This is a genomic window from Pseudomonas sp. W2Oct36, from assembly GCF_041060465.1.
In the GTDB taxonomy this organism is placed as follows: domain Bacteria; phylum Pseudomonadota; class Gammaproteobacteria; order Pseudomonadales; family Pseudomonadaceae; genus Aquipseudomonas; species Aquipseudomonas graminis_B.
On the sequence record NZ_JAUERW010000010.1, the window covers coordinates 57,672 to 114,562 of the forward strand.

54 protein-coding genes, 1 tRNA gene and 1 pseudogene (2 of these 56 cut by a window edge) are annotated in these 56,891 nt (G+C 60.5%); 29 read left to right on the forward strand and 27 right to left on the reverse strand.

Annotated features, from left to right (window positions below; genetic code table 11):
• Nucleotides 1-759: pseudogene (locus QWI18_RS14875) on the forward strand (EAL domain-containing protein); its annotated part reaches 2,183 nt to the left of the window's first position; the annotation flags it as partial.
• A gap of 15 nt (nt 760-774) precedes the next feature.
• Nucleotides 775-851, forward strand: a tRNA-Ile gene (locus tag QWI18_RS14880).
• A gap of 70 nt (nt 852-921) precedes the next feature.
• On the opposite strand, the gene QWI18_RS14885 is transcribed toward QWI18_RS14880, so the two are convergent.
• The 7 genes from QWI18_RS14885 to QWI18_RS14915 all read right to left on the reverse strand — a co-directional run bounded on the left by QWI18_RS14885 (nt 922) and on the right by QWI18_RS14915 (nt 6,009).
• Complete coding sequence (locus QWI18_RS14885; RefSeq protein ID WP_369319153.1) at nt 922-2,079, reverse strand: glutathionylspermidine synthase family protein; 1,158 nt, start codon at nt 2,077-2,079, stop codon at nt 922-924.
• Between the two features lie 14 nt (nt 2,080-2,093).
• Nucleotides 2,094-2,822: a DUF1190 domain-containing protein gene (locus QWI18_RS14890; protein WP_296312672.1), complete on the reverse strand. Its 729-nt coding sequence runs from the start codon at nt 2,820-2,822 to the stop codon at nt 2,094-2,096.
• Nucleotides 2,823-2,848: 26 nt separating this feature from the next.
• Entirely contained in the window at nt 2,849-3,274 is a 426-nt protein-coding gene (locus QWI18_RS14895; RefSeq protein ID WP_065991321.1) for a DUF350 domain-containing protein, read from the reverse strand.
• 13 nt (nt 3,275-3,287) lie between these two features.
• On the reverse strand, nt 3,288-3,956 hold the full coding sequence (locus tag QWI18_RS14900) for a DUF2491 family protein (protein WP_065991320.1): 669 nt from the start codon (nt 3,954-3,956) through the stop codon (nt 3,288-3,290).
• Nucleotides 3,957-4,006: 50 nt separating this feature from the next.
• Nucleotides 4,007-4,570 (reverse strand): rhomboid family intramembrane serine protease, encoded by a 564-nt coding sequence (locus tag QWI18_RS14905; protein WP_369319207.1) that lies wholly within the window; start codon nt 4,568-4,570, stop codon nt 4,007-4,009.
• 77 nt (nt 4,571-4,647) lie between these two features.
• Nucleotides 4,648-5,355, reverse strand: a complete 708-nt coding sequence (locus QWI18_RS14910) for a PspA/IM30 family protein (RefSeq protein WP_369319154.1) — start codon at nt 5,353-5,355, stop codon at nt 4,648-4,650.
• A gap of 15 nt (nt 5,356-5,370) precedes the next feature.
• Nucleotides 5,371-6,009 (reverse strand): YjfI family protein, encoded by a 639-nt coding sequence (locus QWI18_RS14915; RefSeq protein ID WP_065991317.1) that lies wholly within the window; start codon nt 6,007-6,009, stop codon nt 5,371-5,373.
• Between the two features lie 149 nt (nt 6,010-6,158).
• Between QWI18_RS14915 and QWI18_RS14920 the strand changes: the two genes are divergently transcribed.
• Nucleotides 6,159-7,205: an FUSC family protein gene (locus QWI18_RS14920; RefSeq protein ID WP_369319155.1), complete on the forward strand. Its 1,047-nt coding sequence runs from the start codon at nt 6,159-6,161 to the stop codon at nt 7,203-7,205.
• 36 nt (nt 7,206-7,241) lie between these two features.
• On the opposite strand, the gene ppk2 is transcribed toward QWI18_RS14920, so the two are convergent.
• A complete protein-coding gene (gene ppk2, locus QWI18_RS14925; protein WP_241072775.1) occupies nt 7,242-8,147 on the reverse strand; it encodes a polyphosphate kinase 2 in 906 nt (301 codons plus the stop codon).
• Nucleotides 8,148-8,400: 253 nt separating this feature from the next.
• On the opposite strand from ppk2, the gene QWI18_RS14930 reads away from it, so the two are divergent.
• The 10 genes from QWI18_RS14930 to QWI18_RS14975 all read left to right on the forward strand — a co-directional run bounded on the left by QWI18_RS14930 (nt 8,401) and on the right by QWI18_RS14975 (nt 19,357).
• The gene (locus QWI18_RS14930; protein WP_065991314.1) at nt 8,401-8,862 is read left to right on the forward strand and encodes an Lrp/AsnC family transcriptional regulator; all 462 of its coding nucleotides are present in this window, start codon (nt 8,401-8,403) and stop codon (nt 8,860-8,862) included.
• Nucleotides 8,863-9,005: 143 nt separating this feature from the next.
• Complete coding sequence (locus QWI18_RS14935) at nt 9,006-10,700, forward strand: NAD(P)/FAD-dependent oxidoreductase (RefSeq protein ID WP_296312655.1); 1,695 nt, start codon at nt 9,006-9,008, stop codon at nt 10,698-10,700.
• Nucleotides 10,701-10,711: 11 nt separating this feature from the next.
• A complete protein-coding gene (locus QWI18_RS14940; protein ID WP_192134914.1) occupies nt 10,712-11,512 on the forward strand; it encodes a carbon-nitrogen hydrolase family protein in 801 nt (266 codons plus the stop codon).
• A gap of 94 nt (nt 11,513-11,606) precedes the next feature.
• Complete coding sequence (gene pqqF, locus QWI18_RS14945) at nt 11,607-13,970, forward strand: pyrroloquinoline quinone biosynthesis protein PqqF (protein WP_369319156.1); 2,364 nt, start codon at nt 11,607-11,609, stop codon at nt 13,968-13,970.
• Nucleotides 13,971-14,158: 188 nt separating this feature from the next.
• A complete protein-coding gene (gene pqqA / locus QWI18_RS14950; protein ID WP_008365141.1) occupies nt 14,159-14,230 on the forward strand; it encodes a pyrroloquinoline quinone precursor peptide PqqA in 72 nt (23 codons plus the stop codon).
• A gap of 94 nt (nt 14,231-14,324) precedes the next feature.
• On the forward strand, nt 14,325-15,236 hold the full coding sequence (pqqB, locus tag QWI18_RS14955) for a pyrroloquinoline quinone biosynthesis protein PqqB (protein WP_369319157.1): 912 nt from the start codon (nt 14,325-14,327) through the stop codon (nt 15,234-15,236).
• A 142-nt stretch (nt 15,237-15,378) separates the two neighbouring features.
• Nucleotides 15,379-16,134, forward strand: a complete 756-nt coding sequence (gene pqqC / locus QWI18_RS14960; protein ID WP_065991310.1) for a pyrroloquinoline-quinone synthase PqqC — start codon at nt 15,379-15,381, stop codon at nt 16,132-16,134.
• Complete coding sequence (gene pqqD, locus QWI18_RS14965; protein ID WP_065991309.1) at nt 16,131-16,406, forward strand: pyrroloquinoline quinone biosynthesis peptide chaperone PqqD; 276 nt, start codon at nt 16,131-16,133, stop codon at nt 16,404-16,406. Before pqqC ends, pqqD begins: the two co-directional genes overlap by 4 nt.
• Nucleotides 16,378-17,565 (forward strand): pyrroloquinoline quinone biosynthesis protein PqqE, encoded by a 1,188-nt coding sequence (pqqE, locus tag QWI18_RS14970; protein WP_369319158.1) that lies wholly within the window; start codon nt 16,378-16,380, stop codon nt 17,563-17,565. The genes pqqD and pqqE overlap by 29 nt, the downstream gene beginning before the upstream one ends.
• Nucleotides 17,531-19,357: a prolyl oligopeptidase family serine peptidase gene (locus tag QWI18_RS14975; RefSeq protein ID WP_369319159.1), complete on the forward strand. Its 1,827-nt coding sequence runs from the start codon at nt 17,531-17,533 to the stop codon at nt 19,355-19,357. Before pqqE ends, QWI18_RS14975 begins: the two co-directional genes overlap by 35 nt.
• 492 nt (nt 19,358-19,849) lie before the next feature.
• Here the strand turns inward: QWI18_RS14975 and QWI18_RS14980 are convergent, their stop codons facing one another.
• From QWI18_RS14980 to bioB, 10 genes are all read right to left on the reverse strand, one after another.
• Nucleotides 19,850-20,011, reverse strand: coding sequence for a YqaE/Pmp3 family membrane protein (locus QWI18_RS14980; protein ID WP_037019089.1), 162 nt, complete (start codon nt 20,009-20,011; stop codon nt 19,850-19,852).
• A 374-nt stretch (nt 20,012-20,385) separates the two neighbouring features.
• Nucleotides 20,386-22,164: an acyl-CoA dehydrogenase C-terminal domain-containing protein gene (locus QWI18_RS14985; RefSeq protein WP_369319160.1), complete on the reverse strand. Its 1,779-nt coding sequence runs from the start codon at nt 22,162-22,164 to the stop codon at nt 20,386-20,388.
• Nucleotides 22,165-22,387: 223 nt separating this feature from the next.
• A complete protein-coding gene (locus QWI18_RS14990; protein ID WP_369319161.1) occupies nt 22,388-23,683 on the reverse strand; it encodes a GGDEF domain-containing protein in 1,296 nt (431 codons plus the stop codon).
• 178 nt (nt 23,684-23,861) lie between these two features.
• Nucleotides 23,862-25,667, reverse strand: a complete 1,806-nt coding sequence (locus QWI18_RS14995; protein WP_192134928.1) for a phenylacyl-CoA dehydrogenase — start codon at nt 25,665-25,667, stop codon at nt 23,862-23,864.
• Between the two features lie 348 nt (nt 25,668-26,015).
• Nucleotides 26,016-26,312, reverse strand: coding sequence for a pyrroloquinoline quinone biosynthesis protein PqqE (locus QWI18_RS15000; protein ID WP_369319162.1), 297 nt, complete (start codon nt 26,310-26,312; stop codon nt 26,016-26,018).
• Between the two features lie 124 nt (nt 26,313-26,436).
• A complete protein-coding gene (gene bioD / locus QWI18_RS15005; RefSeq protein WP_065991381.1) occupies nt 26,437-27,117 on the reverse strand; it encodes a dethiobiotin synthase in 681 nt (226 codons plus the stop codon).
• Between the two features lie 86 nt (nt 27,118-27,203).
• Nucleotides 27,204-28,052 (reverse strand): malonyl-ACP O-methyltransferase BioC, encoded by an 849-nt coding sequence (gene bioC, locus QWI18_RS15010; RefSeq protein WP_369319163.1) that lies wholly within the window; start codon nt 28,050-28,052, stop codon nt 27,204-27,206.
• On the reverse strand, nt 28,045-28,776 hold the full coding sequence (locus tag QWI18_RS15015; protein ID WP_369319164.1) for an alpha/beta fold hydrolase: 732 nt from the start codon (nt 28,774-28,776) through the stop codon (nt 28,045-28,047). Before QWI18_RS15015 ends, bioC begins: the two co-directional genes overlap by 8 nt.
• Entirely contained in the window at nt 28,769-29,959 is a 1,191-nt protein-coding gene (bioF, locus tag QWI18_RS15020; RefSeq protein ID WP_369319165.1) for an 8-amino-7-oxononanoate synthase, read from the reverse strand. The genes QWI18_RS15015 and bioF overlap by 8 nt, the downstream gene beginning before the upstream one ends.
• A 30-nt stretch (nt 29,960-29,989) precedes the next feature.
• A complete protein-coding gene (gene bioB / locus QWI18_RS15025) occupies nt 29,990-31,045 on the reverse strand; it encodes a biotin synthase BioB (protein WP_065991300.1) in 1,056 nt (351 codons plus the stop codon).
• Between the two features lie 110 nt (nt 31,046-31,155).
• Here bioB and QWI18_RS15030 point away from each other — a divergent pair, with 110 nt between their 5' ends.
• From QWI18_RS15030 to rarD, 5 genes are all read left to right on the forward strand, one after another.
• Nucleotides 31,156-31,890: a ComF family protein gene (locus QWI18_RS15030; RefSeq protein ID WP_192134937.1), complete on the forward strand. Its 735-nt coding sequence runs from the start codon at nt 31,156-31,158 to the stop codon at nt 31,888-31,890.
• Nucleotides 31,891-31,980: 90 nt separating this feature from the next.
• On the forward strand, nt 31,981-32,745 hold the full coding sequence (locus tag QWI18_RS15035; RefSeq protein WP_192134939.1) for a TOBE domain-containing protein: 765 nt from the start codon (nt 31,981-31,983) through the stop codon (nt 32,743-32,745).
• 103 nt (nt 32,746-32,848) lie between these two features.
• Nucleotides 32,849-34,762, forward strand: coding sequence for a PhoX family phosphatase (locus QWI18_RS15040; protein ID WP_192134941.1), 1,914 nt, complete (start codon nt 32,849-32,851; stop codon nt 34,760-34,762).
• Nucleotides 34,763-34,916: 154 nt separating this feature from the next.
• On the forward strand, nt 34,917-35,891 hold the full coding sequence (locus QWI18_RS15045; protein ID WP_369319166.1) for a serine/threonine protein kinase: 975 nt from the start codon (nt 34,917-34,919) through the stop codon (nt 35,889-35,891).
• A 240-nt stretch (nt 35,892-36,131) separates the two neighbouring features.
• Nucleotides 36,132-37,025 (forward strand): EamA family transporter RarD, encoded by an 894-nt coding sequence (gene rarD / locus QWI18_RS15050; protein WP_065991295.1) that lies wholly within the window; start codon nt 36,132-36,134, stop codon nt 37,023-37,025.
• Nucleotides 37,026-37,076: 51 nt separating this feature from the next.
• Here the strand turns inward: rarD and QWI18_RS15055 are convergent, their stop codons facing one another.
• Nucleotides 37,077-37,604, reverse strand: a complete 528-nt coding sequence (locus tag QWI18_RS15055) for a glycine cleavage system protein R (RefSeq protein WP_065991294.1) — start codon at nt 37,602-37,604, stop codon at nt 37,077-37,079.
• A 322-nt stretch (nt 37,605-37,926) separates the two neighbouring features.
• On the opposite strand from QWI18_RS15055, the gene QWI18_RS15060 reads away from it, so the two are divergent.
• Nucleotides 37,927-40,104 carry a malate synthase G gene (locus QWI18_RS15060; protein ID WP_369319167.1) on the forward strand — a complete coding sequence of 726 codons (2,178 nt, stop codon included), beginning with the start codon at nt 37,927-37,929 and terminating at the stop codon, nt 40,102-40,104.
• Between the two features lie 82 nt (nt 40,105-40,186).
• On the opposite strand, the gene QWI18_RS15065 is transcribed toward QWI18_RS15060, so the two are convergent.
• The gene (locus tag QWI18_RS15065; protein WP_065991292.1) at nt 40,187-40,633 is read right to left on the reverse strand and encodes a response regulator; all 447 of its coding nucleotides are present in this window, start codon (nt 40,631-40,633) and stop codon (nt 40,187-40,189) included.
• Nucleotides 40,634-40,865: 232 nt separating this feature from the next.
• On the opposite strand from QWI18_RS15065, the gene QWI18_RS15070 reads away from it, so the two are divergent.
• The 9 genes from QWI18_RS15070 (at nt 40,866) to QWI18_RS15110 (ending at nt 51,672) form a co-directional block, all read left to right on the forward strand.
• Nucleotides 40,866-42,800 carry a putative nucleotidyltransferase substrate binding domain-containing protein gene (locus QWI18_RS15070; RefSeq protein ID WP_192134953.1) on the forward strand — a complete coding sequence of 645 codons (1,935 nt, stop codon included), beginning with the start codon at nt 40,866-40,868 and terminating at the stop codon, nt 42,798-42,800.
• Nucleotides 42,801-42,810: 10 nt separating this feature from the next.
• On the forward strand, nt 42,811-43,530 hold the full coding sequence (locus QWI18_RS15075) for a PolC-type DNA polymerase III (RefSeq protein ID WP_192134955.1): 720 nt from the start codon (nt 42,811-42,813) through the stop codon (nt 43,528-43,530).
• Nucleotides 43,531-43,701: 171 nt separating this feature from the next.
• Nucleotides 43,702-44,220, forward strand: a complete 519-nt coding sequence (locus QWI18_RS15080) for an RNA polymerase sigma factor (protein WP_192134957.1) — start codon at nt 43,702-43,704, stop codon at nt 44,218-44,220.
• Entirely contained in the window at nt 44,217-45,209 is a 993-nt protein-coding gene (locus tag QWI18_RS15085) for a FecR domain-containing protein (protein ID WP_369319168.1), read from the forward strand. The genes QWI18_RS15080 and QWI18_RS15085 overlap by 4 nt, the downstream gene beginning before the upstream one ends.
• A 252-nt stretch (nt 45,210-45,461) precedes the next feature.
• Nucleotides 45,462-47,897, forward strand: a complete 2,436-nt coding sequence (locus QWI18_RS15090) for a TonB-dependent siderophore receptor (protein WP_369319169.1) — start codon at nt 45,462-45,464, stop codon at nt 47,895-47,897.
• Between the two features lie 81 nt (nt 47,898-47,978).
• Nucleotides 47,979-49,118 (forward strand): PepSY-associated TM helix domain-containing protein, encoded by a 1,140-nt coding sequence (locus QWI18_RS15095; protein WP_369319170.1) that lies wholly within the window; start codon nt 47,979-47,981, stop codon nt 49,116-49,118.
• Nucleotides 49,115-49,315, forward strand: coding sequence for a hypothetical protein (locus tag QWI18_RS15100; protein ID WP_192134965.1), 201 nt, complete (start codon nt 49,115-49,117; stop codon nt 49,313-49,315). Before QWI18_RS15095 ends, QWI18_RS15100 begins: the two co-directional genes overlap by 4 nt.
• Nucleotides 49,316-49,622: 307 nt before the next feature.
• Nucleotides 49,623-50,936, forward strand: a complete 1,314-nt coding sequence (locus QWI18_RS15105; protein WP_369319171.1) for an MFS transporter — start codon at nt 49,623-49,625, stop codon at nt 50,934-50,936.
• Nucleotides 50,937-51,042: 106 nt separating this feature from the next.
• Nucleotides 51,043-51,672 (forward strand): glutathione S-transferase family protein, encoded by a 630-nt coding sequence (locus QWI18_RS15110; RefSeq protein ID WP_065991280.1) that lies wholly within the window; start codon nt 51,043-51,045, stop codon nt 51,670-51,672.
• 112 nt (nt 51,673-51,784) lie between these two features.
• On the opposite strand, the gene QWI18_RS15115 is transcribed toward QWI18_RS15110, so the two are convergent.
• From QWI18_RS15115 to QWI18_RS15130, 4 genes are all read right to left on the reverse strand, one after another.
• A complete protein-coding gene (locus QWI18_RS15115; RefSeq protein WP_369319172.1) occupies nt 51,785-52,153 on the reverse strand; it encodes a hypothetical protein in 369 nt (122 codons plus the stop codon).
• 129 nt (nt 52,154-52,282) lie between these two features.
• Nucleotides 52,283-52,537 (reverse strand): hypothetical protein, encoded by a 255-nt coding sequence (locus QWI18_RS15120; RefSeq protein ID WP_192134970.1) that lies wholly within the window; start codon nt 52,535-52,537, stop codon nt 52,283-52,285.
• A gap of 42 nt (nt 52,538-52,579) precedes the next feature.
• Complete coding sequence (gene kleE / locus QWI18_RS15125) at nt 52,580-52,915, reverse strand: KleE stable inheritance protein (protein ID WP_192134972.1); 336 nt, start codon at nt 52,913-52,915, stop codon at nt 52,580-52,582.
• 102 nt (nt 52,916-53,017) lie between these two features.
• On the reverse strand, nt 53,018-53,518 hold the full coding sequence (locus tag QWI18_RS15130) for an ATP-dependent zinc protease (protein ID WP_065991278.1): 501 nt from the start codon (nt 53,516-53,518) through the stop codon (nt 53,018-53,020).
• A 219-nt stretch (nt 53,519-53,737) separates the two neighbouring features.
• Between QWI18_RS15130 and QWI18_RS15135 the strand changes: the two genes are divergently transcribed.
• Complete coding sequence (locus QWI18_RS15135; RefSeq protein WP_369319173.1) at nt 53,738-54,625, forward strand: acyltransferase; 888 nt, start codon at nt 53,738-53,740, stop codon at nt 54,623-54,625.
• Nucleotides 54,626-54,673: 48 nt separating this feature from the next.
• Here QWI18_RS15135 and QWI18_RS15140 read toward each other — a convergent pair whose 3' ends face one another.
• From QWI18_RS15140 to fdhA, 3 genes are all read right to left on the reverse strand, one after another.
• Complete coding sequence (locus QWI18_RS15140) at nt 54,674-55,237, reverse strand: DUF2780 domain-containing protein (protein ID WP_369319174.1); 564 nt, start codon at nt 55,235-55,237, stop codon at nt 54,674-54,676.
• Between the two features lie 87 nt (nt 55,238-55,324).
• Nucleotides 55,325-55,915 (reverse strand): DUF1190 domain-containing protein, encoded by a 591-nt coding sequence (locus QWI18_RS15145; RefSeq protein WP_369319175.1) that lies wholly within the window; start codon nt 55,913-55,915, stop codon nt 55,325-55,327.
• Nucleotides 55,916-56,101: 186 nt separating this feature from the next.
• Nucleotides 56,102-56,891: the 3' portion of a formaldehyde dehydrogenase, glutathione-independent gene (fdhA, locus tag QWI18_RS15150; RefSeq protein ID WP_369319176.1), read on the reverse strand. Its footprint extends 410 nt past the window's final position; the window shows 790 of its 1,200 coding nt (coding positions 411-1,200); its start codon lies off the right edge, out of view; the stop codon is at nt 56,102-56,104.

Here is a 56,891-nt window from a genome sequence, read left to right on the forward strand (position 1 = left end):
ACCCTGTCCTACCAGCCCAAGATCAGCTTGCTGACACAACGCCTGGTCGGGGCCGAGGCGCTGATACGCTGGTTCCACCCCACTTTCGGCCACATCCCACCCGAGCGGTTTATTCCGCTGGCAGAAGAAAACGGCATGATCCTGCAGATCGGCGAATGGGTGCTCGATACGGCCTGCCAGCAGTTGCACGAGTGGAACCAGCGCTACGACGTGTTTGGGCCCTTGTCAGTGAACCTTGCCGGTGCACAGCTGCGTCAGCCCAACCTGGTCAACAGGATCGAGCGTCTGCTGCTCCAGCACCAGTTACAGCCAGGCTGCCTGCAGCTGGAGATCACCGAGAACTTCATCATGTCGCAGACCGAAGAAGCGCTATCAGTGCTGCATCGCCTGAAGAAACTCGGCGTGCAGCTGGCGATCGACGACTTCGGCACCGGCTACTCCTCGCTCAGTTATCTCAAACGCCTGCCGCTGGACATCCTCAAGATCGATCAATCGTTTGTGCGCGGCTTGCCTGATGACCCCCATGATGCGGCCATCGTCCGCGCCATCATCGCGTTGGGCCGCAGCATGCAACTGACCGTCATTGCAGAAGGCGTCGAAACCCTTGAACAGCAGCAATTCTTGGCAGACGAAGGCTGTGAACAAATCCAGGGCTACCTCGTCAGCCTGCCCCTGCGCGCGGAGGAATTCTGCAAGACGTTTCTTCGTGCAACCGTTTCAGACGTTTCGGATAGCACAGCGCGTAAACCGTCGTTATAATCCGCGGCCTACTGAGGGCCTATAGCTCAGTTGGTTAGAGCAGGGGACTCATAATCCCTTGGTCCACGGTTCGAGTCCGTGTGGGCCCACCAAATAAAAAGCCGCGCATTGCGCGGCTTTTTTCGTTCTTGCGCGGTACCCACCGCCGGCCTCATCACAACCTCAATCAATCACCACATGCGGCAAAAACCGGCTGCTGTCCTTGGTGATCAAACTGTCATCTTCACGAATCCCGATCCCCGAAGCCGTATCCCCCACCACCCACGATCCGATCAGCGTGTAGCTGTCGCCAAAGCGAGGCAACGGTGCGAAAGCTTGCAGGATGTAGGGGGCATCGTTGTAAGGCCCATCTTCGAAGATGACCTGGTCGGTCGGGGTGCGGATTTCGATGTTTGCGCCTTCGCGGGAAAAATACGGCTTGCGCACCCAGCCCTTTGGCACCGCAGATTGCGGGTGCTTATCCACAAAGGACGGCAGCAGATTGGGGTGCCCTTCGTTGAATTCCCAAAGCAACGGCAGGATGCCTTTGTTGGAAATGATCGCCTTCCAGGCCGGCTCGATGAATTGCGTGTCGCACTGCGGGATGGCCTGGCCGTGGGGCTCATGGAACACATGCTCCCAGGCGTGCAGCTTGAAGAGGCGTTCGATCCAGCGGCCATCAAGGTCGACAAATCGGCCGTTGGCGTTCAGGCCGATGTCTTCGATGTCGATGTGGCGGGTTTCGATGCCGGCGTGCTCGGCCATTTTGCGCAGGAACTCAGTCGTGCCCCTGTCTTCGATAGAGCCTGACATGCAGGAAAAGTAGAAAGGCCCGCCCTCCCTGATCGCCGCAAACGCCCGGACCAGATCCTCCGCCGTCGAGTTGAACTGGGAAGCGTGGGCTGGCAATACGCCGCGCTGGATCTGCTCTTCAAGCCAGATGAGCTGGAACGCGCCCGCTTCATACGCTGACGTAGGGGTGTCCATGTTGGCTTCCAGCAGCTTGGCCGAGTTCACACCGTCATAGCTGAAATCAAAACGTCCGTATAAATGCGGGTGGCCTTCCTTCCACGAGGTGCGGACCAGATCGAAGAACGCCTGTGGAATGGCCAGCCGGGTCAGCAGTTCTTCACTCTCGACGACCTTTTCCACGACGTCCAGGCACATGGCATGAAGCTCCTGGGTCGGCGCTTCGATGTCGCGCGTGATCTGCGCTTCGGTGAACTGGTAGTAGGCCCGCTCATCCCAGTAGCGCTCACCGTCGATGGTGTGAAAGTTGAACCCTTCACGCTCGGCTGTCTGGCGCCAGTCAGGACGTTCTTGGATGCTGATCCTTTTCATGGGTAACGTCCCTGTTATCCGCCGAAGCTTGAGCCGCTGCTTTTGCCACCCCAACCGCTGCGAGCAGTGGCCTGGCTGCCGAAACCGCCACGGGAAACCGACGACGAGACAGAGGAGTTACGACCAAGGGTGCCTTTGCTGTAAGTCCCGGTCGAGCTGCTTCGCGCCTGGGTGGAGTTGCCGAAGGTTTTGCCCCGTTCGATCTGGCGCGACAGTGTGGAATACCCATATCCACCCCGCGAGTCACGCTCCTGATAGATGGGCTGGGCGTAGTAACGACCGCCGCCACCGGTGAATCCGTTAACCATGTTGCTGACCAGCATGCCCATCAGGAATCCGTTCACCCCGGAACCAAAGCCGCCGCCACCGCCGCCGCCGGACTGGTCAGCCTGTGCCTTCGCTGCGTCGACCTGGGACTTGGGAAGCTCCCCGGAAACTTCCAGCTGGAAACCGCCGAGCTTGGGCGTGAATTTGCCATCGGCATTCTGCTGGCAGTAATCAGGGACGAAATCTGCTTCGCAGGCTGTCTTGTCGTCGTAGGTCGGGGCTACGCGGCGGTGCTCCGCCAGCGCACTCATGTAGGCGTCCGAGCAGACATCGACCGGGACTTTCTGATCCACACAGGCTTGAACCGATGGATAGGTCTGCTGCGCGGAGACTTCGACGGTGTCGGATTTGCTGCACGCGCTGATCGCCAGCGGCAGGGTGCTGGCCAGGACCAGCTTGAGGGAACTACGTCTCATCGATAACTCCTTTCGATAACGGGCGATCAGGTCGACGGCGTCATGCAGGCCGAGTTGAGAAAACCGACACTGATCGAGACGCTGGCGGCATAGATGGCCGCGGCTAGCTCGCCTCGGGTAATGCGTGCGGACAGATCCTTGAGCACCATGCTGGTGGCGGTGAAGGCCAGCAGCTGTACGACTGCTGCGATTACTGCCCAGATCACCACGTCCAGTACGCTGATGCTGTAGGTGATGACGTTGCTGGCAGGCAGAGCGAAACCGATCAGCGCACCGCCGAGGGCGACGGCCGCGGCAACATTGCCCTCACGAATCAGGGCGAATTCCTTGTGCGGCGTCAGACGCGTGTAGGCCATCTGAAACAACGCGAACAACCCGCCGGCCACAATGATGTAGACCACAAAACTCAGCAACGACTGGACGCTGACGGACATACGAAGCGCTTCAAGCATTTTTTACTTCCTTTTAAATGACGGTGAAATCAGTGGACTGCAGGGTCACGCCGACCGACGTGGTGAAGGAAACAACGCCCTCCTCGTCTTCCTCGACCGACAGCAGCAGAAACTCGCGACGATCCACCAATCCAGTGTCCCGCGCGTACAACATGCTCAAGTGCTTGATGCGGTAAGCACCGTCAGGACTGACAACCTGCTCGTCCATGGGCGTGAGCTCGGTCTGACCCTCTTCCGTGCCCCACTGACGCCCGTATTCCCAGCCGTCATGCTCGAATATCGGCAGACCGACTTTGGACGCAGGCCCCACCAGACGCTTGAGCTCCGCCTCGCTGTTGATCGTGACGGCGCTGCTGTAGCCGAACAGGATGATGTCCTGGACGTCTTCAGCGGCAGGCCCGTTCATCATGACCTGCAGCCAGTAATCCTCATCCTCGAAGTAGAAGCGCACCAGACGAACCGATTGCCCCAGGTCGACCTGACCCACTGACCAGACCACTTCTTCGTTGGGGACCACCAGTTCCGAATGGCCGTCGAGCATCAGCTTGAGCGAGTCGTCGAGGTCCATCATCCGCCCGGTAGCCAGCCCGAACGGATTAGCCAAGGCCGAATTGCCGAGGGGATTGGAGCCGGCCGGTGGAATGGGCGACTCCAGGCCTAATGCGCGTTTGATCCAGCTCATGTTTCATCTCCTTGAATTCGCGCCGAGGCGATCTGAAAAAGTTCTGCCCTTCACTTCACGGGGCTTCGCTCAAGAAGCTGCCGTGAGTGCATTAACCAGGCCGTCACGATACCGGCAAGCGCGCCACACAGGTGTGACTCAATCGATACGCCCGGCACCGGAATGAAGCCGAAAATCAATCCGCTGTAGCCCAGCAGGGTCACCAGTGCGATCGCGAAACTCGCCAGACTGCGCTGATACCAGCCGCGGGCCAGCAAATACGCCCACAGGCCAAATATCAGGCCGCTGGCGCCCACATGGATGACAGGTCTGCCAATCACCCAAACCATCAGGCCCCCCATCACAGTGATGAGCAGTGCAACGCGAATGTAACGCTGAAGCCCCTCGGTTGCGACCAGCCAGCTCAGCACCACAAAAGGCAGGAGATTGCTCAGCAGGTGACGGACCGAACCATGCAGAAACGGGGAGAAAACGATGCCTTGAAGTCCGGACAACGTTCTAGGCACCAGGCCGTGGGACAGCAGGCTGTTGGCGGTCAGGGAGTTAACCATCTGCACAACGATCATCAAAGCGGCAAGGCAGAGTATCGTCCGTAGTCCATTTCCGATATTCATCTGCACACCGCTGAAACCCGAAAAATCGAAACCGAAAAAAGGCAGCCGGATATCCGGCTGCCTCTGTTTAACGGTGCTTATTGCCCAGCGTTACCGCTCTGGCTTTGCGCTTTCAAGCGGGCCAAAACGTCCGCTGCACCGCCTGTTTTAGCGCCGATCCCGGCATCCTGAAGACGACGCTCCAGATCGCCGCCATTGGCAGCCTCGGCCAGCTCGTCGGCCGCTTCAAGTCTCGCGTCCTGTTCATCCTGACGCTGCTTGATACGTGCCAGCGAACCCACTGCGGTTTCGAGTCGGCCATTGGCACCGCCGGTCGCAGCCGCCGCGTTGATCTGTGCCTTTTGCACGCTGTCGCGGGCCTTGGCCATGTCGGTCTGCTGACGCAGGCCTTTGATCTGGCTTTTGGCTTTGATGACCTGTGCGGTCAGTTTCGCCACGTGGACGCCAAACTGATCGGCCGCCAGTTTCTCCTGATCGCGCAGAGCCGTCAGCTCGGCCACTTTCTCGGCACACTCGAGGGCAAGGGCTTCTTCGCCTTTGTTCATCGCCGCGAGCGCTTTCTGCTCCCAGTTGGCGATGTTCTTGTCGTGCTCTTCAACGCGCTGGAGCGAGAGCTTGTGCTTGGCTTTGATCTGGATCAGCTGGTTGCGCGCCGCGAGCATGGAGGCGTCGGCGTCACGGATTTCCTGATCGAGGATTCGCAGTGCCTGGGCATCGACGATGGCTTCACCCACCTCGGAAGCCCCACCACGCAACGCTGTGACCATTTTTTTCCAAAGGCTCATTGATGTGTCTCCCGATTACTGTGAATCAACTTTAAGAAAATCTTCGTAGGCGTCGGCCGCATGAATCACGTTTTCTGCCAGGGTGAGCACCTCGTGGACGACGACCGTCAACGAAGAGGCTGCGCTCAGTGCGCCAAACATGTTGTAAAAGGTTTCGCCGTTCGGCAGGGTCTCGATGCCGATCGACGACAGCGGGAACAGCTCCCGGCTGCGCAACACAGCGTCGTTAAAAGCCGCCGGGTCTTTCACCTCGGAGGCGTACACCAGCACGGAATCAACCAGGATCTGGTCGCCCGCAATGGCAATGATGATGGGCAAGCCGCCGAACTGGTTCATCACTAGGCTCAGACTTGGCTCGGCGCCTTGAATGAGGGTCAGCTCGATATCTTTGTCTTTCACAACGTCCAGCTCGGCGAACGCCGAGTGAAGTGTGTTGATCGTCCAATTGGTGTTCTCAGTCATGAATCCCTCCAGTTTGATCCGGTTACCCAAGTAGGGCTGGCGCAGCACTTTTTCGATGTCTCTCAATACTTCCGCGTTTTCGGGAAGCACGTACAGCTCTCGTTTCACGTACCCGGCAGCCGTCAGCCGAGCGCGCATCTCGCGCATGTAGTCGGTTGAAGTTTTCCGAGCCATTGAAGTTTTCCCGAACATCACATGTGATAGCAACGCACCCTACGCGCAAGCATCCGGATACGCAACATCTCACATGTGATGACTTTGTGAATGAGTGCACACCGGAGGTGACGCGCAGCATTTGCCAGGCTTCGGATATATTCATCTTCTCCATGGTCTGTAACCCCATGAACTCAGCCTCCCTACCCTCCTGGCTTCGCCGCGCCCTGCGTCCGCTTCTGGATCCATACCGCCGCTATCGCCATGCGCGCTACATTCACGCCGGCCGAATCGTGGTCGGACTGCTGGTGTCGATTCTTCTGACGACAGGTTTTCATCTGCCCCACGGTGAGTGGGCGTCGGTGACCATGCTGATCGTGATTGGCGGGTTGCAGCACCACGGCAATATCGGCAAAAAATCGGTGGAGCGCGCGTACGGGACATTGATTGGCGCGGCGCTGGGCCTGGCGATGGTGGCGCAGGAAAGCTATCTGGGCATGCCGTTGCTGACGTACGTGGTTATGTCGCTGATCTGCGGCTTTTTTGCGTATCACGCCATCGGCAAGGGCGGTTACACGGCGCTGTTGTCGGCGATCACGCTGTTCATCGTGGCGGGCCACGGTGACAACCCGATCACGGACGGGCTGTGGCGGACCGTGGACATCCTGATCGGCATCGCCCTCGCCCTGGCGTTTTCATTCGCGCTGCCGCTGTACGCCGTGTATTCGTGGCGCTACAACCTGGCGAGTGGCTTGCGGGACTGTGCCCTAGCTTACGACCGTATCGCCAGCGGTCAGTCGATCACTGCAGATGAGCACGTGAAGCTGACCGCGCGGATGGGCGCGACGCTGTTGCAGCTGCGTTCGCTGATGCCGTCGGTGTCCAAGGAAGTGAAGATTTCGATCGTTGAGCTGGACGCCATTCAGAGCCACTACCGCATGTGCCTGAGCATCCTCGAGATTCTTTCGAATCTGCGTCCGGCAGATGCTGGCAGCACGGGCGTGACGGCAGAGCAACGGCGGATCCGTCGCATGTTGATCGGCATGGCCCGCGCGCTGCAGACCGGTGCGACCGAGCGTTTGCAGCGCCCGACCGAGAGCTTGACCGTCGGGCCCGACGTTCCAACCGCCTCTACCGAGGTGCTCGGTTATCAGCTGATGACCCGCCAGTTCACGCAGAATCTTGAAAGCCTGCAGCAACGACTGGCGAAAACTGCGCCGGCGTGGAAAATCTGAACCACGCCAGCACGGTGATCAGAAACCGGTGGAGGATCAATAAACCGGCGGAACAACCATCTCGCGCGGTACGGGGGCGCGCAGGTAATTGGCGTTGTACTCGCGTTCCGGCAGCACCACTTGCGGTGTTTCGGTATCGCCGCGCGGGATCTGCTCCAGCAGGTGATGAATACAGTTCAGGCGGGCGCGTTTCTTGTCGTCGGCCTCGACGATCCACCATGGCGCGACGTCAGTGTGGGAACGGGTGAGCATTTCTTCTTTCGCGTTGGTGTAGTCCTCCCAGCGACGGCGGGACTCAAGGTCCATCGGCGAGAGCTTCCACTGTTTCAGCGGGTCATGAATGCGCATCAGAAAGCGCCGGTACTGCTCGTCGTCGGTGATGGAGAACCAGTACTTGATCAGGATGATGCCCGAGCGCACCAGCATCTTTTCGAACTCGGGGACGGTGCGGAAAAACTCTTCGTACTCCTCGTCATTGCAGAAGCCCATGACCCGCTCGACCCCGGCCCGGTTGTACCAACTGCGGTCGAACAGCACCATTTCGCCAGCGGCTGGGAGGTGCGCGACATAGCGCTGGAAGTACCACTGCGTGCGCTCGCGTTCACTTGGCGCGGTCAGTGCAGCCACGCGACAGACCCGTGGGTTGAGGCGCTGAGTGATGCGCTTGATCGCACCGCCCTTGCCTGCCGCATCCCGGCCTTCGAACAGCACGACCACCTTGAGCTTCTGGCTCACCACCCAATCCTGCAGTTTGACCAACTCGCCTTGCAGACGCAGCAGCTCGCGGAAGTACAGGCGGCGATCAATCCCTTTGGGCACCTCCTCACCCAAGTCAGCCAACAAGCCGTCCAGGCGCGCGTCGTCGTACTCCATTTCCAGTTCTTCGTCGAAGCTGTCGAGGATATCGGCCTGGATGTAGCGGGCGGTTTCGGAGAAATCCAGAGTCATGACGGGGCTCCCGGCGTGGATTCATAGGGATGGGGAGAGAATTTAGGCATGCCGGGGGTGACAGAAGAATGACAAAAGCCTTACAGCGCGGAAAAGTCCCACATGACCGACGCAGGTTCTCTGACGCCCATCCCCGATGGACGATCGACGCAGAATGCCTAGGGTTTCGCGTCGCTTTGGGATTCGAATATCACCCAAACCCCTAAGGAATCTCCTAACATGCCTCGCTTGCCGAAGGAGATCCGCCTTGCCTGACACCCGCCCCCCAGCGCTCGATGACATCGATCGCAAACTGATCGCAGCGCTGCAAATCAATGCCCGGGAACCGGTCGCCAATCTGGCCCGGCAATTGGGCATCGCGCGCACGACCGTGACCTCGCGACTGGCGCGCCTGGAGAAAGCCAAAATCATCACCGGCTATGGCGTGCGTCTGGGTCAGCGGCTGGTGGATGGCGGGCTGCAGGCCTATGTCGGGATCACCGTGCAACCTCGCTCTGGCAAGGAAGTGTTGCGGCGGCTGAGCGCGCTCGCGCAGGTGCAACAGTTGTGCGCCGTGAGTGGCGAGTTCGATTACGTCGCGTGGCTGCGCACGGACTCGCCGGAGCAGCTGGACCAGTTGCTCGATCTGATCGGGAGTGTCGATGGCGTCGAGAAGACCACCACATCGATCATCCTGAGCAGCAAGATCGACCGCGGGCAGCCATCCTGAATGGGCAACTTATAACAATGTGACGAGCTAACCCGTCACTTTGACGGCATTCTCGACACAACGACGACACTCTGCGTCTTATTAACGTCCCAACTGTTATCTAGACTTGTCCACTTTCGCGCCCCAGTCGAACAAGGTCAGTCATGAAGAACAATCGCCACCCCGCCGACGGAAAAAAACCGATCACGATTTTCGGCCCGGACTTCCCGTTCGCCTTCGATGAGTGGATTGAGCACCCGGCAGGCCTGGGCAGCATTCCTACGGAAAACCTTGGAAAAGAGGTGGCCATCGTCGGCGCCGGTATCGCAGGGCTGGTGGCGGCTTATGAACTGATGAAGCTGGGCCTCAAGCCCGTCGTTTATGAAGCCTCCAAAATGGGCGGCCGTCTGCGCTCACAACAGTTCGAAGGCGCCGAAGGCATCATTGCCGAGCTGGGCGGCATGCGCTTCCCGGTGTCATCCACCGCTTTTTATCACTACGTCGACAAGCTCGGCCTGGAGTCCAAGCCCTTCCCCAACCCGCTCACGGCGGCGTCCGGCAGCACGGTGATTGACCTGGAAGGCAGCACTCACTACGCACAGAAACTGTCGGACTTGCCTGCGCTGTTTCAGGAAGTCGCCGACGCCTGGGCCGACGCGCTGGAGGACGGCTCGCAGTTCGCCGACATTCAGCAAGCCATCCGCGACCGCGACGTGCCTCGGCTCAAGGAGCTGTGGGACAAGCTGGTGCCGCTGTGGGACGACCGCACGTTCTATGATTTTGTCGCCACCTCCAAAGCCTTCGCCAAGCTGTCGTTCTATCACCGCGAGGTGTTTGGTCAGGTCGGTTTTGGCACCGGTGGCTGGGACTCGGACTTCCCGAACTCGATGCTGGAGATCTTCCGCGTGGTCATGACCAACTGCGATGATCACCAACACCTGATCGTCGGCGGCGTCGCGCAAGTCCCTATCGGCATCTGGCGCCATGCCCCTGAACGTTGCGCCCATTGGCCAGAAGGCACCAGCCTGTCGACGCTGCACCGGGGCGCCCCGCGCACGGGCGTCAAGGGCATCAGCCGCGCCGCCAACGGTCAGTTCGCGGTCACCGACAACTTGGGAGACGTCCGCCATTACGATGCGGTTCTGGCCACGTGCCAGAGCTGGCTGCTGACCACCCAGATCGAGTGCGAAGAGTCGCTGTTCTCACAGAAGATGTGGATGGCGCTGGACCGCACGCGCTACATGCAGTCGTCGAAAACCTTCGTCATGGTCGACCGGCCGTTCTGGAAGGACAAAGACCCTGAGACCGGCCGCGACCTCATGAGCATGACCCTGACGGATCGCCTGACCCGTGGCACTTATCTGTTCGACAACGGCACCTATTCCAACGGCGTCGAGAAGCCGGGGGTAATTTGTCTGTCGTACTCGTGGATGAGCGACGCGCTGAAAATGCTGCCGCATCCCGTGGAAAAGCGCGTCAGCCTGGCGCTCGGCGCGCTGAAAAAGATCTACCCAAAGGTCGATATCGCCGCGCGCGTCATCGGAGACCCGATCACCGTGTCGTGGGAATCCGACCCGCACTTCCTTGGCGCTTTCAAAGGCGCGCTGCCGGGCCACTACCGCTATAACCAGCGGATGTACGCGCACTTCATGCAGAAGGAAATGCCTGACGAGCAACGGGGCATTTTCATCGCCGGTGACGATGTGTCCTGGACACCCGCCTGGGTCGAAGGCGCAGTACAGACCTCGCTGAACGCGGTGTGGGGCATCATGACTCACTTCGGCGGTAAGACTCACGCCGAGAACCCGGGCCCCGGAGACGTGTTTCACGAGATCGGCCCGATCGTTTTGCCGGAATAAGGAAGCCACAAATGCGCGTCGCCCTCTACCAATGCCCGCCGCTGCCGCTGGACGTAAGCGCCAACCTCATGCGACTGGAAGCCCAAGCGATCGAGGCATCGGCGCAGGGGGCGGCGCTGCTGGTCTTCCCCGAGATGTTTCTCAGCGGCTACAACATCGGTGCCCAGGCGGCGCGGGAATTGGCGCAAGCGAGCGACGGCCCGGCTGCGCTGAAGATCGCCGAGATAGCCCAGGCCACGGGCGTCGCGATTCTGTACGGCTACCCGGAGTTAAGCGGCGACGATCAGGTTTACAACGCCGTGCAGTTGATCGACGCGCAAGGTGTTCGGCTCTGCAATTACCGTAAGACCCATCTGTATGGCGACCTGGACAACGCGATGTTCAGCGCGGGCGATGAGCACTTCCCGGTGGTGGAATTCGGCGGCTGGAGGCTCGGCTTTTTGATCTGCTACGACGTCGAGTTTCCCGAGAACACGCGGCGTCTGGCTCTGGCCGGCGCAGACCTGATTCTCGTGCCGACAGCAAACATGGCGCCCTACGATTTCGTCGCGGAAGTCACCGTGCGGGCCCGCGCCTTCGAGAACCAGTGCTACCTGGTTTATGCCAATTACTGCGGCAGTGAGGGCGAGATCCATTACTGCGGTTTGAGCAGCATCTGTGCGCCTGACGGTCGGCAAATCGGGCTTGCCGGTCGGGATGAGGCGCTGGTGATCGCGGACCTGGATCGTGAAGCGATGAGCGAATCGCAGGCGATCAATACGTATTTCAAGGATCGCCGGCCGGGGTTTTATGCCGGTCTAGGTAAACCGTAGGGTAATTGCCCAGCGTCGCCACTGCGCACGTCCCACACCTGAGCGCCCGTTATCCGCTAGCATGGCCGCTCAGTCAGCAAACATCACAAGTGCCATGCCCAACCCCATCAGCCAGCGATCCCTGACCCTGCCCAATGGCTTGAACGTGGTGCTTGTTTCGGCACCACGCTTGAAGCGTTGCGCTGCGGCATTGCGGGTGGCGGCAGGCAGTCATGATGTGTCGGCCCGCTGGCCGGGGCTGGCGCATTTTCTCGAGCACCTGTTCTTCCTCGGCACCGAGCGCTTTACGGCCGACGAAAAACTGATGGCGTTCGTGCAGCGCCATGGCGGGCAAGTGAACGCCAGCACACGCGAGCGCACCACCGACTTCTTCATCGAACTGCCCCGCGCCGTGTTCCCCGACGGTCTTGAGAGGCTGTGCGAAATGCTCGCCCATCCACGCATGACGATTCCCGATCAGCTGCGAGAACGGGAGGTGCTGCACGCGGAATTCATCGCCTGGTCGCGGGACAATGCCTCCCGTGATCGGCTGAAACGCCTCCAGCCCTTGTCGGATTTGCATCCCCTGCGCGGGTTTCATGCAGGGAATCGCTTCAGTCTTCCGGTTCCGCGTCAGGCATTTCAGGATGCGCTGCAGGATTTCTATCGACGGTTTTATCAGGCCGGGCAGATGACGCTGAGCCTCGCAGGGCCTCAGTCGCTGGAGGAACTGGAGGAGCTGGCAACGCAGTCTGGCGCGTTTTTCGCTAAAGGCAGCCGGGTTGAGCAGCAGAGACCGCCTGCGCTGCTCACTGATGAACCGAAGCCAATCGGTGAGGCTGACCAGCGTCGGATGCACCTGACTTTCGCGTGCGAAGGTTTACCGGTCGGACAGGAGCAGGCTGCTGCCTTTCTTTGTACCTGGATGAATGACGGGCAAGCAGGTGGGCTGGTGGCGGAGGTGCGCGAACGAGGGTTGATTGAGTCGCTAAAGGCCGAGGTCATGTATGAATTTGCCGGTCAGGCATTAGTCGACGTCGCGTTCGTGTTGGCTGCAACGCCTCCCGACGCGTCATCGCATGTACCAGCACTGGTTTTCAACTGGCTCGCCTTTTTCAAATCCCATTACCGTCAGTTGATCGAAGAATACGCACGGCTGGAACAGCGGCGCCTGGCCGTCAGCGGTGCGCTGTCGCTGGCGCGGTATTACAGCGCTGAACCTGATGCGGCGGGTCTGTCGACAGAGGCGGTTGATGCGCTGCTCAGCCAGCTCACATCCGCAGCGCTGTTACGCACGCAAGTCGAGCCCTTGGCGTGTGGCTCATCCAGCGTTGAGTGGCGGCTGCCTGAGCCCAATCCATTTCTGAAACCCGCAACGGCATCCACTACGCCGACCTTGCCCTTAACCAAGCTGACATTCAGCGAAGCACTGCCAGCACACGGCGAGGCGACCTTATGCCTGCGATGGACGCTCGCCGCTGCGCAACCAATGCTTGCCCGGATGCTGGAAGACAGCCTGAAACCGCTGATGGCCCAAGCCAGTCAAGCGGGGGTCACGCTGGCCTTCAGTGCCTACGGCAGATTCTGGCAGCTAAAGATCTCCGGCTTGGCGGAGCCGTTGCCCATCGTGCTGGAACAGGCGCTGAGCCTGCTCGTCCAGCCGGATGCGCAAACCCTGGCGCGCTACGGTGAACCCGCTAATGATCCGGCCCTCATCCCGATACGTCAGCTGCTGAAGACCTTACCTGATCATTATTTGAACAACGCCGTCAACCAGCAGACTGACGGTCTGCCGCAGGTCTGGGCAGAGGCGCTCTGGACGGGGTTTGCCACGGGCTTCACACCCTCAGCGCGAAACGTGTTGAGTCACGCCGCTCGGCGCATCCCCGGTCTCCCGGAGCTTTCAGCGCACGCAACACCACTGGCTACGGGCACACGGTGGGAAATCGAGCCGTCGGAGTCTGCCGAAGTTGCGCTATTGATGTTCTATCCCACGCTCTCCCACTCTCTCGATGACGAAGCTACGTGGCGACTGTTCGCACAGCTGATGCAGGCGCCGTTCTACCAGCGCCTAAGGGTAGAACTGCAGTTGGGCTACGCCGTTTTCAGCGGTTTCCGACACATCGCGGGCGCGGGCGGTCTTCTATTCGGTGTGCAATCGCCCAGTGCGAACGCGACACAGCTCGTGGCGCATATCGAGGCATTCATCGAGGATCTGCCGACTCTCATCAACGCCGTAGACTTACCCGCGCAGGTAAAAAACCTGCAGGCGCAAGTTGAGACGGCTGACATGGAACATTCACAAGCCGCCGAGCTGCTCTGGCAAGCGCATCTGGCAGGACACGACAGCGACTACAGTGCACGCCTGCAACATTCGCTTGCACATCTTCAACACGCTGCTTTGCTCGAAGCCGCTCATCGGCTGGCGCAACCAGACAGCGCCCGGCTCTGCCTCTCCAACCGCCCTGGCCCGTTCTAGCCCGCCCCGGCCGCGGGCTGCAAACAGTTGATCATTGCCTGCGGTGCAAGGATCTTTATCGGATATTTCATCATTGGCCTTCCGTTAATTTTAGTAACATAGCCGCCTAAGCATTTGAACGTCTCCGCTCGCAGGAGCACTAAAGAATGTACTCACCCACTGCTGCACTAACCCAGAAGGAGTCAATTATGTGGACTAAACCTGCTTACACTGATCTGCGTATCGGCTTTGAAGTCACCATGTACTTCGCAAGCCGTTGATTGTTGCGCGGTGAGAAGCCTCGGTTCGCCGGGGCTTTTTTATTAACGCGATTCTGATTTCAGGGCCGACCTGGCCCGTCGCTACGGGGTTTACATGCACATCCAGATTCTCGGTTCCGCCGCCGGCGGTGGTTTCCCTCAGTGGAACTGCAACTGCGCCAATTGCGCTGGCTTTCGCGATGGCAGCTTGCGGGCCCACGCGCGCACCCAGTCGTCTATCGCGCTGTCGGACGACGGCGTGAACTGGATCTTGTGCAACGCCTCTCCCGACATCCGCGCCCAGCTCCAGGGGTTCGCGCCGATGCAGCCCAATCGCGGCCTGCGCGATACCGGGATCAGCGCGATCATTCTGATGGACAGCCAGATCGACCACACCACCGGTCTGCTGAGCCTGCGTGAAGGCTGCCCGCATCAGGTCTGGTGCACGGACATGGTCCACGAGGACCTGAGCACGGGTTTCCCACTGTTCAACATGCTCAAACACTGGAACGGCGGCCTGGCCTGGAATCGCATCGAGCTGGAAGGCAGCTTTGTGATTCCGGCCTGCCCGAATCTGCGCTTTACGCCATTTCCACTGCGCAGTGCGGCACCGCCCTACTCGCCTCACCGATTCGACCCACACCCGGGCGATAACATCGGCTTGATGGTCGAGGACCTGAGCACCGGCGGCAAACTGTTCTACGCGCCGGGCCTGGGCAAAGTCGATGATGCCCTCATGGAGAAAATGAGCGGCGCCGACTGCCTGTTGGTTGACGGCACAATGTGGGATGACGATGAGATGCAGCGGCGTGGCGTCGGCACCCGCACCGGGACGGAGATGGGTCATCTGGCGCAAAACGGCCCCGGTGGCATGCTCGACGTGCTGGAAAAACTGCCGCAACAGCGCAAGGTGCTTATCCACATCAACAACACCAACCCGATCCTCGACGAAGACTCGCCCGAGCGCGCTGAACTGGCGCGGCGGAACGTCGAAGTGGCGTTCGATGGGATGAGCATCGAGCTTTAAAACGCTAATTAGCCGACTGTGGGGCCAGGTTTACTCATGAAGGTGTCAGGTCAGCCAGCCTATCCGGCACAGGTAGATCGCACTCGTGAGCAAGCTCACACTCCCACGGGATCTGCGGAAATTCTTGACGAGAACTGCCGACATGAACGATGCAACGCCGCTGTCCCCTGCTGAATTCGAACAGGCCCTGCGCGCCAAGGGCGCGTATTACCACATCTATCACCCTTTCCATGTGGCGATGTACGAAGGGCGCGCGACCCGCGAGCAGATTCAGGGCTGGGTCGCTAACCGGTTTTACTATCAGGTGAATATCCCGCTAAAGGACGCTGCGATCCTGGCCAACTGCCCGGACCGGGAAATCCGCCGCGAGTGGATTCAGCGCTTGCTCGACCATGACGGCGCACCCGGCGAAGACGGCGGCATCGAAGCCTGGTTGCGTCTGGGTCAAGCCGTGGGCCTGGATCCTGACCAGCTGCGCTCGCAGGAACTCGTTCTGCCCGGCGTACGATTTGCCGTCGATGCCTACGTCAACTTCGCCCGTCGCGCCAATTGGCAGGAAGCGGCGAGCAGTTCGCTGACCGAGCTGTTCGCGCCGCAGATCCATCAGTCGCGTTTGGACAGCTGGCCGCAGCACTACCCATGGATCGACCCGACCGGTTACGAATACTTCCGCACCCGCCTGGGTCAGGCGCGCCGCGACGTCGAGCATGGTCTGGCGATCACGCTGCAGCACTACACCACGCGGGAAGGCCAGGAGCGCATGCTGGAAATTCTGCAGTTCAAACTCGATATTTTGTGGAGCATGCTTGATGCCATGAGCATGGCCTACGAGCTGAACCGCCCGCCCTATCACAGCGTGACCGACCAACGCGTCTGGCACAAAGGAATCGCCCTATGAGCTTCAATCGTGAGCAGGTGCCCAGCTGGCGCCGCGGTTATCGTTTCCAGTTCGAGCCCGCGCAAAACGGTCACGTGCTGCTCTACCCCGAGGGCATGATCAAGCTCAACGACAGCGCAAGCGCGATTGGCGGCCTGATTGACGGTCAGCGCAGCGTCGGCGCCATCATTGCGCTGCTTGACGAAAAATTCCCCGGCGTTCCCGAGCTCGGCACTGACGTCGAGCAATTCATGGAGGTCGCCCGTGCAGAGCTCTGGATCGAATTTGCCTGACTCAGTGAACGCTCAGTCCGATGTCTACATCCCGCCCACGCCCCCGGTCGGGCTGCCGCTGTGGCTGCTCGCCGAGCTGACCTATCGCTGCCCGTTGCAATGCCCGTATTGCTCCAACCCGCTGGATTTCGCCAAGCAGGGTCAGGAATTGAGCACCGAGCAGTGGTTCAAAGTCATGGCCGAAGCCCGGCAAATGGGCGCGGCGCAGATCGGCTTCTCGGGTGGCGAGCCACTGGTGCGTCAGGATCTGGCCGAGCTGATCGCCGAAGCGCGACGGCTGGGCTTCTACACCAACCTGATTACCTCCGGCATCGGCCTGACCGAGCAGAAGATTATCGACTTCAAGGAAGCCGGGCTGGACCACATCCAGATCAGTTTCCAGGCCAGCGACGAGCAAGTGAACAACATGCTCGCCGGCTCGAAAAAGGCCTTCGCGCAGAAGCTGGAAATGGCCCGCGCCGTGAAAAAGCATGGCTATCCAATGGTCCTCAACTTCGTGACCCACCGGCACAACATCGACAAGATCGACAAGATCATCGAGCTCTGCGTGGCACTGGAAGCGGATTTCGTGGAGCTGGCGACCTGTCAGTTTTACGGCTGGGCACACTTGAATCGGGTGGGCTTGCTGCCGACCAAAGACCAACTTGTGCGCGCCGAACGCATCACCAACGAGTATCGGGTCAAGCTCGCCGCTGAAAATCACCCGGTGAAGCTGATCTTCGTCACCCCCGATTACTACGAAGAGCGTCCAAAAGCCTGCATGAACGGCTGGGGCAATCTGTTCCTGACCGTGACGCCGGATGGCACTGCGCTGCCGTGCCATGGGGCGCGGCAGATGCCGATCCAGTTCCCCAATGTGCGCGATCACACGATGCAGCACATCTGGTATGAGTCGTTCGGCTTCAATCGCTTTCGCGGTTACGAGTGGATGCCAGAGCCTTGCCGCTCCTGCGACGAGAAGGAAAAAGACTTCGGGGGCTGCCGTTGTCAGGCGTTCATGCTGACCGGCGATGCGAGCAACACGGACCCGGTGTGCAGCAAGTCGCCGCAGCATCACTTGATCACCCAGGCCCGTGATGAAGCCGAGTATGCTAGCCAGACCATCGAGCAACTGGCCTTCCGCAATGAACGAAACTCACGCCTCATCGCCAAGTCCTGACCTCCTTTCCGCCGCCCAGGCTGTGGCGGCAGGCACCGATTTCGCCGAACTCGCCGTCAGCCCTGCGGGGCTTTTCTGGAGTGAATTCCGCCCGCAGGATGCCGCGACGCGCGTCTGGCGCTGGCACGACGGCGCGGCCGCTTGCCTGACCCCCGAGGGTTTCAGCGTGCGCAGCCGGGTGTATGAATATGGCGGCGGTTCGTTCTGCCTGACTGACGATGCCGTGGTGTTCGTCAACGAAGCGGACCAGCAGATTTACCTCCAGTCCTTCGACGCTCAAACACCTCACCCCCTGACCCAGGGCAACAAACTCTTCGGAGACGTCCGCTATGCGCGTGGGCAGATTCTGGCGGTCGAGGAGGATAAGGATACTCATCGGCTGGTCGCGATCGACGTCGCCGATGGCCGCCGCCATGTGCTGGCCGAAGGCGCAGACTTCTATGCATCTCCCACCGTCAGCCCGGATGGCAATCGCCTGGTCTGGATAGAGTGGTGGCGGCCCCACCAGCCGTGGACGTCCACCCGACTGATGAGCGTCGAACGCCAGGCCGATCTCGCGTGGGGCCGGCCGCACTGCCTCGCGGGCGGGCTGGGGCTGGAGTCGCTGCAGCAACCCCGCTTTGATGACGCGGGCCGCTTGTATTGCCTGACCGACCGCGCCGGGTTCTGGCAGCCGTGGGTTGAGACGCCGGACGGTTTTGAAGCGCTGCCCGCCGCCGCTGCCGACCACGCTTCGGCGCCGTGGCAACTGGGCGCGTCGACCTGGGCGCCGCTGAGCGAGGGCGCGTACCTCGCCGCCTGGTTCGAGGACGGCAAAGGCCTGCTCGGCGTGCGCTCGGCGCAGGGTTCAGTTGAAGATTTCAGCGGCGACTACAGCCGCTTCAGAAGCCTCGCGGTGGACGCGGACTACCTCTATTGCATCGCGGCGTCGCCCGTCAGCCCTTCTGCTGTCATTGCCATCAGTCGTGCTGACAAGTGCGTTCAGGTGCTGGCCGGCGGGGTCAGCCCCCTTCCCGTCGAGCGCATCAGCCAGCCGCAGACCTTGCGTTATCCAAGTGGGGCCGGCGAGGCGCACGGGTATTTCTACCCGGCCATGAATGGCGACGACAAGCCGCCGCTCGTGGTGTTTATACACGGCGGCCCGACCTCCGCCTGCTACCCCGCGCTGGACCCGCGCATTCAGTTCTGGACGCAACGGGGCTTCGCCGTCGCCGACCTCAACTATCGCGGCAGCACCGGTTACGGCCGCGCCTATCGTCAGGCGCTGTTTCTGGAATGGGGCGTTGTCGATGTCGAAGACGCTTGCGCAGTGGTTGAATACCTGGGCAATCAGGGCCTGATCGATCCGGCAAATGCATTCATCCGGGGCGGCAGTGCAGGCGGCTATACAACGCTGTGCGCATTGGCATTCAAGGATGTGTTCCGCGCAGGGGCGAGCCTGTATGGGGTGAGCGACCCGCTGGCGCTGGCGCAAGCCACGCACAAGTTCGAAGCGGATTACCTGGACTGGCTGATCGGCGACCCCGATGTGGATATGGCCCGTTACCGGGAGCGCACGCCTCTGCTGCATGCCGACCAGATCAAAGTGCCGGTGATCTTCTTCCAGGGCGAACTCGACGCAGTCGTCGTCCCCGCCCAGACCCGCGACATGCTCAATGCGCTACTGGAAAACGGCATCCCGGCGGAAGGGCATTTCTACCCTGACGAACGCCACGGCTTCCGCAAAGCCGCCAACCTGGCCCATGCACTGGAAACTGAGTGGGCGTTCTACCGGAAGGTGATTGATGGGTGATTTGAGGTTATCCAGCTCCCGCGGATTCCGGTAGGACGGGCTTTAGCCGGGAATTGGCCAGTGAGCTGATACGGGGACAGATTAATTTACGGTGAAGCGTTGTAAATAAATCAGTCCCCTTCAAAAAGTCCTGGCCGCTTCGCGAGCAAGCTCGCTCCCACGGGGTATTGCGATACACGCTACATTTCTGTGGGGCATCGCCAGCTTCACAGGTGTACGCAGTCGCCTGGTAGGACGGGCTTCAGCCGGGAAGAGGTCGGTGGATGCAACGATCAATTTGCGGTGTGGCGATTGAAGCCATCCCGGCTAAAGCCGGTCCTACAAGTCGCAGGAGGGCATTGAGCCCTACCAGAACATCTGTGCCGCCCCAGAACAGAGCGGCGAGCAATCCCAAAACAACGTCCATCCCTGAGCTTCCTGATCATAAAGTCCAACGTCGGACTCTATGTCAGCTGACCTGAGACAGGAAGCGCGGTGTTAGCCGGGGTCGGGTTACTTGCGACTGACAATGATGTAGATCGCGTGGATGATCCCCGGGATGTAGCCCAGCAGGGTCAGCAGAATGTTCAGCCAGAAGGCGCCGGCGAAGCCGACTTGCAGGAACACGCCCAGGGGTGGCAGCAGGATGGCGATGATGATGCGAATGATGTCCATGGGTGGAGCTCCTGATTAATGGCCCAAATGGGGGCCGCACAGCTAATCGACCCTGGGTCGCTATAGGGGTTCCGCAGCGCCTATCATCAAGCCATGACCTCCCCGCAGCCACATCAAGCGAAGCGGCGGATGGCGATGCACTTTTTCGGAACGCAGAAAAAAGAAAACCCCGCCTAAGCGAGGTTTTCCAGACTGTTTCCCATGACTTCCATTTCTTCCCGCCATCCTGGCAGGCAATCCCTTACGTGTCCCTGTTATCTGTTTGCGCATCCTGCGCGACGTCCATGTGTGTAGATTAAACTTGGATCCACTGGAGCGATAGAGCCGATTGCCATCACGTCATGTAAGCAAATGCTTACATGAATTTCCGGGTGTCAGAACTGTGACGCCTCCAACAGGTACAGCGACTCGCTGCCCGCTCTAACGGAAGCCGAAAGGGACTGAATGCGAGGCAGAAGACGCGCGAAATAGAACCGCGCAGTGCCCAGCTTGCTGGCGTAGAAATCTTCCTGAGCCTCTTTACCCGATGCGGCGTTTGCCATCATCGCCCACATGTAGGCGTACGCCGTGTATCCGAACGCATGCAGATACTCGACGGACGCGGCACCGATTTCATTCGGGTTGCTGCGAGCCCGGTCCAGTACCCAGTCGGTCAATTCGTCCAGTGTGGTCAGGGCTGCGGCCAACGGCTTGGTGAATTCTGCCTGCGAGCTGTCAGACGAAGCGATGAATTGACGGATTTCGTCGGAGAACAGCTTGTAGTAAGCCCCTCCGCTGGCGACCACCTTACGGCCCATCAAGTCCAGCGCCTGAATGCCGTTGGTGCCTTCGTAGATCTGGGTGATGCGCACGTCACGCACCAGTTGTTCCTGGCCCCACTCGCGAATGTAGCCGTGACCGCCGAACACCTGCTGACCGTGCACGGTGGTGTCCAGGCCCATGTCGGTGAGGAAGGCCTTGGCGACTGGCGTCAGCAGCGCGACCAACGCATCGGCGCGCTGACGCACATCGGCGTCTTCGCTGTACTTGGCGGTGTCCAGCTGCATGGCCACGTACGTGGAGAATGCCCGACCGCCTTCGTTCAATGCCTTCATGGTCAGCAGCATGCGACGCACATCGGGGTGAACGATGATCGGGTCGGCAAGGGTGTCTTTGGACTGTGCGCCCGTCGGGGCACGGCTTTGCAAACGGTCGCGGGCGTACTCGATCGCGTTCTGATACGAGCGCTCGCCGGACGCCAGGCCCTGAATGCCGACGCCCAGACGCTCGTAATTCATCATGGTAAACATCGCCGCGAGGCCTTTATTAGGCTCGCCAATCAGATAGCCCGCGGCTTGATCGAAATTCATCACGCAGGTGGCGGAGGCCTGAATGCCCATCTTGTGTTCAATGGAGCCGCAGAACACCGTGTTGCGCTCACCGAGGCTGCCATCGTCATTGACCATGATCTTCGGCACGAGGAACAGCGAAATACCCTTCGGCCCTGCCGGTGCGTCAGGCAGTTTGGCCAGCACGAGATGAATGATGTTCTCGGTGAGATCGTGCTCGCCGCCGGTGATAAAGATTTTCGTGCCGCTGATCTTGTAAGACCCGTCGGTCTGGGGCTCCGCCTTTGTACGGATAATCCCGAGGTCCGTGCCGGCGTGGGCTTCGGTCAGGCACATCGAACCGGCCCATACCCCGGCGTACATGTTCGGCAGATATTTGGTCTTCAACGCCTCGCTGGCGTGGGTGTTGATCGAGACGCAGGCGCCGGACGTCAGCATCGGGTACAACCCGAACGCCAAGCTTGCGGAATTGACCATTTCCTCGACCTGAGCAGACACCGCTTTGGGCATGCCCATGCCGCCGAACTCCGGATTGCCACCGACGCCAACCCAGCCACCTTCAGCGTACGTTTTGTACGCCTGAACGAAGCCTGCCGGGGTAGTGACGACGGTGTCGTTCCAGTGACAGCCTTCCTCATCGGCCGCGCGACTCAGGGGTGCAACGGACCGGCCAGTGACTTTGCCCGCTTCTTCGAGAATCGCCTCGACGGTCTCGGCGTCCACGGTTTCGGACAATTCGGGCAGCGTGGCCCAAAGTCGGGAGACTTCGAACACTTCATTGAGGACGAAGCGCATATCGCGCAAGGGCGCTTTGTAGTCAGCCATGGCAAACCTCGTTTCAGCGGCAAAGAACTCGGGGGAGGAGCGGCACAGCAGAGAGAGTGCGGCGCCGATGTGTCAATGGAACGAGTGTACATGAACACCATTTGCGACACATAGGGTCAACACGTGACTATTATCAAAGATTAGGTCACGCGCAAGCAACAATCATGCTGATGCCCGCGCACAGCGGCGTGTGCGTTCGTCCAGAGGTGGAAAAGAGTAGGTTTTAGCCGGCGGCAGCCATGCGCACAGCGCCGCGCTTGCTGGTTTGCGCATGACTAATGACGCAGTTACGCCCGGCCCCTTTGGCGGCATACAGCGCCTGATCGGCGGATTTGAGGACTTCTTCCGGGTTGCGGTGCTCCGGCAGACGCTCCGCCACGCCGATGCTGACCGTGACCGACACCGCTGAAGCCTGGGACCCCGCCCGACGCTGACGCCCTTGCAGATCATCATTCGGACGATTGTCCTGATTGCGCAGCTGAATCTGGTAACTGGCAATGGTTTCGCGGATGACCTCAAGATGCGGCATGCATTCTTCGAGGGTTTTGCCGGCAAACACGATGGCAAACTCTTCGCCGCCATAGCGATAGGCGCGCCCGCCGCCATTGGTGATCTTCGACAGCTTGCTCGCCACCAGACGCAGCACCTGATCGCCGACATCGTGGCCATGGGTGTCGTTGAATTTCTTGAAATGATCGACGTCGCTCATCGCCAGCACGTAATTGCGCCCCAGTCGCTGCATCCGCTCATTGAGCGCGCGTCGGCCTGGCAGCCCGGTCAGCTCGTCACGGAAGGCCATTTGATAGGCCTCGTGGGCGACCGCCGCCGCAATCATCAACATCACCTGGCTGCACATGATGTTCAGGGTGAAGGGCAGGATGAAGGTCTTCGGTAACGCCCAGAACATCCCGAGCAACCCCACCAGTTGAGCCGCATGCAGCGGCCGCGGCTTATAGAGGTACTGGGTGATGAGCACGGCGAACGCAATGAGAAAGGTCACGTAGGACAGCTGAATCAGGCTCATCCATTCACCGTGAAGCGCTGGCCAGCGGATGTCGGCGAGCCAGGCCAGCAGGCCGGCGGGAAAGCTCTGTTCGAGACCCAGGGCAACGCTGCCTACTGCCACCAGAACGGCCAGCCGTGCAACCAGGTCCTGAAACAGATGGGTCCGCTCTTCCCAGGCCGCAAACAGACCGAACATGACCGGGAGCAAGAGGCAACACAGATGAAACACCACGGCGGCGTCTTCTCGGACCTTGCCGTAATCGCGGTAGTAGTCGGTCTGTGTGTCGAGGAGGAAATAGGCGATGTACACGGTGATCATCAGGAACAGCTCACGCTGTCGCTTGTACACCCCGCAGTACGCACCACCCAGCAACAGCACCAGGGTGGGCAGCACGTTGAAAAGTGAGGTGAAGAAGACGTTGAGGTCTTTCACATACGCGGCCGCCAGTCCGGCAACCAGCAAGGCCAGAGAGGGTAAAAAATGACTGAGCCGTGGGGCAGAGGGGCGCAGCAAAAGGACTATCTCCTCACCGAACGATGTGAGCGCTGATTAAATGGCATTGTGCCTGTATCGGCCGCGTCATGCATAGGATGAGAGAGAATGTGCGTGGCCCTGATACAAAAATCAGCCAGGCACAAAAAAGCCGCTTGTCCCTGGGGGCAAGCGGCTTGAGGGAAACGCTTGGGCTGACTTAGTAAGCCAGACCGAAGTGTTCTTCGTTCATGTCCATCAGGTTGCTCGCGCCCGACAGCATGGTTGCCACGTGAGTGCGAGTGCGCGGCAGGATGCGCTGGAAGTAGAAGCGCGCCGTCTGCAGCTTGGCGGTGTAAAAGGCTTCTTCGCCGGTGCCGGACGCGAGTTTCTCGGCGGCGACACGGGCCATGTCAGCCCAGAAATACGCCAGGCAGGCATAACCGGAATACATCAGGTAGTCCACCGACGCGGCGCCGACTTCTTCACGGTCTTTCATGGCCGCCATACCGACCTTCATGGTCAGCTCACCCCACTCCTTATTCAGCGCAGCGAGCGGCGCCACGAATTCGCTGATCGCTTCATTGCCTTCCTGCGACTGGCAGAACTTGTGGACGATCTTGGTGAAGCCCTTGAGCGCCTCGCCCTGAGTCATCAGCACTTTACGACCCAGCAGGTCGAGCGCCTGAATACCCGTGGTGCCTTCGTACAGCATGGCAATACGGGCGTCGCGAACGTTCTGCTCCATGCCCCACTCGGCGATGAAGCCGTGGCCGCCGTAGACCTGCACGCCGTGGTTGGCAGATTCAAAACCGACTTCGGTCATGAACGCCTTGGCGATCGGCGTCATGAAGGCCAGCAGGCCGTCAGCTTGCTTCTTGGCTTCGGCGTCGTCGCTGTACTTGGCGATGTCGACCTGCTTGGCGGTGAAGTACACCATCGCGCGAGTCCCCTCGGCGAAGGCCTTCATGGTCAGCAGCATGCGACGTACGTCCGGGTGAACGATGATCGGGTCAGCGGCTTTCTCGGGCGCTTTCGGGCCAGTCAGGGAACGCATCTGCAGACGCTCACGGGCGTATTTCAGGCCGCCCTGGAAACCGATCTCGGCGTGGGCCAGACCTTGCAGCGCCGTGCCCAGACGTGCGGTGTTCATGAACGTGAACATGCAGTTCAGGCCTTTGTTCGGCGGGCCGATCAGGAAACCGGTTGCCCCGTCGAAGTTCATCACGCAGGTGGCGTTGCCGTGAATGCCCATCTTGTGTTCGAGCGAGCCGCAGTTGACTGCGTTGCGCTCGCCGACGCTGCCATCAGCGGCCGGCACGAACTTCGGCACGATGAACAGGGAAATGCCTTTGGTGCCGGCAGGCGCATCGGGCAGGCGGGCCAGCACGATGTGGACGATGTTATCGGCCATGTCGTGTTCGCCAGCGGAAATGAAGATCTTGGTACCGGATACTTTGTACGAACCGTCAGCCTGAGGCTCGGCCTTGGTGCGCAGCATGCCCAGGTCGGTACCGCAGTGAGGTTCGGTCAGGCACATGGTGCCGGTCCACTCGCCGGAAACCAGTTTGGTCAGGTAAGCGTCTTGCTGCTCAGGGGTGCCGTGCTCGGAGATGGTGTTCATCGCACCGTGCGACAGGCCTGGGTACATGCCCCACGACCAGTTGGCTTCGCCGACCATTTCACTGACCGCCAGACCCAGCGACTCGGGCAGACCCTGACCGCCATGAGCGACGTCGTGGGCCAGGCTCGGCCAGCCGCCTTCGACGAACTGTTTGTAGGCTTCCTTGAAACCGGTCGGCGTTTTTACGCCGGACTCGCTCCAGGTACAGCCTTCGGTGTCACCCACACGGTTCAGCGGGGCCAGGACCTGCTCACAAAACTTGGCGCCTTCCTCGAGAATGGCGTCAACCATGTCAGGCGTGGCGTCCTGGCATGCTGGCAGACTCTGATAGTGCGCTTCGTAGCCGAGCAGCTCGTCACGGACGAAGCGAATATCACGCAAGGGGGCCTTGTAGTCAGGCATAGCGATAAACCTCTGCTGGTGAATCCTGGAATTGGATGACCGTGTGGTCACTGTGGGGCGTCGCCCCGGCGCCGGCATCTGGGATCACGCGGCGATCAAACAGGTGTTTGAAACATACGTTTACGCCTATACCTTGTCAAGCGACGCCCGGCACCTTTCATCACCTGACGCGGGCAAACCCCAGGCGCTCGGTTGCGACGCCAGGCGGTTGAGACCGCAGCGTTGAGTCTAGAAAACGTCGGGATAAGAAACGCGAAAGCGCCCGGGGAATGGGCACGTGAATGAGGTGTTATTCATGAGAGGCGTAGCATCCAGCAACGTGCGCCGCAGCGCACGAAGCGAAGAGAATCAGGCGAAGGTGTCGATCAGCGTGCCGAGCATTTCATCGCTGGCTTTTTCAACTTTGACGCCTGCCTGGACTTGAATACGGCCTTGGGTCAGTTCCACCACATTGGTGGCCATCTCGGAACGTTGCGGACGATCGACGGAGCGCAGACGCTCAAGCTGGAAATCCGAAGACTGACTGCGCCCTGACACCTCGGTCGCGGGGCTGGCCAGTTGCGTCGCAGCCTGATCGACACGGTTCTGCCCGACCTGCATGGCGCTGAGGCCCGGGTACAGCGTGTTGTTCAGTGAGATTTGCATGAGCACGATCCTCTGTTCATAGCGAACACAGCGATTAAAGCAGCAAAGCGCCTGGATTACTTCGCAAAGCGACTAGTGGCATTGAGCCTTGTGACGGGCCTCACACTCGGCGACTCGTCGCCCGCTAGTCCAGCAGTTCCAGATGCAGATGCTCGGCAATCATTTCCGCAGTTGCCTTCTTCATGAACGGCACGCGGCCCAGGCACGGCGCCGGCAGACGCTCTGCCAGCGTGGCGAGGTTTTCCTCAAGCCGTGACGTTTTGGGATCAATAATATTCGCCACCCAGCCCGCCAGTTGCAGACCGTCGTTGGCGATCGCTTCGGCTGACAGCAACGCATGGCTGATACAACCCAGGCGCACGCCCACCACGAGAATCACCGGCAGCTTCAGCGCGATGGCCAGATCGGACAGATTGGCCTGATCGGCCAAGGGAACGCGCCAGCCGCCGGCGCCTTCGATCAACGTGAAATCAGCCTGCTTGGCGAGGATGTGCTGCATCGGCCCGAGCAGGGACTGCACAGTCAGGGCGACTCCCGCTTCCCGCGCGGCCAGATGGGGCGCGATTGCCGGCTCGAAGGCCACCGGATTGACCTCGTTGTAGGTCAGCTGGATCGAGCACTCGGCACGCAAGGCGACGGCGTCCGAGTTGCGCAGCCCCTTGGGTTTGACGTCGCAACCGGAAGCCACCGGCTTGCCTGCCGCCGTGCTCAACCCCGACTGCCGCGCCGCGTACAGAAGCCCCGTGGCGATAGTGGTCTTGCCGACGTCGGTATCGGTTCCCGTGATGAAATACGCAGCGCTCATCGTGGCGACCATCCGTTCAGATATTTCAAACCAGTGCCTGCTTACTATAGCGTTCGTGTGAAAAACGCCGACTAAATGATCATTCTTTAATCAATGCCGGGTTTCGTCAGGATGGCGTACACCACCTGATACGTGGCGGGCAGGCCTTTTTCCTGACGAAACCTTTCGTACGCCTCCATCAAAGCCTGAATTCGCGCGCGACCGGTCAGGCCTCCCGGGCGACCCGGATTGATGTTGTGCGCACCCAATGCCTTGAGTTCGTGGGTCAGGCTGCGCACGTCGGGATAGTGCAACACGTGGGGCAGGACTTCGAGGCTGCGCACGTTCAAACCACTGGCGGCGCAGAGGCGTTGATACTCTTCCCGCTCGCGGAAACGATTGACGTGGACCATGCCGTCCACCGCCTGCCAGCTGTCGCGCAGCTCAAACAGCGTCCCGACGCAGAGGCTGGCAAAAGCGAACACGCCGCCCGGTTTCAGTACGCGACCCGCTTCGCTCAGCACTGCAGAAAAATCCGGGCACCATTGCACTGCCAGGCTGGAGAACATCAGATCGACGCTCGCGTCACGCAGCGGCACGTTCTCCGCGTCGCCTGCCACATAATGCGCGGCCCCCCCTGAAGGCCGTGCATAGCGCAGCATGCCTTCGGCAAGGTCCAGCGCAATGCCTTCGCTGCGCGGAAACGTCTGCGCCAGCGCGCGGCTGAAACAACCGGTGCCGCTGCCCAGGTCCAGCCAGCGGGACGGTGCCAGATCAGGCAGTCGCGTCATCAGTTCAGTACCAACGGCGCGCTGCAAATCGGCCACGCTGTCGTAGCTGGTCGCCGCCCTGGAGAAGGACGCCGCCACTTGACGCTTGTCCGGCAGCGCCAGCTGCCCGGATGCCTGTTGCTGTTTCACGGCCTTCAGCAACGCGCAGTGGGAAAGATCAGTCATCACCGGACTCGTGTAAAAACGCATGAACTGCAGCGGCGACGCCGTGCGGGTTTTCCAGAATGAAGGCATGACTGGCCTGCTCGATCACGCCGACTTCGATGTCAGGCTGGAGGGTCAGCAGGTCCGCCGACGCCTCTGCCGGCACCAACGCATCAAGCCCGCCGAACAGGTGCATTTGAGGACCGCGAAACGCCTGCAGCGCTTTGCGCGTGTCCATTTGTTCCAGCAGCTTGAGGCCTTCGATCAAACCGGCGCTGGTGCCGTGGGGCGCGCAGGCTTTGAGCTGTCTCGACAGCGCGCGCGGCTCCTCGGCCCCTTGCACGCACAGCAGACTGAAGCGCTTGAGCGTTGCGTCCAGATCGGCTTTGCAACCGGCAATGAACGCATCGAAATCCGTTTGCGGCATCGCGTTGGGCCACTCGCTGCGGGCCACGAAGCAGGCGTTGCTGGCGAACGTCGCCAATCCGCAGCAGCGCTCGCCCCTGCGCGCGGCCAGTTCGGCGGCCAGCATGCCGCCCAGCGACCAACCGCCCAGCCAGGCGTTTTCGGGCAACGTCGAATCCAGCTCATCGAGCCATTCGTCGAGGTTGTCGGTGTCCATGTCCGGCAAGGGTTCGATCACCACCCGCAAATGTTCGTCGAGCCCTCGCAGCGCTGCAGCCAGCGGTTCAAGGGGCGAGACGCCGAGGCCCCAGCCCGGCAACAGGATCAACTGATCACGCATGGCCCAGCTCCGAAGATTCGTCTACGCCCAGCAGCGGATAACACTGCTCCAGTGCCTGCAACAATAGCTGCACCTGTGCTTCGCTGTGGGCGGCGGACAATGTCACGCGTAGACGCGCGCTGCCCGCAGGCACCGTTGGTGGCCGAATGGCGGTGACCATCACGCCCCGTTCTCGCAGCAACTGCGACAGCCGCAACGCGCGCCCGCTGTCGCCAATCAGGATCGGCTGAATGGGCGTGAAACTGTCCATCAGCTCCAGACCGAGGGCTTGAGCGCCGGCGCGAAACTGTTTGATGAGTGCCGCCAGGTGCTCACGCCGCCAGTGTTCGGTGCGCAGCAGTTCGAGGCTTTTCAGCGTTGCGCACGCCAGCGCCGGCGGCTGACTGGTGGTGTAGATGTAGGGGCGGGCAAACTGGATCAGCGTTTCAATCAGCTCTTCGCTGCCCGCAACGAACGCGCCCGCCGTGCCGAAGGATTTACCCAGCGTGCCGATCAGCACAGGGACCTCATCGATGCCGAGGCCAAAGTGCTCGACAATGCCTGCACCGTTCGCCCCCAGCGGGCCGAAGCCGTGGGCATCGTCGACCATTAGCCAGGCGTTTTTGGCTTTCGCCGCCTTGGCCAGCGCGGGCAGGTCAGCGACATCGCCGTCCATGCTGAACACACCGTCGGTGACCACCAGCGTGTCTCCGACCGCTTTGTCCAACCGGCCGGCGAGGCTGTCGCAATTGTTGTGCAGGTAGCGGGAAAAACGCGCACCGCTGAGCAGGCCGGCGTCGAGCAACGAAGCGTGATTGAGACGATCCTCCAGCACCGTGTCGCCCTGCCCCACCAACGCGGTGACCGATCCGAGATTGGCCATGTAGCCGTTGGAAAACAACAGCGCGCGGGGCCGTCCGGTGAACTCGGCGAGGGCCTCTTCGAGAGCGTGATGGGGCGTGCTGTGGCCAATCACCAAATGCGAAGCGCCACCGCCGACGCCCCAACGCTCGGCGCCGGCTTGCCAGGCAGCGATGACCTCAGGATGACTCGCCAGCCCCATGTAATCGTTGTTGCAGAACGCCAGCAGCGGCTTGCCGTCGACAATCACTTCAGGGCCCTGCGGGCTTTGCAGCAGGGGCCGCTGACGATAAAGGTGCTCGGCACGACGGGCAGCGAGACGTGCGTTCAGATCAAAAGACATGCAGGCCTCGAGTCAAGCCACTATGGAAGCTCAAACCGCCGCGTCGTAAAACAGCTCGCTGCTTTTCTGCTCGATCAGCGCCTGCTCGATAGCGGCCTGATGCACCTCGTCCGAGTGCTCTTCGCGCGCTTCAGGCTGGATGCCCAGACGCGAGAACAGCTGCATGTCCTTGTCGGACTGCGGGTTGGCAGTGGTCAGCAGTTTGTCGCCGTAGAAGATCGAGTTGGCGCCAGCGAAGAACGCCAGGGCCTGCATCTGGTCATTCATGGCTTCGCGGCCGGCGGACAGGCGCACGTGGGACTGCGGCATCAGGATGCGTGCGACGGCCAGCATGCGGATGAAATCGAACGGATCGATATCCTCGGCGTTTTCCAGCGGCGTGCCGGCGACTTTCACCAGCATGTTGATCGGCACGGACTCTGGATGCTCCGGCAGATTGGCGAGCTGGATCAGCAGATTGGCGCGGTCGTCCAGGGATTCGCCCATGCCCAGAATGCCGCCGGAGCAGATCTTCATCCCTGAATCACGCACGTACGCCAAGGTCTGCAGACGATCGCTGTAGGTGCGGGTGGTGATGATGCTGGTGTAGAAATCCGGCGACGTGTCGAGGTTGTGGTTGTAGTAATCGAGGCCAGCGTCGGCCAGCGCCCGGGTCTGGTCCTGATCCAGCTTGCCGAGGGTCATGCAGGTTTCCAGGCCCATGGCCTTGACGCCTTTGACCATCTCCAGCACGTAGGGCATGTCTTTGGCCGACGGGTGCTTCCACGCCGCGCCCATGCAGAAACGGGTCGAACCAATGGCCTTGGCGCGTGCGGCTTCTTCCAGCACTTGCTGGACCTGCATCAGCTTTTCTTTTTCCAGACCGGTGTTGTAGTGGCCCGATTGCGGGCAGTACTTGCAGTCTTCCGGGCACGCGCCGGTTTTGATCGACAGCAGGGTCGAGACTTGCACGCGGTTGGCGTCAAAGTGAGCGCGGTGCACGGTTTGCGCCTGAAACAGCAGGTCATTGAATGGCTGTGTGAACAGCGCCTTGACCTCGGCTAGATTCCAGTCGTGACGCAGGTTGGCATTGATGCTGGCGCTCATGGGCGGCTCCTTGATGTTTTCTGGACGATGACCCGGGCGGCTTCGCCCAGCGGCAAAACCGGAAAGCCCACAGGCGCAACACGGATGTTCGGCATATTTAAGGAAGCAACATGCGCTGTCAACCATATAACGGGCACAAGGTTTACATCTGGTTAGAAAACGTACAGACGTGTTTGTTGTGCGATGAAACAACTGATTCAAGCACCCCGATCTGCGTGCCCTGTGAGCGCGAGCTCCCGTGGCTGATTGACCAGTGCGATCGCTGCGCACTGCCCATGCCGATGTCCGGCCTCACCTGCGGCGCCTGCAATCGCCACCCTCCCGCCTTTAATGAAGTCATCGCTCCGTGGCTGTACGACTTCCCGATCGACGCGCTGGTCACGCGCTTCAAGCATCAAGGGAAATGGCCACTTGGGCGACTGCTGGCGGAGCTGTTGGGCGAGACCCTGCAGCATCGCTTTAATGATGGCCTGCGCCGACCCGACTGTCTTATCCCGGTGCCACTCGCCAAAAAACGACTGCGTCAGCGCGGCTTCAATCAGGCAGCGATGTTGGCGAACTGGCTCGGTGCTCGACTGGGACTGCCTGTTGAAGAGCGCGTGATCCGCCGCGTGAAAGAAACATCTTCACAGCAGGGTCTGGATGCAAAAGCCAGAAAGCGCAATCTGGCGTCCGCGTTTGCACTGAAGGACGCCACGGCGATCATCGGCAAGCACCTCGCGCTGATTGATGACGTACTCACCACCGGCTCGACGGCCAACGCACTGGCAGAACTGTTGCTCAAAGCCGGCGCCCAATCGGTGGATGTGTATTGCCTGGCAAGAACGCCAAAACCTGGGGACTGATCGGCCGAGACGTTAAAACTTCGCAGCATTTGGGCGCGAGGCATTTTGGCTTACACTCCGGCGTCATCACTTTCAGTGCATCCGACTCCTATGTCCCTACCGCCGTCCCTCACCCAGCACATGGTTCGCCGCCCTCACCGCATCGCGCTGTTGCAGCACATTGCCGAGCAGGGTTCGATTACCCGCGCGGCGAAGAGCGCCGGGCTGAGTTACAAGGCGACATGGGACGCCATCGATGAGCTGAACAATCTGGCGCAAAAACCGCTGGTCGAGCGCAGCGTCGGCGGTCGAGGGGGTGGCGGCGCCAAATTGTCCGCCGAAGGCGAGCGCGTGCTGCGGCTTTATCAGCGCTTGCAAGCGTTACAGACTCAGTTGCTGGAAACCTCGGAGGAGTCCGATGATCTCGCCCTGCTCAGCCGCTTGATGCTGCGCACCAGCGCGCGTAATCAGCTACATGGTCAGGTCAGCGGCGTCCGCTCCCAAGGCCGCAACGACATGATCATGTTGCAGCTCGCGGGCGGTTTGTCGATCGAGGCGCAGATCACCCACGACAGCACCTTGCGACTGGGGCTCGAAATCGGCACGGATGTGTTCGCCTTGATTAAGGCCGGCTGGCTGGAGCTACTGACGCCCGACCAATCTGAAACAATCGGACACAATTGCCTCACCGGTAAAATCGAGGAAATCCTCGCCGCCGATGACGGCCCGAGCGAGGTCAAAATCGTCCTCCCCAGCCATCAGATCCTTTGCGCAGTGGTCGACGCGGACCGGCTGCATGCCTTGCAGCTCAAGACCGGCGGCGCTGTGAAGGTTCAGTTTGCGCCCTCCAATATTCTGCTCGGCACGCCGCTGTAAGCGCCGCTTGCACGAAACACCGAAGCCCGACTCGTCATCTGACCGCCACAATAATGTCATCCGAACTGCATAGGGTTTTGCCCTAAACCGCAGGGAGCCCGTGATGACGCTATTAAAAGATAACCAATCCACCGACCTCGAAAACATGGTTGGCCTGACCCGACGCGGGTTCATCAGCGCGGGCGCCCTGTGCGGCGCGGCGATGTTCCTGGGCGGCAACCTGCTCAGCCGCAGCGTGATGGCCGCCAATGTCAGCGCCGCCAACGGCACGCTGCTCGGCTTCGACAGCATCCCCTCCTCCACCGCCGACAGCATCAGTCTGCCGCCGGGTTATCGCTCCTCGGTCCTGATCAGTTGGGGCCAGCCGCTGCAAACCAACGGCCCGGCGTTTGACCCCAGCGGCAAAGGCACCGCGAAAATGCAGGAACTGCAATTCGGCGACAACAATGACGGCATGAGCCTGTTCACCTTTCCCGGCGACACGCCGGAGACGGCCAGCCGTGCGCTGATGGCGATCAACAACGAATACACCAACTACCGCTACCTCTTCGATCACGGCAAAGACCCGCAGTCCGCCGAAGACGTGCACAAGGCCCAGGCCAGTGAAGGCGTTTCGGTGATCGAGGTCAAGCGCGAAGGTCAGCAGTGGGCGTTCGTACAAGGCTCTAAATACAACCGGCGTATCCACGGCAACACGCCGATTCACCTGAGCGGCCCGGCTGCCGGCCATGAGTGGTTGAAAACCGCCGCCGACAAAACCGGCAAAAACGTCCTCGGGACCTTCCAGAACTGCGCCAACGGCAAGACACCGTGGGGCACCTATCTGACCTGCGAAGAGAACTTCACCGACTGCTTTGGCAGCAGCGATCCGGCGCAGACCTTCGACGCCGCGACCAAGCGCTATGGGGTGACCGCCGCCAGCAAGGAAGTGAACTGGCACCTGCACGACCCGCGCTTCGACGTCGCCAAAAACCCCAACGAACCCAATCGCCATGGCTGGGTGGTGGAGATCGATCCGTTCGATCCCAAATCCACACCGGTCAAACGCACCGCGCTGGGCCGCTTCAAGCACGAAAACGCTGCGCTGACCGAGACAAAAGACGGCCGCGTCGTGGTGTACATGGGCGACGATGAGCGCGGCGAGTTCATCTACAAATTCATCAGCCGCGACAAGGTCGATCACAAGAACCTTAAGGCCAACCGCGACATCCTCGACCACGGCACGCTGTACGTGGCGCAGTTCGACGCGGGCGACAGCAACCCCGACCACCCGAAAGGCCAGGGCAAATGGATTGAGCTGAGCCACGGCAAGAACGGTATTGATGCGGCCAGTGGTTTCGCCAATCAGGCCGAAGTGCTGATTCATGCGCGCCTGGCGGCAAGTCAGGTGAAAGCGACGCGCATGGACCGGCCCGAGTGGATCGTCGTCAGTCCCAAGGACGGCCAGGTCTATTGCACGCTGACCAACAACATCAAGCGCGGCGATGACGGGCAGCCAGTGGGCGGGCCGAATCCCCGCGCGAAAAATCAGTACGGGCAGATTCTGCGCTGGCAGGAAACAGGGTCGGACGCAGCAGCGATGGAGTTTGCGTGGGACTTGTTTGTCGTCGCTGGCAACCCGGGTGTGCATGCAGGAACGCCCCAAGGGGGATCAAGCAACATCAACCCGCAGAACATGTTCAACAGCCCGGATGGCCTGGGTTTCGACATGGCCGGGCGGCTGTGGATTCTGACGGATGGCGACTCCACCAATGCGGGCGACTTCGCGGGGATGGGCAATAACCAGATGCTGTGCGCTGACCCCGCAAGCGGCGAGATCCGTCGATTCATGGTCGGGCCGGTGGGGTGTGAAGTGACCGGCATCAGCTTCGCGCCCGACCAGAAAGCGCTGTTCGTCGGCATTCAGCACCCCGGCGAAAACGGCGGCTCGACCTTCCCCGAGCACCTGCCGAATGGCAAGCCGAGATCCTCGGTGATGGTGATCACGCGTGAGGATGGCGGCGTGATCGGCGCCTGACGCGAGCGCTTCCCCATCCCGGAAAGGGTGCAATCGAAGGGATGGGGAATCCAGTGAATCAGAGGCACCGGGCGTAACGCGCTGTGTCAGGTGTAACACGCCTGAGTTACCATGACTGGCCCGACGCGGCAGCCTGCTGCGCGCAGGAGTTAGCATGGCCCACCCGTTCGCAACACTTACACCTGACCTGGTGCTGGACGCCGTCGAGAGCATCGGCTTTGTCACCGACGCCCGTATTCTCGCCCTCAACAGCTACGAAAACCGCGTCTACCAGGTTGGCATCGATGAACAGCAGCCATTGATCGCCAAGTTCTATCGGCCTGATCGCTGGACCAACGACGCCATTCTCGAAGAACACAGCTTCACCGCTGAACTTGCCGACGTCGAAATTCCCGTCGTCGCGCCCCTCGTGCACAACGGCCAGACCCTGTTCGAGCATGCCGGCTTCCGTTTCACCCTCTTCCCCCGTCGTGGCGGCCGCGCGCCAGAGCCCGGCAATCTCGAGCAGCTCTACCGTCTTGGCCAGTTGCTGGGCCGCATCCATGCCGTAGGCGCCACGCGCCCGTTCCAGCACCGCGAAGCCCTTGGCGTGCAGAACTTCGGCCACAACTCGCTGAACTACCTGCTGGACAACAACGTGATTCCGCGCAGCCTGCTGCCGGCCTATGAGTCCATTGCCAAGGACCTGCTCAAGCGCGTGGAAGACGTCTACGCCGCCACACCCCATCAGAACATCCGCATGCACGGCGATTGCCACCCCGGCAACATGATGACCCGCGACGACATCTTCCACATCGTCGATCTCGACGACTGCCGCATGGGCCCGGCGGTGCAGGATGTCTGGATGATGCTCGCGGGTGATCGTCAGGATTGTCTGAGTCAGTTGTCGGAATTGATGGACGGCTACAACGAGTTTCACGACTTCGATCCCCGTGAACTGGCGCTCATCGAACCGTTGCGTGCACTGCGCCTGCTGCACTACAGCGCATGGCTGGCGCGTCGCTGGGACGATCCGGCGTTCCCCCACAGCTTTTCCTGGTTCGGCACCGAACGCTATTGGGGCGATCAAGTGCTGGCGCTGCGCGAGCAGTTGTCCGCGCTGAACGAGGAACCGCTGAAGCTGTTCTGAGAACGCGAGAAAACTCTGTAGGAGCGTGGCTTGTCCCGCGAACTGGCGCGAAGCGGCAGCAATCCGGACACTCGATGTACCAGACGAGGCTAAATCGTCCGGTTTACGACTGCTGCGCAGCCGATCGCGGGACAAGCCACGCTCCTACACGTCAGCCACACGTCCCACGCCTGCGCGACGTTCGGTGAACGAAAAAGATAGAACCATCACCACAACAAAAAACTTGCCGAAGGACCACTCATGCAAGCTGCCAACCCGCGTCGCGGGTACATTCTGGGCCTGAGCGCCTACATCATCTGGGGACTGTTTCCGATCTACTTCAAGGTGCTGGCCAGCGTTCCTTCACTGGAAATCATCGTCAATCGGGCGATCTGGTCGGCCATTTCCGGCTCGCTTCTCTTGCTGGTCTGGAAACACCCCGGCTGGTGGCAGGAGCTACGGGATAACCCCAAACGACTTGCCATTCTCGCCTCCAGCGGCACGCTGATCGCCGCCAACTGGCTGATCTACGTCTGGGCCGTGAACAACAACCACATGGTCGAAGCCAGCCTGGGCTACTTCATCAACCCGCTGATCAACGTGATGCTCGGCATGGTGCTGCTGCGTGAAAGACTGCGCCCCTTGCAATGGGTCGCGGTGATGCTGGCGTTGATCGGTGTGCTTCAGCAGGTCTGGCAAGTGGGCAGCCTGCCGTGGGTGTCGCTCGCGCTGGCGTTCACCTTCGGCTTCTACGGCCTGATTCGTAAAAAAGCACCGGTGGCCGCACTGCCTGGCCTCGTGGTGGAGACCTGGATTCTGGTGCCGCTGGCCGTAGGCTGGTTGATGTTCAACCCGCTTGCCCACAGCGCACAGCCGGAATTCTGGACAACATCCGAGGCGCTCTGGCTGGCGGCGGCCGGTCCGGTAACCCTCGTGCCGCTGGTGTGTTTCAACGCTGCAGCGAGGCATCTGCCCTACGCGACACTGGGCTTTCTGCAGTACATCGCACCGACGCTCGTGCTGGCCTTGGCGGTGGTGCTGTACGACGAGCACATGCCTTCGGCCACCTTGGTAACCTTCGCCTTCATCTGGGCCGGGCTGATCATTTACAGCGTCGACGCGTGGCGCTCGCTGCGCAAACGCGCCCAGGCCTAAGCAGGTAAGAGGGACCGCTGCAGGCCCGTCAAAAATCGGGACCTGCAGCGGTTACATCGATGACTCGTCGGTCGGCAGATGCAGTTCCACCATCAGGTCATCCGCCAGGGTTTCCAACCGCTGCTGCAGCACATCCAGTGAAAGGTCCATCGGCAATCCCAACTCGGCATGGGCGCGGAACAGCGTTTCGCTGCTCATGGGCGCGGGTTCGACGCTGGTCACCAAGTGCTCCAGGTTGACGCCTTGTTCGGTCAGCACGCGAGTGACGTCGCGCACGATCCCGGATCGATCATTGCCCACCAGGTCCATTGTGATGGGCCTCCACTCCGGCAAGGATTCCGGAAGGACTTCGGCGAACAGTACACGGATGCCTTTTACCGAGAGCCCTTCCAGCGCGCTGCGCAGGGGCTGATGCGCGTCGACCGGCGCGCTGACCCGCAGGATCCCGGCGAACTGCCCGGCCATGTGTGACATACGGCTTTCCAGCCAATTGCCACCGTGATCGGCAATGCATGCGGCGAGCTGCTCGACCACACCTGGCTTGTCCGGTGCAGACACCGTGACGATAAGATGATCCACAAACGACTCCTTTTATGTGCAGCAACTGAGGTCTGTTTAATACCACGCCTCAAGGGTTGCGGGGTGGTTGTGGGGAGTATAGGCAGGTCTGCACTGCCCACAGCGGTGTAAGCGCACCAGGAATTTCTGTGTACGATCCGAATAATTCTCTGGAACAATCTGATCGCTCTTTGAGAACATCCCATGCCGGTGCCTGACCGAATGCCTAAATTCGGTCGATCGCTGCAAATCAAGTCTGGATTTTCACGCCGCGAACGGTCATGTAGTATCGCCTCGCGCGCACTACATAGATGTCAAATAGCTGAGCAGAGTGAGGCAAGCAATGACTGAACACGTTCAAGTCGGGGGCCTGCGGGTCGCCAATGTCCTGCTGGATTTCGTGAACAACGAAGCCATTCCCGGAACCGGCCTCGACGCCGCTTCATTCTGGGCCGGTGCCGATGCGCTCATCCACGAGCTCGCACCGAAGAACAAAGCCCTGCTCGCCAAACGCGACGAATTCCAGGCGAGTATCGACGCGTGGCATCAGTCCAATGCCGGCAACGCCCATGACGCGTCCGCCTACAAGGCGTTCCTGCTGGAAATCGGCTATCTGCTGCCAGAAGCGGCAGACTTCCAGATCACCACACAAAACGTTGACGAAGAAATTGTCCGCATGGCCGGCCCCCAGTTGGTGGTGCCGGTGATGAACGCACGTTTCGCGCTCAATGCATCGAATGCCCGCTGGGGCTCGCTGTATGACGCGCTGTACGGCACCGACGCCATCAGCGAAGCGGGCGGCGCGGAAAAAGGCAAAGGCTACAACCGCGTCCGCGGCGACAAAGTCATCGCCTTCGCCCGCGCCTTTCTGGACGAAGCCGCCCCACTCGCGGCGGGCTCCCACGTTGACTCCACCGGCTACAAGCTGGTCGATGGCATGCTGATCGTCAGCCTCAAGGGCGGCAGCAACACCGGCCTGCACGACGATGCTCAGCTGATCGGCTTCCAGGGCGACGCGTCGGCGCCGACCGCGCTGCTGTTCAAGCACAACGGTCTGCACTTCGAACTCCAGATCGACGCCACGAGCCCGGTCGGCCAGACCGACCCGGCCGGTGTCAAAGACGTGCTGATGGAAGCGGCGCTGACCACCATCATGGATTGCGAGGACTCCATCGCTGCCGTCGACGCCGACGACAAGGTCGTGGTGTACCGCAACTGGCTGGGACTGATGAAGGGCGATCTGTCCGAAGAAGTCGCCAAAGGCGGTACTCGCTTCACCCGTACCATGAACCCCGACCGCGTTTACACCTCACCCACCGGCGAAGCCGTCACGCTGCATGGCCGCTCGCTGCTGTTCGTGCGCAACGTCGGTCACCTGATGACCATCGATGCGATCCTCGACAATCAGGGCAACGAAGTGCCGGAAGGCATTCTTGATGGCCTGCTGACCAGCCTCGCGGCGATTCACAACCTCAAGGGCAATACATCCCGCGCCAACAGCCGCACGGGCTCGGTGTACATCGTCAAACCAAAGATGCACGGCCCTGAGGAAGTGGCGTTCACCAACGAATTGTTCGGGCGTATCGAGGCGGTGCTGAACCTGCCGCGCAACACGCTGAAAGTCGGGATCATGGACGAAGAGCGTCGCACCACGATCAACCTCAAGGCCTGCATTCAGGCGGCGAGCGAGCGTGTGGTGTTCATCAACACAGGCTTCCTGGACCGCACCGGTGACGAGATTCACACGTCGATGGAAGCCGGCCCTGTCGTACGCAAGGCGCAGATGAAGGCGGAAAAGTGGATCGGCGCGTATGAAAATTCAAACGTCGATATCGGCTTGAAATGCGGCCTGCAAGGGCGCGCGCAGATCGGCAAGGGCATGTGGGCGATGCCTGACTTGATGGCCGCGATGCTTGAACAGAAAATCGCCCATCCACTGGCCGGCGCCAATACCGCGTGGGTTCCCTCGCCCACTGCCGCTGCACTGCACGCTCTGCATTACCACAAGGTCGATGTGTTCGCGCGTCAGGCCGAGCTTGCCCGGCGCGCGCCGGCCTCCGTCGACGATATCCTGGCCATTCCATTGGCGCCGAACATTGACTGGACGGCCGAGGAGATCCAGAACGAACTGGATAATAACTCCCAGGGCATTCTCGGTTATGTGGTGCGCTGGATCGATCAGGGCGTTGGCTGCTCGAAGGTGCCGGACATCAACGACATTGGTCTGATGGAGGACCGCGCCACGCTGCGCATTTCCAGCCAGCACATCGCCAACTGGCTACGCCATGGCGTGGTCAGCGAGCAGCAGGTAATGGAAAGTCTGAAGCGCATGGCACCGGTGGTGGACCGTCAGAACGCAGGTGATGCGCTGTATCGCCCCCTGGCACCGAATTTCGACAGCAACATCGCGTTTCAGGCAGCGGTTGAACTGGTGATCGAAGGCACACGGCAGCCGAACGGTTACACCGAGCCGGTGCTGCACCGTCGCCGTCGGGAGTTCAAGGCAAAACACGGGGCTTAATCAGCGCCCAGACAAAAGGCGGTGTCCACGCAAATGGACACCGCCTTTTTTGTTGCCGCAACGCAGTCCAGAGACGGCGTTATCAGGCCATTTCCAGCTCCCGCTTCACCAGTCGCAACAGCTGCTTGGTGTTGATCGGCTTGAGCAGGAAATCCACCACGCTCAGGTGCATGGCGTCGATGGCGTCACGTACGTTGGCGTCGCCAGACACGATAATGATCGGCAACTCCGCACGGTCCGATTCGCGCACCCTTCGAATCAGGTCCAGCCCGTCGCACGGCGCCATGCGCAGATCAGTGATCAGCAGCGCAATGGAGGGCCGGGTCTGCAGCAAGTGCATGGCGCTGGTGCCGCCGGCGGCGGTGATGCAGCTGATGTCATTGAGACTGAGAATTTCGGCCAGAACTTCCCGAGCATCCTTGTCGTCATCGACGATCAACACCCGATGTGGCGATTGGGACGCAGGCGCGAGCATTACCTCATTGAGGGCTTCGCGCTCTTCATCACTCAAAATACTGTGATCGAACATACCCGTCTCATCTTCCTGTCGACTCCAATTCTGACAGCGCAAGCGATTGATACGCTGCACATCCTGTCGGCTTCATGCCGGCCCTGGGGCCTCGCGCTAACTGCATCGCTGCGGTTTTACACCTTGGTTCGATGCGAGCCAATGCCTTTGCAGTCACCTAAGACTTACGTCCAATGGGCACTGCCCGATAAGCGGTCGACCATGGGGTCAATAAAAACAAGCGGTATCGGTCATGAGCAAAGCGGACGCTTTTACCCAGGCAGGCAAAACAGCCGTTCTGCAGAACATCCACGGCACGATGCAGTTCCTGCAAAAATTCCCGCCGTTCAACCAGATGGAAAATGCCCATCTGGCCTACCTTGTGGAACAGTGTCACCTGCGTTTCTACGCTACAGACGAGAGCATCATCAAGCCTAGCGATGGGCCAGTAGAACATTTTTACATCGTCAAGCAAGGCCGCGTCGTGGGTGAGCGCCCCCATTCCGCAAAACGCGGCACCGAGACCACGTTCGAAATAACCACGGGCGAGTGCTTTCCCCTCGCGGCACTACTCGGCGAACGCGCCACACGAACCGAGCATCTGGCGGCCGAAGACACTTTCTGTCTGCAGCTCAACAAGCAAGCCTTCATCAAGCTGTTTGCGCTCTCAAATGAGTTCCGCGACTTCGCCCTGCGCGGCGTCAGCAGCCTGCTCGATCAGGTCAATCAGCAAGTAAAGCAGAAGGCGGTGGAAACACTCGGCACGCAATACTCGCTGAACACGCGACTGGGTGAACTGGCGATGCGTCACCCGGTGACGTGCTCCCCCGACACGCCGCTGCGTGAGGCCGTGCGGCAGATGGACGAGCAGCAAGTCGGCAGTATCGTGATCGTGGACGAGGCCAAAGCGCCGCTGGGTATTTTCACGCTGCGCGATCTGCGCCAGGTCGTCGCCAACATCGACGCCGACTTCGGCGAGCCCATCGAACGCAGCATGATTCAGGTGCCGTTCTATCTGAGCCCGGACGCCAGCGCCTTCGATGCGGCCATTGCCATGACCCAGCGCCATATCGCCCACGTCTGTCTGGTGAAAGATCAGCGCTTGTGTGGCGTGGTCTCCGAGCGCGACCTGTTCTCCCTGCAGCGCGTGGATCTGGTGCATCTGGCGCGCACCATCCGCAGCGCGCCGCGTATCGATTCGCTGGCTAACCTGCGCGGCGACATCGTTCAACTGGTGGACCGAATGCTCGCCCACGGGGCCTCGTCCACCCAGATCACCCAGATCATCACGCTGCTCAACGATCACATGGTCTGCCGCGTCATCGAGCTGACGCTCGAAGAAAAAGGCGATCCTGGCATCGCTTTCAGCTGGCTGTGTTTCGGCAGCGAGGGCCGGCGCGAGCAGACGCTGTACACCGATCAGGACAACGGCATTCTGTTCGAAGCCACGGACGCCGCCGAAGCCGCCTCAATACGCGGCCGGTTGTTGCCCATGGCCGAGCGGATCAATCAAAGCCTGGCGGTGTGCGGATTCGCCCTGTGCAAGGGCGGGATTATGGCGAGCAATCCCCAGCTGTGCCTGTCGCGAATCGAGTGGGCGCGGCGCTTCGGCTCGTTCATTCGCGAAGCCACACCGGAGAACCTGCTGTCGTCTTCTATCTATTTCGATCTGCGCGTGGTCTGGGGCGATGAAAGCGGCGGCGATCAATTGCGTCAGAGCATTCTTGCGCAGGTCGCAGACAACGCCTTGTTCCAGCGCATGATGGCCGACAACGCCCTGCGTCAACGCCCACCGGTGGGCCGCTTCAAAGATTTCGTGGTCGCCCGAAAAGGCAGCGAGAAGGACACACTGGACCTTAAAACCCAAGGCCTGACGCCGTTCGTCGACGGAGCGCGCTTGCTCGCGCTGGCCAACGGCGTCGAGGCGAGCAACACGCTGGACAGGCTGCGTCAGTTGGTCGCCAAAGAGGTGATCGACCCGCTGGACGGTGCGGCCTATGAAGAGGCTTATCACTTCATCCAGCAAACCCGCATGCAGCAACATCAGCAGCAGAACCGGCAAAACCTGCCCTACTCCAATCGCATCGACCCGGATGTGCTCAATCATCTGGACCGGCGCATCCTGCGTGAGTCGTTCCGGCAGGCGCAGCGGCTGCAGACCAGCCTCACCGTGCGCTACCAACTGTAAGCGACTGATCATGAATTTGTTCCGCTGGCTCAAGCCCCCCAAACGCGCCGTCGCCCCTGAGCTGACACCTGAACAGCAACAGCGCCTGCGCGCCTTGCCCGGCCCGGGCGTCCTGGATCAAAAGACACTGCGCCAGCAACGGTGGGTCGTGGTCGATCTTGAGACCAGCGGGCTGAATCTGCAGCGGGACGACGTGCTGTCGATTGGCGCCGTGGTCATCGAAGATGGCGCGATCGATCTGGGGCAGCAGTTCGAGCGCACGCTGATGCGCACCGATCACAAACTCAGCCCGAGCGTATTGATTCACGGGCTGGGGCCCACCGCGATTGCGGCGGGCAGCGAGCCGGTCGAAGCGCTGCTGGATTTCATGGCGTTCGTGGGTGACAGCCCGCTGCTGGCGTTCCACGCGGCGTTCGACGAGCACATGTTGGGGCGGGCATTAAAGGAAAGCCTGGGCTATCGCCTGCTGCACCCCTTCATCGATGTTGCTCACATCGCGCCCTTCATTTGCCCGAACGCGAATTTGCGCCAGGCAAGCCTGGACGACTGGACGCGATTCTTCGGGCTCCACGCCGAAGAGCGTCATCACGCCAGCGCCGATGCGCTGGTGACCGCCGAACTCGCGATGATTCTGTTCAGCCACGCCAGAAGACAGGGGATCGAAACCCCTGCACAGCTTGAGCAAGGCGTGGCGAAATGGCGACGGCAGCAGCAATCGCATTCGTTTTAGCGTTCATCCTCTGGGCCTGCCTCTGGATCCCGCCGCGCCTTACAAATCTAATGGTCGATTCTTACGTCAACCGTTCGGCTTCTTCCTACAAGGACCAATTGCCAGCATTGGGCGGCTCTGACACAATCGCGAACAATTCTCGTTAGCCCCTTTGTTCTCCTCGGTGCGCTTGTGTCGTCACTTCAAAGTCCCCAGCAGCAGCTCGTCGGAACGCTCTATCGCGACCATCGCGGCTGGCTGCTGGGCTGGCTCCGACGCAATGTCGCTTGCCCCCACCGCGCCGAAGACCTCAGTCAAGACACGTTCATCCGCTTGCTCGGCCGCGAGCAATTGCTTGAGCCCCGCGAACCCCGGGCCTTTCTGGTTTCGATCGCGAAAGGCTTGCTGTTCGACCACTTCCGTCGTGCCGCGCTGGAACAGGCGTATCTGGACGAGCTGATGCTGATTCCCGAGGGCGAACAACCTTCCCTGGAAGAGCAGCAGCTGATTCTCGAAGACCTCAAAGCCATCGACCGTCTGCTGGGCAAGCTGTCCAGCAAGGCGCGCACCGCCTTTCTGTACAACCGCCTGGACGGCATGCCCCATGCAGAGATCGCCGCCAAACTCGGCGTCTCGGTGCCCCGCGTGCGTCAGTACCTGGCGCAGGGTTTGCGCCAGTGCTACATCGCGCTGTATGGCGAGCCAACATGAGCCGTATTTCTACCCGACCTGTTTCATCCCACGTGCTGGACGCCGCCATCGCCTGGCAACTGTGCCTGGATTGCGGCCGGGGCAGCGAAGCCGAGCGTGAAGAGTTCGCCAAGTGGTACGCCGCCAGCGACGAGCACGCCCGGGCCTGGATGCAGTTGGGCATGGTCGATCAGCGTTTTGCCGGGACCACCGGCCCGGCACGTTCGGCGCTTTTGCGGTCCCGTGACGGGATGGGCTCGCGTTTGCGCAAGCTGGGACGCGGGTTTGCAGGGGTGGCGCTGGCGCTGGGATTGACTCTGTTTCTGGGTGATCGCCTGCTGCCGGTGGATTACTGGCTGGCGGATCTGCGCACCGCCACCGGCGAGCAGCGCACGATTCGCCTGTCGGATAACACCCTGATCCGCCTCAACACCCACAGTGCACTGGACGTGCGGTTCGATGACAAACAGCGGCGGGTCGTGCTTCAAGAAGGCGAGATCTTCGTGGAGACCGGGAGCCACAACGACGCGCGTCCGTTCATCGTCGAGACCCCTGAGGGGCAGATGCGCGCACTGGGCACGCAGTTCCTGGTCAAGAGGCGGGCCGACGGCACGCTGTTGAGCGTGCTGCAATCAGCCGTCGCCGTGCACCCGCAGGCTTCGAATCATGAAAAGGTGCTGAACGAGGGGCAGCAGATGTTGATTCATCGCAACAGCCTCGGGCCCATGCTCGCCCTGACGCCCGGCACCGGCGCCTGGATGCGCGGCATGCTGGTGGTCGATAACGCTCGTCTGGCAGATGTCGTTGCGGAGCTTGCCCGCTATCGTCCGGGCCATCTCGGCGTTGCGAAAGACGTTGCAGACCTGCGTATCACCGGCAGCTTTCCGTTGACCAATACCGACCTGGCGCTCAAGGCTCTGACGCCCACGCTGTCCGTGCAGATCGAAGCACGTACGCCGTGGTGGGTGACGGTGGTCGGCAGCGGGAAGAAGCCGGCAGCTGCGCTTTAATTCGGGGTCTCTTGGGCAGGCTTGGGGCATCTGGATAACCGCAACCCTGTGGGAGTGAGCTTGCTCGCGAAGGGGCCGGTACATCCACTGGATCACCAGGGCTGAGAATTGTCTCCGCGAGCAAGCTCGCTCCCACAGGGCCTTCGTACGCCTACTGAATGAACTCACAGATTATTTTCGCCCGGCCCTATCACTTTTCAGATCTCGTTCGGCACATAGGCATTGAGAACCATTTCCATCGAGGTGCCGTTCATGTCCCGCACGCTTCACACCCTTCTGCGACCGAGCCTACTGGCTATCGCCGTCGCCATTGCCGCGCCGCTGCTCAGTGCGCCGCTGATGGCCGCTTCCCAGACTTCCAGCGTCCGTACCTACGATCTGCCGGCCGCGCCGCTGTCCACGACGCTGACGCAGATTGCCAGTCAGGCGGGCCTGGCCCTGTCGCTGGATCCGGCACTGGCAGCGGGGCGCACGTCGGCGCCGGTTCAGGGGCAGTTCGACGCGTCTGGGGCGATGGGCCAGGCGCTGCGCGGCACTGGCTTGCAACTGAACCTGACGACGGCAGGGACCTACACGCTGGTGGCTGCGCCTGAAGGCGCGATGGCATTGCCGGCCACCAGCATTCAAGGCAGTCAGGAAAGCTTCGAAAGCGCGTGGGGCCCGGCGCAGGGATACGCCGCGAGTCGCACCGCAGCCGGCAGCAAAACCGACACCGCGCTGGTTGAAGCGCCGCGCTCGATCTCGGTCGCGACCCGGCAGCAGATGCAGGATCGGGCGGTGCAGAACATCGACGACGCCGTTCGCTACATGCCAGGCGTGGTTGCCAGCAGCTACGGCAGCGACAGCCGGTCCGAATGGCTGAAAGTCCGCGGCTTTGAACCCACCCAATTCCTCGACGGCCTGCCACTGCCGAAAGGGGCATACGTGATGCCGAAAATGGAGACCTGGGATCTGGAGCGCGTTGCCCTCCTGCGTGGCCCGGCGTCTTCGGTTTATGGTCAGACCCCGCCAGGCGGCATGCTTGATATGGTCAGTCGTCGCCCCGAAGCCGACGCCAGCCACGAGGTGCAGGTTCAGGCCGGCACTTACAACCGCAAGCAGATCAGCTTCGACAGCACCGGCAAGATCGACGATGCCGACAATTTCGAGTACCGCGTCAGCGGCGTGGTGCGTGACAGCGGCACCTCGGTGGACCACATCGATGACAAGCGCTACAACCTCGCACCGAGCCTGACCTGGAACATCGACCCGGACACCAAACTGACCTTTCTCAGCCAGTTCAATCGTGACGATACCGGGATCACCAGCCAGTTCCTGCCGATTCAGGGCACCAAATACCCATCGGCCGTGGGCCGCGTGAAATATCACGAAAACCTGGGCGATCCGGACTGGGAGTTTTACGACAAGACTTACTACGCGCTGGGCTATGCCTTCGAGCATCGTCTCAACGATGTCTGGCAGTTCAAGCAGAACGTTCGCTACACCAAGAGCGACCTGTCCTTTCAGGGGATAACGGCCGGTGGCTTCTTCGGTTCGGTCAGCGAGGATGGCACCGTCCAACGCGGCGCCAACGTCGTGAACGAAGACATCTCCCAGTTCGCGCTGGACAACAACCTGCAAGCCGACTTCGACACGGGCGAACTCAAACATACCCTGTTGCTCGGGCTCGACTATCAGCGACTGAATCACAACTACAAATGGCAGTACGGCAACGCGCCGACCAGCAACATCGCCAAGCCGATTTACGGGCAGGACTTCAGCAACGTCGATTACACCGCGTATCAGGATTACAACCAGAAAACCCGGGACGTCGGCGTTTATATTCAGGACCAACTGGCCCTGGATAACTGGCGTCTGACCCTGGGCGGGCGCCAGGATCTGCTCAAGACCGAATCGAAGTTTTACAACACCAATCAGTCCGACGACCGAACCGACAGCGCGTTCACCGGCAACGCCGCGCTCAGCTACGTCTTCGACTCCGGATTCACGCCTTACATTTCCTACGCCGAGTCGTTCCAGGCCGAGCAAGGCGGCGCCAACGGCGTGGCATTCCAGCCGGGGACGGGCAAGCAGTACGAAGTGGGCCTCAAATACCAGCCGCCTGGCAGCAACATCCTCTTCACCGCCGCGGCCTATGACCTGACCCGTCGTGACATCGTGCTCAGCGACATCCTGGGCGTGCAGCGACCCTTGGGCGAAGCGAAGGTGCGCGGCTTCGAGCTGGAAGCGGTGGGCAATGTCACGGACAACCTGAAAGTGACGGCGTCCTATACCTACGCCAACAGCAAGATGACCAAAGTCACCGACCCGCTGGACAAGAATCGTCCACTGCCACTCACGCCCGAAAACCAAGCGGCGATCTGGGGTGATTACACTTGGCACAACGGGGTGCTCGACGGTTTCGGCCTGGGCTTTGGCGCACGGTACATTGGCGAGACCGACAATATTGCGATCGGTAGTTACGGCTTTGTCGCCGATTCCAACTACGGGCACAGCAATGCCTACACCGTCTACGACGCTGCCGTGCATTACGATCTCGGCCGCATGAACAACGTCCTCAAAGGCGTGAGCGTGTCGGTCAACGCCAACAACGTCTTCGACAAGGAATACATTTCCACCTGCGACGGCTTCTATTGCTACTACGGCGACCGTCGTACCGTGCTCGCGAGCGTAGACTACAAATGGTAATCGTTTAAACTCTCATTACCCGAAACAAGGGCCGCTCCCACACAGCGGCCTTTGTCGCTTTCGCTGACTCCGGATTTCCACATGAAAAGCCAAACCATTCGCCGCTGGTCTTTCATCCACACGTGGACCAGCCTGATCTGCACGGCATTCCTGATGATGCTGGCGATCACTGGCTTGCCGCTGATCTTCAGTCACGAGATCGCTCACCTGACGGGCGATGCACCGGAATTCAAGGAAATGCCCGCCGGCACGCCGCATCTGGACCTCGAGCAACTGGTTCGCTCAGCCGAGGCCCATCGCCCCGGCGACGTGATGCAGTATTTCGGCTGGGATGATGATGACCCCAACGGCGTCTACGCCATCATGGGCAAAACCGCCGGCGGCGACCCCAATGAATCCCACAGTTTCATGCTCGACGCCCGCACCGGCGAAGCGATGGAAACGCCGAGCGCCAACGGCGGTTTCATGATGATCATGCTGCGCCTGCACGTGGACATGTATGCAGGGCTCCCGGGCAAGCTGCTGCTGGCATTCATGGGACTGCTGTTTGTCATGGCGATCGTGTCCGGCGTCGTGTTGTACGCGCCCTTTATGCGTCGGCTGGATTTCGCCACGGTGCGGCCGAATAAATCCACGCGGGTACGTTGGCTTGATCTGCACAACCTGATCGGGGTTGTCACGCTGACCTGGGCCATGGTTGTGGGCCTGACCGGTGTGCTCAACGCCTGCGCCGATTTAGTGATCGCCCAGTGGCGCACCGACGCGCTGATGACCATGATCGCGCCCTACAAGAACGCCCCACCCCTGGCCGAACGCGCACCGGCAACCCGATTGATCGACATCTCCAAAGCCACTGTCCCCGGCGCCGAGCCGAGCTTCATTGCCTTTCCCGGCTCGCGTTTTTCCAGCGAGCATCACTACGCCGTGTTCATGAAAGGCGACACGCACCTGACGTCTCACCTGCTCACTCCCGTACTGATTGACGCCCAGGACTTGCACGTGACCGCGACGCTGGGACGCCCGTGGTACATGGACGCCCTGCTGCTGTCGCAACCGCTGCACTTCGGCGACTACGGCGGCATGCCGATGAAAATCCTCTGGGCCGCGCTGGACGTCTTGACCATCATCGTCCTTGGCAGTGGCTTGTACCTGTGGTGGGTCCGTCGTCGCGCCACAGTCGCTGCGGCAAAAGCAGTCGCCGTAGAGGCGGAAGTGGCATGACCCGACACAAGAAGCATTCGGCGTTGTGGAAGACCTTCGGCACGCCCGGCTGGATCGCCCTGCTGACCGCAGTCGGCCTGTTCGCCGCGCTGCTGGGCGACGGTGCGTGGGATGTATTGTCCTGGATAGGGATGGCGATTCCAGCCTGGCTTAGTTGCAAGGGGTTGATGGCGCGGAGGAGAGCTGATCACACCTGATCCATACGGGATGTAACTGGTGGGGATTCGCCCGCCGTTGCCCCAGGTCATCATACGACTCACCAACAGCCCTCATTCCGTTAGCTCACTTGACTCCTCGAACCCCCGTCCTCCCGATGACGCCCCAAAATCGCTCACTTCCCGCTTCAAAGCCGGCCCCCGCTGTGACAAGTCCGTTACATTAAGAAATATAATGAGCGCTTCGCGGTATTCCCATTGACAACAAAACGTGCTTTTGACTAAATCAAGTCATACGACGACGTATAACGATCGCCGCCAAATAAAAACAATACCCAGAGTGGACTCGATGAAAATCAAAGGCATCCGTTGGTGGATGGTCGCGCTGATAACCGGCGGCCTGATCGTCAACTATCTCGCGCGCAATACCCTCTCCGTCGCCGCTCCCACCATGATGAGCGAGCTGAACATCTCCACCGAACAGTACTCGCACGTCGTCATCGCGTGGCAGATGGGCTATGCCTTCATGCAGCCGGTTGCCGGTTACGTGATCGACGCCATCGGCACCAAGATCGGCTTTGCAGTGTTCGCCATCGCCTGGTCTGTGGCGTGCGCATCGGCGGCTATGGCCACCGGCTGGCAGAGTCTGGCGTTCCTGCGCAGCTTGCTGGGCATCACTGAAGCGGCGGGGTTTCCTGCAGCGATCAAAGCAACCACCGAATGGTTTCCGGCCAAAGAGCGCTCGGTTGCCATCGGCTGGTTCAACATCGGTTCGTCGATCGGTGCCTTGCTGGCCCCTCCCCTCGTGGTCTGGGCGATTCTGCACAGCGGCTGGCAGATCGCGTTCATCATCGTCGGCGGGCTGGGCCTGCTGTGGAGCGCGGGCTGGTTATTCTTCTACAAACACCCGCGCAATCAGCGTCTGCTGGGTGACGAGGAGCGCGATTATATTCTTGCCGGTCAGGAGTCCCACCTGAAGGACGCGCCGACCAAGCACGCCAGCTGGAAGAAGATCGTCGGCACCCGCAATTTCTACGCAATCGCGTCAGCCCGCATGCTGTCAGAGCCGGCCTGGCAGACGTTCAACGCCTGGATTCCGCTGTACCTGATGACCGAGCGTCACATGAACATCAAGGAAATCGCGATGTTTGCCTGGCTGCCGTTTCTCGCAGCTGACATCGGCTGCGTGCTGGGCGGTTACCTGAGCCCGTTTTTCTACAAGCATTTCAACGTGTCCCTGCTCACGTCGCGCAAGATGGTGATGGTGCTGGGCTCGATGTGCATGATCGGCCCTGGCTGCATCGGTCTGGTGGACAGCCCTTATGTCGCCATTGCGCTGCTGTGCGCCGGAGGTTTCGCGCACCAGACGCTGTCGGGCGCCCTGTACGCAATCACGTCGGACTCCTTCGGCAAGAACGAAGTGGGTACGGCAACAGGCCTCGGTGGCATGTTCGGGTTTCTCGGCGCGGCGTTGTTCACGCTGGTGCTCGGGATCATGGTGACTAAAGTCGGCTACAGCCCGCTGTTTGTGGCGCTGGCCGCCTTCGATCTTATCGCCGCCACAATCATCTGGTTTGTCGCCAAGCCGCTGCTGACCGGCACACCTGCGGCGCAATCCGGCAGATCATCGGCTGATTCGGCCGATGGGGTCCCGACGGTCTGACATCAATGTCCGGGCCGTCGCAAATCGGCCCGGCATTGCTTCAGGATATTGCGCAGCGTCCTGGCCCTGACTAGTCTGGAGGCCCAGGCCGATCAGAGGAATGTCCATGTCTGCGCCCAGCATGACGCTGTATTACAACGCCGCTTCGCCCTTCGCTCGCAAGGTGCTGATCTTGCTTCATGAGACCGGACAGGCGAGCCGGGTCAGTCTCAAGGCCGTTGCCCTCACCCCCGTGAGCCCCGACGTTGAACTCTGCCGCGGCAATCCGTGCGGAAAAATTCCGGCGCTGTGCCTGGCCGACGACAACGTGATCCATGACAGCCGGGTGATTCTCGAATACCTGGATCAACAGCATGTCGGCAACCCCCTCATTCCCAAGGAAGGCTCGGCGCGCTGGCGGCGATTGACGCTTGCCTCACTGGCCGATGCCCTGCTGGACGCTGCACTGCTCATCCGCTACGAGACCTTTCTGCGGCCCGAGGAAAAACATTGGTCGGAATGGCTCGACGCCCAGCAGCAGAAAATCGATCGCACGCTGGCCTATTTCGAAGCCGAAGCCGTCACTGAATTGAGTACGCATTTCGACGTCGCGTCGATCAGCGTGGCATGCGCGGTTGGCTATCTGGATTTCCGCCAGCCCAATCTGGGCTGGCGCAGCAGCTACCCACGATTGGCGAACTGGTATTACGAAGTCAGTCAGCGGCCATCGATGGTAGAGACTCAGCCGCCTGTGTAGAAATCGGTCACGCAACAATGAGTAGGTTTTAGATAAACGCTAACCTGTAAGTAGGTGGGCGCAAAAATCGCATGCTAAAAGGCCGGATAACTCCGGCCTTTTAGCTTCGTCTTTAGCAGCGTTTCGCGGCTTTCAACAATGCATTACAGTTCTGCGGCTGCGCTGCTTCCTTCTGCGTCTGGGCAGACTGAACGGTGCCCTGTACAGGACCCGAGCAAATAGCATCCGAGTTCACTACGACTACAGAGGTAAAGTAACAATTGTAAATTCCCTTATCGCTTTTTACCTGAAAACGCACCGACTCCAAGGAAGCCGATTTTGACAAAATAGCGATTTTGTCGCTGCTGGTGTTCAGGGCAAAGGCGGCCTTTTCCTGCAAGTCCGAGTCACTCTGCGTACGTTGCGCAATGGAGCCACAACCAGAAATGCTGACGGCAACGACAGCGGTGATTACAAGTTTTTCAAACGTGATGCACTTCATGCTTTAGGGTCCATTCCATTAGTTTGCGTGTAATACAGGCCAGCGCTACCAGCCGACCGCCATCATGAAATTTTTAAGCGTCGCGACTCGGTGACTCCCGACTCATGGGGCCGGAAGACCCGTTCCAGACTATCTTTTCATCACTGCCGCAGCCATAGCGCCATAGGTCGAGTTTATTCGCTCAACTTCGTCCTCATCATTAGCTAACAATCTCGACTGCCGTCTGGACAGTTCAAACTGCACTTTCTCCCAGCCCTGAATCTTGCTAGCGTCCGGCGTAGATTTTTTCCCTTCGTCACCTATTAATTCCGCGTAATGGCTAACCATTATGCTCAAAGCCGCACGAGCAAGGTCGTAGCGTTCCAGTTTTTTCCGTTCAGTCATCAGTTATCTCCCATGACCTTTTGATGCGTTTCGATGCTCAGTTCATTCAACGCTTTTCGGCTTGTACGACGAGACCAGACAGGTCGCCGCTGTCAAAGCGGCGAAGTGCAGGAAAAACGTAAACCCTGCGTGGCTTCCCGGTGTGTCCCAGTGCCAGACCGTCAAGAACCCGCGGTAGGCAACATCAAGCGCCATGACCCATCTCAGGACTGGCCAAGTGAGCACCAGCAGCATCCAAAGCGCCCGAGCGAGCCCCGAGATGGCTTTCCTCAGCTTGCCCGGTGCAGGGCGCGTCTGACTTGGCGTCGGCTCAGTCGCAACTTCAGGAGTCGCTTTTGCCCCGGGACGCTCTGGAAATTTGTATAGGTTGTTGGCCATTACCTGCTCTCCATGCAAATGCGAGTAAATTCTAACTCCGAATACGTGGCGCATGCCTGAAGCGTGCCGCGCAATCGCTCGGGGACGCAATCAAAACGGCCATCAGCACTCAGGCTTATCGGCCGTATAACGACGCGCCGGATTCACGGCCGCGCCGAATTCACGCAGGGCCTTGGCGCCGATCAGCAACGGATAGTTGAAATGACTGCGATCGACCAAGTTGACCTCCACGGTGCGTTTCACGTTGCCCAGGCACAGCTCAAGATCGACAACCGGGCGCTTGGTGGGATCGGCCGGCTCTTCGTCATCGTCGCCTTCGGAACGGCCCTTGATCCGGCTGATGCGCGACACCTTGTGCTCGTAGACTTTGCTGTCGGCGTCCTTGGTCGCCAGACGGAAACGCACCCAGTCATCGCCATCGCGCTTGAACAGTTCGATGTCCTTGGCCGACAGCGATGCGGTCAACGCGCCGGTGTCCATCTTGGCTTTGAATGTCTCGCCGATCTCCGAGACCTGAATGTATTCGTAACGACCGTACAACGTCGGTTCGGCAGCCATGACAGGCAAAGCCAGCAAAGACATAAGCGCCAGAAGGGATTTCACGGATCTGATTCCTCGTGATGAATGGGCGGGGCGTGTGCCCGGTTTAGACCGTCACTCTGCCGATGGTTCGCGGCAGGCTTCGCGCTCAGGGCCAAGCGAGCCAAGCATAGGGAGCCTACTGACAAAGGCGTGAAACATTCGTCGGTATCGCCAGGGATTTTGCGCCAACCGCGCGGCCTGCTTATCATTGCGCGCCACCCTGTCGACCGCGAGTGCCTTATGCGTCACCTGCTCACCGGAATTGCCGTCACGCTGCTGCTTCTGCTCAATACGCTGGTGCTGATCGGCCCACTGATGGTCTTTGCGCTGCTCAAGTTGGTGTTCCAGAGCGAGATGCGCGACAACTGCTCGGTGGCAGTGATGTGGATCGCCGAGACCTGGTGTGAAATCAACAAGCTGATTTTCAAAATCTGCCTGCCAACCCAGTGGGAAATCCGCGGCGACGAAGGCCTGCGTGGCGATACCTCCTACCTGGTCATCGGTAACCATCAGTCGTGGGTAGACATCCCGGCGCTGGTGCAGGCGCTGAATCGACGTACACCCTTCTTCAAATTCTTCTTAAAGAAAGAACTGATCTGGGTGCCGTTTTTGGGGCTGGCATGGTGGGCACTCGATTACCCGTTCATGAAGCGCTACACGAAGGCGTTTCTGGCCAGGCATCCCGAGCTCAAGGGCAAGGATCTGGAAATCACCCGCGAGGCATGCGAGCTGTTCAAACGTCAGCCCGTGACCGTGGTGAATTACCTGGAAGGCACACGCGTCACCCCAGCCAAGAAAGCCCAACAGGCTTCGCCCTATCGTTACTTGCTAAAGCCCAAGGCAGGCGGCGTCGCATTCGTGCTGGCGGCGATGGGTGAGCAGCTGGACGCGGTGCTTGATGTGACGGTCGTTTATCCAAGCGAGCGCATCCCGGGGTTCTGGGACTTGCTATCAGGACGAGTGCCGCGGGTGATCGTCGACATCAAGACCCGCGAACTCGACCCTGCGCTGTGGCAGGGCGATTACGAGAATGACCCGGTGTTCCGCGTGTATGTGCAGAACTGGGTCAACCGGCTGTGGCAAGAGAAGGATGCGCGGATCGCCGGGTTACGCGGCGCGATTGCTTAGCACATCCTTAGCAGCAAGCGCCCCGATTGCCGGGGCGCCGCAACTACATTACTTGGCGCCCCAGACGCCACTCAACGCCTGCAACGCCGAACCGCCGGCGCCTTGCTGACCGAGGTACTGCAGAATCACCGGCACGAACTGGCTGACCATGCTGCTGTTCATGCCCAGCGCGCTGAACGCCTTGTTCACATCGCCCATGCTCTGCACGTTGCCCAGCGCACTATCCAAGGCAGAGTTGCTGCTTCCGGAGTTGCCCAGCAGACCGCCAAGACCACTCAGGCTGCCGAGAGCCGATGTGCCGGCCAGTTGATCAAGGCCTGGCACTGATTTGCTCAGTTGCGAATAGTCATTGCCGGCGAGCTTGTTCTTGGCCAGCCCCAACAAGGCGCCCGTCCCGCCCACCGCTTGCTCCGGCGTGACGTTCAACTGCGTGCCCAGCGTGTTCAATAGCCCGGCTGCCTCGGGCGCGGCGGTTGCCTTTTGCTGACCGCCGGTTGCGTTGGAAACGGCATTGGCCGCGTCATTCAGATTGAAAGCGAAGACCGGCGTGACTGCGAGCGCCATCAGGCTCGCCAGCGCAGCACTGCGTACGTTTTTCAGTGAAACTTTCATCGCAACAACCTCGTTTGCCGGGAGACCGGCCGTGGCCGGGTAAACACGCGTTGGACCGCCCCTCGAAGGGAAGTTCCACCCGAGGCCTCAGGGTTTGCTCACATAAAACAAGCGCTGCGGCTCGAAGGTTCGCGCCAGCCGTTGATCTGCCGCCGTCGAGCCCGCCTGCAGGCGTCGGTGGCGAATGAACGCCTTATCGAAATGCTCACCGCTGTGAAGCTTTTCGCGCAGGCTGATCAAGCGCGTACCGCCCCGATGATCGGCGCCACGATAAAGCGGTTCACTGAAGAGGCGCACCTGTGAGTCGGGGCTACCCCCGGTGGATGTCAGCTGAACCTGGGTGATGATCGCGAAACCGGACAACCAGGGCGACCAGAGCCGGGACACGTCGGCAGCGAAACACTCACCCGGGGTGAAATCAGCCTCGCAGTCCGCCAGCTCACGGTAGGTCGGCGCGATGCGCACATGTTGGCGGTAAGCGGCGCGGTATCCGGCCTGACAGACCGCCGGCGCCATACCGGCCCAGACGCAGGCGTTGGGGTTTTCAAAGAACATCTCCGACGATGCCCAGCCCGAAGAAACAGGCTCGAGATGAGCGCTCGTCAGCGTGGCGGGCAAGACAATGAGCGGCATCGCGACGAGGAAATGAATCGATGTTCTAACCCACCAGACAAGCATGCATGACCCGCCACCTGAAAAACCGGCCGGACAAATAACACGGAGATAAGGCAGCTGAAACAAGCAGGAATGGAATTCTAACGCTCCCCAACCATTTTCAGAAACGCCCTACAAATGCCGGACTAGAGGCCTACGTCAGGCATAAAAAAAGCGACCCGAAGGTCGCCTTTTGAGAGCGTCATAGGATCACGCGGCGCTGAACAGTTTGTGCGGGTCGATGACGAATTTCTTCGGCACACCGGCATCGAACTCGCCGTAACCGCGCGGGGCGTCGTCGAGGCTGATGACTTCCACGCCAACCACGTCGGCAATGTTGATGCGGTCCCACATGATCGCCTGCATCAGTTGACGGTTGTACTTCATGACCGGCGTCTGGCCGGTGTGGAAGCTGTGGGATTTTGCCCAGCCCAGACCGAAACGAATGCTCAGTGCGCCGACCTTGGCGGCAGCGTCCACGGCGCCCGGGTCTTCCGTCACGTAAAGGCCGGGAATGCCGATCTTGCCGGCGACGCGAACCACGCCCATCAGCGAGTTGAGTACGGTGGCCGGTGCCTCGGCCTTGGCGCCCGCGTGCCCATGGCCCCGTGCTTCGAAGCCTACGGCATCGACGGCGCAGTCCACTTCAGGCTCGCCCAGCAGATCGGCGATCTGCTCGTGCAGCGGGGTGTCTTTCGAGAGGTCGGCGATCTCGAAACCCTGGGCCTTGGCGTGCGCCAGACGCACCGGATTGACGTCACCGACAATGACGACTGCCGCGCCAAGCAAGCGCGCTGAAGCGGCGGCGGCAAGCCCCACGGGACCGGCGCCGGCGATGTACACCGAGCTGCCCGGACCAACACCGGCAGTCACCGCGCCGTGGTAGCCGGTGGGCAGGATGTCGGAGAGGCAGGTCAGGTCGCGAATCTTCGACATCGCCTTGTCGCGATCAGGAAGTTTGAGCAGATTGAAGTCGGCATAGGGCACGAGCACGTATTCG

Excerpts from the sequence above, each read along its gene's own strand:
- QWI18_RS14885 (WP_369319153.1), bottom strand. The coding sequence starts at position 2,079 with ATGAAAAGGATCAGCATCCAAGAACGTCCTGACTGGCGCCAGACAGCC.
- QWI18_RS14890 (WP_296312672.1), bottom strand. The coding sequence starts at position 2,822 with ATGAGACGTAGTTCCCTCAAGCTGGTCCTGGCCAGCACCCTGCCGCTG.
- QWI18_RS14895 (WP_065991321.1), bottom strand. The coding sequence starts at position 3,274 with ATGCTTGAAGCGCTTCGTATGTCCGTCAGCGTCCAGTCGTTGCTGAGT.
- QWI18_RS14900 (WP_065991320.1), bottom strand. The coding sequence starts at position 3,956 with ATGAGCTGGATCAAACGCGCATTAGGCCTGGAGTCGCCCATTCCACCG.
- QWI18_RS14905 (WP_369319207.1), bottom strand. The coding sequence starts at position 4,570 with ATGAATATCGGAAATGGACTACGGACGATACTCTGCCTTGCCGCTTTG.
- QWI18_RS14910 (WP_369319154.1), bottom strand. The coding sequence starts at position 5,355 with ATGAGCCTTTGGAAAAAAATGGTCACAGCGTTGCGTGGTGGGGCTTCC.
- QWI18_RS14915 (WP_065991317.1), bottom strand. The coding sequence starts at position 6,009 with ATGTTCGGGAAAACTTCAATGGCTCGGAAAACTTCAACCGACTACATG.
- QWI18_RS14920 (WP_369319155.1), top strand. The coding sequence starts at position 6,159 with ATGAACTCAGCCTCCCTACCCTCCTGGCTTCGCCGCGCCCTGCGTCCG.
- QWI18_RS14935 (WP_296312655.1), top strand. The coding sequence starts at position 9,006 with ATGAAGAACAATCGCCACCCCGCCGACGGAAAAAAACCGATCACGATT.
- QWI18_RS14940 (WP_192134914.1), top strand. The coding sequence starts at position 10,712 with ATGCGCGTCGCCCTCTACCAATGCCCGCCGCTGCCGCTGGACGTAAGC.
- pqqF (WP_369319156.1), top strand. The coding sequence starts at position 11,607 with ATGCCCAACCCCATCAGCCAGCGATCCCTGACCCTGCCCAATGGCTTG.
- pqqB (WP_369319157.1), top strand. The coding sequence starts at position 14,325 with ATGCACATCCAGATTCTCGGTTCCGCCGCCGGCGGTGGTTTCCCTCAG.
- pqqC (WP_065991310.1), top strand. The coding sequence starts at position 15,379 with ATGAACGATGCAACGCCGCTGTCCCCTGCTGAATTCGAACAGGCCCTG.
- pqqD (WP_065991309.1), top strand. The coding sequence starts at position 16,131 with ATGAGCTTCAATCGTGAGCAGGTGCCCAGCTGGCGCCGCGGTTATCGT.
- QWI18_RS14975 (WP_369319159.1), top strand. The coding sequence starts at position 17,531 with ATGAACGAAACTCACGCCTCATCGCCAAGTCCTGACCTCCTTTCCGCC.
- QWI18_RS14980 (WP_037019089.1), bottom strand. The coding sequence starts at position 20,011 with ATGGACATCATTCGCATCATCATCGCCATCCTGCTGCCACCCCTGGGC.
- QWI18_RS14985 (WP_369319160.1), bottom strand. The coding sequence starts at position 22,164 with ATGGCTGACTACAAAGCGCCCTTGCGCGATATGCGCTTCGTCCTCAAT.
- QWI18_RS14995 (WP_192134928.1), bottom strand. The coding sequence starts at position 25,667 with ATGCCTGACTACAAGGCCCCCTTGCGTGATATTCGCTTCGTCCGTGAC.
- QWI18_RS15000 (WP_369319162.1), bottom strand. The coding sequence starts at position 26,312 with ATGCAAATCTCACTGAACAACACGCTGTACCCGGGCCTCAGCGCCATG.
- bioD (WP_065991381.1), bottom strand. The coding sequence starts at position 27,117 with ATGAGCGCTGCGTATTTCATCACGGGAACCGATACCGACGTCGGCAAG.
- bioC (WP_369319163.1), bottom strand. The coding sequence starts at position 28,052 with ATGACTGATCTTTCCCACTGCGCGTTGCTGAAGGCCGTGAAACAGCAA.
- QWI18_RS15015 (WP_369319164.1), bottom strand. The coding sequence starts at position 28,776 with ATGCGTGATCAGTTGATCCTGTTGCCGGGCTGGGGCCTCGGCGTCTCG.
- bioF (WP_369319165.1), bottom strand. The coding sequence starts at position 29,959 with ATGTCTTTTGATCTGAACGCACGTCTCGCTGCCCGTCGTGCCGAGCAC.
- bioB (WP_065991300.1), bottom strand. The coding sequence starts at position 31,045 with ATGAGCGCCAGCATCAATGCCAACCTGCGTCACGACTGGAATCTAGCC.
- QWI18_RS15030 (WP_192134937.1), top strand. The coding sequence starts at position 31,156 with ATGCGCTGTCAACCATATAACGGGCACAAGGTTTACATCTGGTTAGAA.
- QWI18_RS15035 (WP_192134939.1), top strand. The coding sequence starts at position 31,981 with ATGTCCCTACCGCCGTCCCTCACCCAGCACATGGTTCGCCGCCCTCAC.
- QWI18_RS15040 (WP_192134941.1), top strand. The coding sequence starts at position 32,849 with ATGACGCTATTAAAAGATAACCAATCCACCGACCTCGAAAACATGGTT.
- QWI18_RS15045 (WP_369319166.1), top strand. The coding sequence starts at position 34,917 with ATGGCCCACCCGTTCGCAACACTTACACCTGACCTGGTGCTGGACGCC.
- rarD (WP_065991295.1), top strand. The coding sequence starts at position 36,132 with ATGCAAGCTGCCAACCCGCGTCGCGGGTACATTCTGGGCCTGAGCGCC.
- QWI18_RS15060 (WP_369319167.1), top strand. The coding sequence starts at position 37,927 with ATGACTGAACACGTTCAAGTCGGGGGCCTGCGGGTCGCCAATGTCCTG.
- QWI18_RS15065 (WP_065991292.1), bottom strand. The coding sequence starts at position 40,633 with ATGTTCGATCACAGTATTTTGAGTGATGAAGAGCGCGAAGCCCTCAAT.
- QWI18_RS15070 (WP_192134953.1), top strand. The coding sequence starts at position 40,866 with ATGAGCAAAGCGGACGCTTTTACCCAGGCAGGCAAAACAGCCGTTCTG.
- QWI18_RS15075 (WP_192134955.1), top strand. The coding sequence starts at position 42,811 with ATGAATTTGTTCCGCTGGCTCAAGCCCCCCAAACGCGCCGTCGCCCCT.
- QWI18_RS15085 (WP_369319168.1), top strand. The coding sequence starts at position 44,217 with ATGAGCCGTATTTCTACCCGACCTGTTTCATCCCACGTGCTGGACGCC.
- QWI18_RS15090 (WP_369319169.1), top strand. The coding sequence starts at position 45,462 with ATGTCCCGCACGCTTCACACCCTTCTGCGACCGAGCCTACTGGCTATC.
- QWI18_RS15095 (WP_369319170.1), top strand. The coding sequence starts at position 47,979 with ATGAAAAGCCAAACCATTCGCCGCTGGTCTTTCATCCACACGTGGACC.
- QWI18_RS15100 (WP_192134965.1), top strand. The coding sequence starts at position 49,115 with ATGACCCGACACAAGAAGCATTCGGCGTTGTGGAAGACCTTCGGCACG.
- QWI18_RS15105 (WP_369319171.1), top strand. The coding sequence starts at position 49,623 with ATGAAAATCAAAGGCATCCGTTGGTGGATGGTCGCGCTGATAACCGGC.
- QWI18_RS15110 (WP_065991280.1), top strand. The coding sequence starts at position 51,043 with ATGTCTGCGCCCAGCATGACGCTGTATTACAACGCCGCTTCGCCCTTC.
- QWI18_RS15115 (WP_369319172.1), bottom strand. The coding sequence starts at position 52,153 with ATGAAGTGCATCACGTTTGAAAAACTTGTAATCACCGCTGTCGTTGCC.
- QWI18_RS15120 (WP_192134970.1), bottom strand. The coding sequence starts at position 52,537 with ATGACTGAACGGAAAAAACTGGAACGCTACGACCTTGCTCGTGCGGCT.
- kleE (WP_192134972.1), bottom strand. The coding sequence starts at position 52,915 with ATGGCCAACAACCTATACAAATTTCCAGAGCGTCCCGGGGCAAAAGCG.
- QWI18_RS15135 (WP_369319173.1), top strand. The coding sequence starts at position 53,738 with ATGCGTCACCTGCTCACCGGAATTGCCGTCACGCTGCTGCTTCTGCTC.
- QWI18_RS15140 (WP_369319174.1), bottom strand. The coding sequence starts at position 55,237 with ATGAAAGTTTCACTGAAAAACGTACGCAGTGCTGCGCTGGCGAGCCTG.
- QWI18_RS15145 (WP_369319175.1), bottom strand. The coding sequence starts at position 55,915 with ATGCTTGTCTGGTGGGTTAGAACATCGATTCATTTCCTCGTCGCGATG.